Source organism: Mycobacterium marinum (assembly GCF_003391395.1).
GTDB lineage: Bacteria > Actinomycetota > Actinomycetes > Mycobacteriales > Mycobacteriaceae > Mycobacterium > Mycobacterium marinum.
On sequence record NZ_CP024190.1, the window covers coordinates 2,878,082 to 2,935,752 of the forward strand.

Annotated in this window: 48 protein-coding genes, 1 tRNA gene and 1 pseudogene (2 of these 50 running past the window's edge); 29 read left to right on the plus strand and 21 right to left on the minus strand. The window is 64.2% G+C overall.

Annotation, left to right across the window (positions count from 1 at the left end):
• The 3 genes in view from CCUG20998_RS12100 to xerD are tightly spaced (each overlapping or abutting the next) and all read left to right on the plus strand, a layout consistent with a single transcriptional unit that may run on beyond the window.
• Positions 1–1,565: the 3' portion of a CTP synthase gene (locus CCUG20998_RS12100; RefSeq protein ID WP_020728788.1), read on the plus strand. It extends 187 nt beyond the left edge of the window; only the last 1,565 of its 1,752 coding nucleotides appear in the window; its start codon lies beyond the left edge, outside the window; it ends in the stop codon at positions 1,563–1,565.
• Positions 1,558–2,181 carry an NUDIX domain-containing protein gene (locus CCUG20998_RS12105; protein ID WP_020728789.1) on the plus strand — a complete coding sequence of 208 codons (624 nt, stop codon included), beginning with the start codon at positions 1,558–1,560 and terminating at the stop codon, positions 2,179–2,181. The genes CCUG20998_RS12100 and CCUG20998_RS12105 overlap by 8 nt, the downstream gene beginning before the upstream one ends.
• The gene (gene xerD / locus CCUG20998_RS12110; protein WP_012394246.1) at positions 2,178–3,119 is read left to right on the plus strand and encodes a site-specific tyrosine recombinase XerD; all 942 of its coding nucleotides are present in this window, start codon (positions 2,178–2,180) and stop codon (positions 3,117–3,119) included. The genes CCUG20998_RS12105 and xerD overlap by 4 nt, the downstream gene beginning before the upstream one ends.
• A 6-nt stretch (positions 3,120–3,125) precedes the next feature.
• On the opposite strand, the gene CCUG20998_RS12115 is transcribed toward xerD, so the two are convergent.
• Positions 3,126–3,878, minus strand: a complete 753-nt coding sequence (locus CCUG20998_RS12115) for an O-methyltransferase (RefSeq protein WP_020728790.1) — start codon at positions 3,876–3,878, stop codon at positions 3,126–3,128.
• Between the two features lie 159 nt (positions 3,879–4,037).
• On the opposite strand from CCUG20998_RS12115, the gene CCUG20998_RS12120 reads away from it, so the two are divergent.
• The 7 genes from CCUG20998_RS12120 to CCUG20998_RS12150 all read left to right on the plus strand — a co-directional run bounded on the left by CCUG20998_RS12120 (position 4,038) and on the right by CCUG20998_RS12150 (position 12,001).
• On the plus strand, positions 4,038–5,264 hold the full coding sequence (locus CCUG20998_RS12120; protein ID WP_020728791.1) for an inositol-3-phosphate synthase: 1,227 nt from the start codon (positions 4,038–4,040) through the stop codon (positions 5,262–5,264).
• Positions 5,265–5,287: 23 nt separating this feature from the next.
• On the plus strand, positions 5,288–6,124 hold the full coding sequence (locus CCUG20998_RS12125) for an SCO3242 family prenyltransferase (RefSeq protein WP_231389664.1): 837 nt from the start codon (positions 5,288–5,290) through the stop codon (positions 6,122–6,124).
• The gene (locus tag CCUG20998_RS12130; RefSeq protein ID WP_020728793.1) at positions 6,124–7,545 is read left to right on the plus strand and encodes an EboA domain-containing protein; all 1,422 of its coding nucleotides are present in this window, start codon (positions 6,124–6,126) and stop codon (positions 7,543–7,545) included. Before CCUG20998_RS12125 ends, CCUG20998_RS12130 begins: the two co-directional genes overlap by 1 nt.
• Positions 7,542–8,393, plus strand: a complete 852-nt coding sequence (locus CCUG20998_RS12135; RefSeq protein ID WP_020728794.1) for a TatD family hydrolase — start codon at positions 7,542–7,544, stop codon at positions 8,391–8,393. Before CCUG20998_RS12130 ends, CCUG20998_RS12135 begins: the two co-directional genes overlap by 4 nt.
• The gene (eboE, locus tag CCUG20998_RS12140) at positions 8,393–9,511 is read left to right on the plus strand and encodes a metabolite traffic protein EboE (RefSeq protein ID WP_020728795.1); all 1,119 of its coding nucleotides are present in this window, start codon (positions 8,393–8,395) and stop codon (positions 9,509–9,511) included. The genes CCUG20998_RS12135 and eboE overlap by 1 nt, the downstream gene beginning before the upstream one ends.
• A complete protein-coding gene (locus CCUG20998_RS12145) occupies positions 9,508–10,887 on the plus strand; it encodes an alkaline phosphatase family protein (RefSeq protein WP_020728796.1) in 1,380 nt (459 codons plus the stop codon). The genes eboE and CCUG20998_RS12145 overlap by 4 nt, the downstream gene beginning before the upstream one ends.
• A 100-nt stretch (positions 10,888–10,987) precedes the next feature.
• Positions 10,988–12,001 (plus strand): hypothetical protein, encoded by a 1,014-nt coding sequence (locus CCUG20998_RS12150; protein ID WP_020728797.1) that lies wholly within the window; start codon positions 10,988–10,990, stop codon positions 11,999–12,001.
• Positions 12,002–12,021: 20 nt separating this feature from the next.
• Here the strand turns inward: CCUG20998_RS12150 and CCUG20998_RS12155 are convergent, their stop codons facing one another.
• The 7 genes from CCUG20998_RS12155 to CCUG20998_RS27495 form a co-directional block, all read right to left on the minus strand.
• Positions 12,022–13,611: a DHA2 family efflux MFS transporter permease subunit gene (locus CCUG20998_RS12155; RefSeq protein WP_020728798.1), complete on the minus strand. Its 1,590-nt coding sequence runs from the start codon at positions 13,609–13,611 to the stop codon at positions 12,022–12,024.
• Positions 13,612–13,752: 141 nt separating this feature from the next.
• Entirely contained in the window at positions 13,753–14,934 is a 1,182-nt protein-coding gene (locus CCUG20998_RS12160) for a PPE family protein (RefSeq protein WP_020728799.1), read from the minus strand.
• Between the two features lie 231 nt (positions 14,935–15,165).
• Positions 15,166–16,293: a PPE family protein gene (locus CCUG20998_RS12165; RefSeq protein ID WP_172607278.1), complete on the minus strand. Its 1,128-nt coding sequence runs from the start codon at positions 16,291–16,293 to the stop codon at positions 15,166–15,168.
• A gap of 617 nt (positions 16,294–16,910) precedes the next feature.
• On the minus strand, positions 16,911–25,328 hold the full coding sequence (locus tag CCUG20998_RS12170; protein ID WP_050674525.1) for a non-ribosomal peptide synthetase: 8,418 nt from the start codon (positions 25,326–25,328) through the stop codon (positions 16,911–16,913).
• 48 nt (positions 25,329–25,376) lie between these two features.
• Entirely contained in the window at positions 25,377–25,601 is a 225-nt protein-coding gene (locus tag CCUG20998_RS12175; RefSeq protein ID WP_011739810.1) for an MbtH family protein, read from the minus strand.
• Between the two features lie 26 nt (positions 25,602–25,627).
• Complete coding sequence (locus CCUG20998_RS12180; protein ID WP_020728803.1) at positions 25,628–26,851, minus strand: acyl-CoA dehydrogenase family protein; 1,224 nt, start codon at positions 26,849–26,851, stop codon at positions 25,628–25,630.
• A gap of 6 nt (positions 26,852–26,857) precedes the next feature.
• Positions 26,858–27,139, minus strand: a complete 282-nt coding sequence (locus CCUG20998_RS27495; protein ID WP_142399738.1) for a hypothetical protein — start codon at positions 27,137–27,139, stop codon at positions 26,858–26,860.
• A 967-nt stretch (positions 27,140–28,106) separates the two neighbouring features.
• Here CCUG20998_RS27495 and CCUG20998_RS12185 point away from each other — a divergent pair.
• From CCUG20998_RS12185 to CCUG20998_RS12230, 9 genes are all read left to right on the plus strand, one after another.
• A complete protein-coding gene (locus CCUG20998_RS12185; RefSeq protein WP_020728804.1) occupies positions 28,107–28,769 on the plus strand; it encodes an iron-containing redox enzyme family protein in 663 nt (220 codons plus the stop codon).
• A gap of 172 nt (positions 28,770–28,941) precedes the next feature.
• On the plus strand, positions 28,942–29,805 hold the full coding sequence (locus CCUG20998_RS12190; RefSeq protein ID WP_036455638.1) for a ParA family protein: 864 nt from the start codon (positions 28,942–28,944) through the stop codon (positions 29,803–29,805).
• The gene (locus CCUG20998_RS12195; protein ID WP_020728806.1) at positions 29,802–30,629 is read left to right on the plus strand and encodes a segregation/condensation protein A; all 828 of its coding nucleotides are present in this window, start codon (positions 29,802–29,804) and stop codon (positions 30,627–30,629) included. The genes CCUG20998_RS12190 and CCUG20998_RS12195 overlap by 4 nt, the downstream gene beginning before the upstream one ends.
• Positions 30,629–31,336, plus strand: a complete 708-nt coding sequence (scpB, locus tag CCUG20998_RS12200; protein ID WP_020728807.1) for an SMC-Scp complex subunit ScpB — start codon at positions 30,629–30,631, stop codon at positions 31,334–31,336. Before CCUG20998_RS12195 ends, scpB begins: the two co-directional genes overlap by 1 nt.
• Positions 31,336–32,097 carry a pseudouridine synthase gene (locus CCUG20998_RS12205; RefSeq protein WP_011741053.1) on the plus strand — a complete coding sequence of 254 codons (762 nt, stop codon included), beginning with the start codon at positions 31,336–31,338 and terminating at the stop codon, positions 32,095–32,097. The genes scpB and CCUG20998_RS12205 overlap by 1 nt, the downstream gene beginning before the upstream one ends.
• Before the next feature lie 70 nt (positions 32,098–32,167).
• Complete coding sequence (cmk, locus tag CCUG20998_RS12210; RefSeq protein WP_103654152.1) at positions 32,168–32,896, plus strand: (d)CMP kinase; 729 nt, start codon at positions 32,168–32,170, stop codon at positions 32,894–32,896.
• Positions 32,893–34,302, plus strand: coding sequence for a ribosome biogenesis GTPase Der (gene der, locus CCUG20998_RS12215; protein WP_020728809.1), 1,410 nt, complete (start codon positions 32,893–32,895; stop codon positions 34,300–34,302). Before cmk ends, der begins: the two co-directional genes overlap by 4 nt.
• A 116-nt stretch (positions 34,303–34,418) precedes the next feature.
• Positions 34,419–34,492 (plus strand) — tRNA-Pro (locus CCUG20998_RS12220).
• A gap of 704 nt (positions 34,493–35,196) precedes the next feature.
• Complete coding sequence (locus tag CCUG20998_RS12230) at positions 35,197–36,672, plus strand: adenylate/guanylate cyclase domain-containing protein (protein WP_231389706.1); 1,476 nt, start codon at positions 35,197–35,199, stop codon at positions 36,670–36,672.
• Between the two features lie 251 nt (positions 36,673–36,923).
• Here the strand turns inward: CCUG20998_RS12230 and CCUG20998_RS12235 are convergent, their stop codons facing one another.
• Positions 36,924–37,367 carry a hypothetical protein gene (locus CCUG20998_RS12235; RefSeq protein WP_036455639.1) on the minus strand — a complete coding sequence of 148 codons (444 nt, stop codon included), beginning with the start codon at positions 37,365–37,367 and terminating at the stop codon, positions 36,924–36,926.
• A 16-nt stretch (positions 37,368–37,383) separates the two neighbouring features.
• The gene (locus CCUG20998_RS12240) at positions 37,384–37,920 is read right to left on the minus strand and encodes a DUF6998 domain-containing protein (protein ID WP_036455885.1); all 537 of its coding nucleotides are present in this window, start codon (positions 37,918–37,920) and stop codon (positions 37,384–37,386) included.
• Positions 37,921–38,509: 589 nt separating this feature from the next.
• Here CCUG20998_RS12240 and CCUG20998_RS12250 point away from each other — a divergent pair.
• Positions 38,510–40,462 carry a glycoside hydrolase family 64 protein gene (locus CCUG20998_RS12250; protein WP_116269107.1) on the plus strand — a complete coding sequence of 651 codons (1,953 nt, stop codon included), beginning with the start codon at positions 38,510–38,512 and terminating at the stop codon, positions 40,460–40,462.
• 82 nt (positions 40,463–40,544) lie between these two features.
• Here the strand turns inward: CCUG20998_RS12250 and CCUG20998_RS12255 are convergent, their stop codons facing one another.
• The 3 genes from CCUG20998_RS12255 to CCUG20998_RS12265 form a co-directional block, all read right to left on the minus strand.
• Positions 40,545–41,336 carry a phosphatidylethanolamine N-methyltransferase family domain-containing protein gene (locus CCUG20998_RS12255; RefSeq protein ID WP_020728818.1) on the minus strand — a complete coding sequence of 264 codons (792 nt, stop codon included), beginning with the start codon at positions 41,334–41,336 and terminating at the stop codon, positions 40,545–40,547.
• A gap of 217 nt (positions 41,337–41,553) precedes the next feature.
• On the minus strand, positions 41,554–41,823 hold the full coding sequence (locus CCUG20998_RS12260) for a hypothetical protein (RefSeq protein ID WP_038581530.1): 270 nt from the start codon (positions 41,821–41,823) through the stop codon (positions 41,554–41,556).
• A gap of 60 nt (positions 41,824–41,883) precedes the next feature.
• On the minus strand, positions 41,884–42,219 hold the full coding sequence (locus CCUG20998_RS12265) for a heme-binding protein (protein ID WP_020728819.1): 336 nt from the start codon (positions 42,217–42,219) through the stop codon (positions 41,884–41,886).
• Between the two features lie 276 nt (positions 42,220–42,495).
• Here CCUG20998_RS12265 and CCUG20998_RS12270 point away from each other — a divergent pair, with 276 nt between their 5' ends.
• Positions 42,496–43,689 carry an aldose epimerase family protein gene (locus CCUG20998_RS12270; protein WP_020728820.1) on the plus strand — a complete coding sequence of 398 codons (1,194 nt, stop codon included), beginning with the start codon at positions 42,496–42,498 and terminating at the stop codon, positions 43,687–43,689.
• Here CCUG20998_RS12270 and CCUG20998_RS29160 read toward each other — a convergent pair.
• The 3 genes and pseudogenes from CCUG20998_RS29160 to CCUG20998_RS12285 form a co-directional block, all read right to left on the minus strand.
• A pseudogene (locus tag CCUG20998_RS29160) lies at positions 43,650–44,182 on the minus strand (hypothetical protein). The gene CCUG20998_RS12270 and the pseudogene CCUG20998_RS29160 overlap by 40 nt on opposite strands.
• Positions 44,183–44,242: 60 nt before the next feature.
• On the minus strand, positions 44,243–45,265 hold the full coding sequence (locus CCUG20998_RS12280) for an LLM class flavin-dependent oxidoreductase (protein WP_020728823.1): 1,023 nt from the start codon (positions 45,263–45,265) through the stop codon (positions 44,243–44,245).
• Between the two features lie 8 nt (positions 45,266–45,273).
• Positions 45,274–46,086, minus strand: coding sequence for an Rv0792c family HTH-type transcriptional regulator (locus CCUG20998_RS12285; RefSeq protein ID WP_036455641.1), 813 nt, complete (start codon positions 46,084–46,086; stop codon positions 45,274–45,276).
• Between the two features lie 605 nt (positions 46,087–46,691).
• On the opposite strand from CCUG20998_RS12285, the gene idsB reads away from it, so the two are divergent.
• On the plus strand, positions 46,692–47,678 hold the full coding sequence (idsB, locus tag CCUG20998_RS12290) for a geranylgeranyl diphosphate synthase IdsB (protein WP_036455642.1): 987 nt from the start codon (positions 46,692–46,694) through the stop codon (positions 47,676–47,678).
• Positions 47,678–47,962, plus strand: a complete 285-nt coding sequence (locus CCUG20998_RS12295) for a hypothetical protein (RefSeq protein WP_240642846.1) — start codon at positions 47,678–47,680, stop codon at positions 47,960–47,962. Before idsB ends, CCUG20998_RS12295 begins: the two co-directional genes overlap by 1 nt.
• A 6-nt stretch (positions 47,963–47,968) precedes the next feature.
• Here CCUG20998_RS12295 and CCUG20998_RS12300 read toward each other — a convergent pair.
• Positions 47,969–49,137, minus strand: a protein-coding gene (locus CCUG20998_RS12300; protein WP_116269108.1) for an IS3 family transposase whose coding sequence is annotated in 2 segments (ribosomal slippage) — positions 47,969–48,850 and positions 48,853–49,137 — 1,167 coding nt in all. Because the reading frame shifts where the segments join, the coding sequence is not laid out codon by codon here.
• Between the two features lie 57 nt (positions 49,138–49,194).
• Between CCUG20998_RS12300 and CCUG20998_RS12305 the strand changes: the two genes are divergently transcribed.
• Positions 49,195–50,268, plus strand: a complete 1,074-nt coding sequence (locus CCUG20998_RS12305; protein ID WP_240642847.1) for a hypothetical protein — start codon at positions 49,195–49,197, stop codon at positions 50,266–50,268.
• Between the two features lie 77 nt (positions 50,269–50,345).
• Here the strand turns inward: CCUG20998_RS12305 and CCUG20998_RS12310 are convergent, their stop codons facing one another.
• Positions 50,346–51,218: an alpha/beta fold hydrolase gene (locus CCUG20998_RS12310; RefSeq protein WP_020728827.1), complete on the minus strand. Its 873-nt coding sequence runs from the start codon at positions 51,216–51,218 to the stop codon at positions 50,346–50,348.
• 365 nt (positions 51,219–51,583) lie between these two features.
• Between CCUG20998_RS12310 and CCUG20998_RS12315 the strand changes: the two genes are divergently transcribed.
• Entirely contained in the window at positions 51,584–51,871 is a 288-nt protein-coding gene (locus CCUG20998_RS12315; protein WP_020728828.1) for a GlsB/YeaQ/YmgE family stress response membrane protein, read from the plus strand.
• Positions 51,872–52,226: 355 nt separating this feature from the next.
• On the opposite strand, the gene CCUG20998_RS27840 is transcribed toward CCUG20998_RS12315, so the two are convergent.
• The gene (locus CCUG20998_RS27840; RefSeq protein ID WP_164498310.1) at positions 52,227–52,364 is read right to left on the minus strand and encodes a hypothetical protein; all 138 of its coding nucleotides are present in this window, start codon (positions 52,362–52,364) and stop codon (positions 52,227–52,229) included.
• 347 nt (positions 52,365–52,711) lie between these two features.
• Between CCUG20998_RS27840 and CCUG20998_RS12320 the strand changes: the two genes are divergently transcribed.
• The 4 genes from CCUG20998_RS12320 (at position 52,712) to CCUG20998_RS12335 (ending at position 56,590) form a co-directional block, all read left to right on the plus strand.
• Positions 52,712–53,803, plus strand: a complete 1,092-nt coding sequence (locus CCUG20998_RS12320) for a glycosyltransferase (protein WP_020728830.1) — start codon at positions 52,712–52,714, stop codon at positions 53,801–53,803.
• Positions 53,800–54,849, plus strand: a complete 1,050-nt coding sequence (locus CCUG20998_RS12325) for a hypothetical protein (protein ID WP_020728831.1) — start codon at positions 53,800–53,802, stop codon at positions 54,847–54,849. Before CCUG20998_RS12320 ends, CCUG20998_RS12325 begins: the two co-directional genes overlap by 4 nt.
• A 238-nt stretch (positions 54,850–55,087) precedes the next feature.
• Positions 55,088–55,795: a GAF and ANTAR domain-containing protein gene (locus CCUG20998_RS12330; protein ID WP_020728832.1), complete on the plus strand. Its 708-nt coding sequence runs from the start codon at positions 55,088–55,090 to the stop codon at positions 55,793–55,795.
• A gap of 39 nt (positions 55,796–55,834) precedes the next feature.
• Positions 55,835–56,590: a GAF and ANTAR domain-containing protein gene (locus tag CCUG20998_RS12335; RefSeq protein WP_020728833.1), complete on the plus strand. Its 756-nt coding sequence runs from the start codon at positions 55,835–55,837 to the stop codon at positions 56,588–56,590.
• A gap of 8 nt (positions 56,591–56,598) precedes the next feature.
• On the opposite strand, the gene CCUG20998_RS12340 is transcribed toward CCUG20998_RS12335, so the two are convergent.
• Positions 56,599–57,402 (minus strand): GAF and ANTAR domain-containing protein, encoded by an 804-nt coding sequence (locus tag CCUG20998_RS12340; protein ID WP_036455888.1) that lies wholly within the window; start codon positions 57,400–57,402, stop codon positions 56,599–56,601.
• A gap of 65 nt (positions 57,403–57,467) precedes the next feature.
• Positions 57,468–57,671 carry the 3' portion of a fatty acyl-AMP ligase gene (locus CCUG20998_RS12345; RefSeq protein ID WP_020728835.1) on the minus strand. Its footprint extends 1,431 nt past the window's final position, so 204 of the gene's 1,635 nt are visible here — the last part of the coding sequence; the start codon falls outside the window, past its right edge — the gene reads right to left on this strand; its stop codon occupies positions 57,468–57,470.

Below are 57,671 nucleotides of genomic sequence, written 5' to 3' on the forward strand. Positions count from 1 at the left end.
ACGGTGAAGTCTTCGTCACCGAAGACGGCGCCGAAACCGACCTCGACGTCGGCCACTATGAGCGATTCCTGGATCGCGACCTATCCGGGTCGGCGAATGTCACCACCGGGCAGGTCTATTCGACGGTGATCGCCAAGGAGCGCCGTGGCGAGTACCTCGGCGACACGGTTCAGGTGATCCCACACATCACCGACGAGATCAAGCGGCGCATCATGGCGATGGCCGAGCCCAACGCGGACGGCCGCCGCCCCGATGTCGTCATCACCGAAATCGGCGGCACGGTAGGCGATATCGAATCTCAGCCATTCCTCGAGGCCGCCCGCCAGGTGCGCCACGACCTGGGGCGCGAGAACGTCTTCTTTCTCCATGTGTCGCTGGTCCCATACCTGGCCCCCTCGGGGGAGCTCAAGACCAAACCGACCCAGCACTCGGTGGCCGCACTGCGCAGCATCGGTATCACTGCGGACGCACTCATCCTGCGCTGTGACCGTGATGTTCCCGAAGCGCTGAAGAACAAGATCGCCCTGATGTGTGACGTGGACATTGACGGCATCATCTCCACCCCGGACGCGCCCTCGATCTACGACATCCCCAAGGTGTTGCATCGCGAGGAGCTCGACGCGTTCGTGGTACGCCGGCTCAACCTGCCCTTCCGCGACGTCGACTGGACCGAGTGGGACGATTTGCTGCGCCGGGTGCACGAACCGAAGGAAACGGTTCGAATTGCTCTGGTGGGTAAATACGTTGAGCTTTCCGACGCTTACCTGTCGGTGATCGAGGCAATACGGGCCGGCGGATTCAAACATCGGGCCAAGGTCGAAATCAGCTGGGTGGGCTCCGACGACTGCCAGACCGACGGAGGCGTCGCCAGCGCCTTGGGCGACGTCCACGGGGTGCTGATTCCCGGCGGGTTCGGTATCCGGGGCATCGAGGGCAAGATCAGCGCCATCAGCTACGCGCGGTCGCGCGGTCTGCCGGTGTTCGGGCTCTGCCTGGGGCTGCAGTGCATTGTGATCGAAGCCGCCCGCTCGGTGGGGCTGACCGAGGCCAATTCGGCCGAGTTCGAGCCCGGTACACCTGACCCGGTGATCTCCACGATGGCCGATCAGGAACACATCGTGTCCGGCCAGGCCGATCTGGGTGGCACCATGCGGCTCGGTGCCTATCCCGCCGTATTGGAATCGGGTTCCATTGTGGCCGAGGCATATCAATCGACCAAGGTGTCCGAACGGCACCGGCACCGCTACGAGGTCAACAATGCCTACCGGGAGCGGATTGCCGAAAGTGGGCTGCGCTTCTCGGGGACCTCACCCGACGGCCACTTGGTGGAGTTCGTCGAATATCCGCCCGAGCAACACCCGTTCGTGGTGGGCACCCAGGCTCACCCCGAGCTGAAGAGCCGGCCTACCCGGCCGCATCCGCTGTTCGCCGCGTTCGTCAAGGCGGCTATCGACTACAAAGAGGGCGAGCTGCTTCCGGTGGAGATGCCCGAGCGGGTTTCCAACGGCGCTGAGCGGCGCGATCAGGTCGGGCAGTCGATACCTGAGCCCGCAAACCGTGGCTGAGCACGACTTCGAGACGATCTCGTCCGAAACCTTATATACCGGGGCCATTTTCGCGCTGCGTCGAGATCGGGTGCGGATGCCCGGTGACACCACTGCGGTGCGCGAAGTCATCGAGCACTACGGAGCGGTTGCCATCGTCGCGATGGATGACGACGGCAATATCCCGATGGTCTACCAGTACCGCCACGCGTTCGGGCGGCGGCTGCTGGAACTTCCCGCCGGGCTGCGCGATGCCGCGGGAGAACCCTCCCATGCCACCGCGGCGCGCGAACTGCATGAGGAGGCGGGTCTGCAGGCTGAGCACTGGCAGGTGCTCATCGACCTGGACTCCGCGCCCGGATTCAGCGACGAGTCGGTGCGGGTCTATCTGGCCACCGGGCTCAGTGAAGTCGAGCAGCCCGAGGGGCATCACGAAGAAGCCGATATGACGGTGCGGTGGTTTCCCCTCACCGAGGCGGTGCGCAAGGTGTTCACCGGCGAGATCGTCAACGCCATCGCGGTGGCCGGCGTCTTGGCCGCCCACTCCATCTCCACCGGGCTGGCCCAGCCGCGCCCGCTGGACAGTCCCTGGATCGACAGACCGACGGCGTTCATGGCGCGGAAGAATTCGCGGTGAGCACGCTGACCCTGGACACGCAGTTGCAGGGTTATCTCGACCATTTAGCGATCGAACGTGGCGTTGCCGCCAACACGTTGAGCTCCTATCGGCGGGACCTGCGCCGCTACTCCAAGCACCTCGAAGACCGGGGGATCACCGATTTAGCCAAGGTGGGCGAGGACGATGTGAGCGAGTTCCTGGTCGCCCTGCGACGGGGAGATCCCGAATCCGGAGTGCTCGGGCTGTCGGCGGTGTCAGCAGCCCGGGCGCTGATTGCGGTGCGAGGGTTGCATCGGTTCGCGGCCGCCGAGGGACTGGCCGCGCTGGATGTGGCGCGCGCCGTGCGTCCGCCCACACCGGGCCGGAGGCTGCCCAAGAGTCTGACCATCGATGAGGTGCTGGCCCTGCTCGAGGGTGCCGGTGGTGACAATCCGGCGGACGGCCCGCTGACGCTGCGCAACCGGGCATTGCTGGAGCTGTTGTATTCCACCGGATCTCGGATCTCCGAGGCGGTCGGACTCGATGTCGACGATATCGATACGCAGGCCAGGACGGTGTTGTTACAGGGCAAGGGCGGTAAGCAGCGGCTGGTGCCGGTGGGGCGTCCCGCGGTACAAGCCTTGGACGCCTATCTGGTGCGCGGACGTCCGGAGCTCGCCCGCCGCGGCCGCGGCACCCCGGCGATTTTCCTCAACGCGCGCGGCGGTCGCCTGTCGCGCCAAAGCGCTTGGCAGGTGTTGCAGGATGCGGCCGAACGCGCCGGCATCACCTCGGGGGTATCGCCGCACATGCTGCGCCATTCGTTTGCGACTCATCTGCTGGAAGGCGGCGCGGATGTCCGGGTGGTGCAGGAGCTTCTGGGGCATGCCTCGGTGACAACGACGCAGATCTACACGCTGGTCACCGTGCACGCGCTGCGCGAAGTGTGGGCCGGCGCGCACCCCCGGGCCACCTAGCGCGGGTCACCCCAAGTAGTCGGATTCGAGCACCAGATCCGATACCAGGGTTTGGTACTCGAGGTGGGTCTTGTGCTCGGTGGTGTCCCACAGCGTGCCTTGATGGTGCCGCATGTATTCGTGGTACTCGGGAGCGCCGGGCACCTTGACGTTGTCGGCCACCACGATCGAGCCCCGATGCAGCCACTCCCGGTCCAGGATGCTTTGCAGGTCGTCGAGGTAGGCCTTCTTGTCGTGATCGACAAAGACGAAATCGAGCGCACCGGGGGCGAATCCGTGCTCGGTCGCGAGTGCATCCAGGGTGCGTCCGCCGTCGCCAATGGTGCCCACGACACATGTCACGCGATCGGCAACGCCCGCATGAGCCCAGATCTGTCGGGCGTTGGCGGCGTTGGCTTCGGCAAGTTCGACGGAGTAGACCTTGGCCTGCGGTGCGGCCCGGGCGATCCGCAGCGCGCCATACCCGCAGTAGGTGCCCAGTTCCAGCGCCAGCGCCGGATCGGCGCGCCGCACCGCGGCATCGAGTAGCAGCCCCTTCTCGTCGCCGACGTTGACCAGGATGGACTTTTCGTAGGCGAACTTGTCGATGGCGGCCAGCACGTCGTCGATATCGCCGGCGCGGGCGTGCTCAAGCACATAGTCGACAGCCGCTGCCTCGCGGCCGTCGCCGACCTGGCCCGTGCTGAGCAGGGTGCGAAATGCCAGTGCCAGCCGCAATACCGACCACCGCAACGGAGCGAAGCGTGCGTTGACCCTCATCGAGTCCACGCTACCGCTTTCGCGGGTCAGTTGATTTCGTCACATCGCGCGCCATTTGACCAGGCACGTTCGACCCGCGCGGTGTTAGCATCAATTGTTTGGAAAAGCTAGTTTGACACGCCGAATTTTCAAGAAATTGTCGAACAAGTGAGCACGGCTATGAACCGCGATCGCGCCAGATCCGAGGCAACCGCAGGCCAGCGCTGCGGTCTGTGGCTCAGCGGCGCCCGGGGGTCGGTGGCGACCACGTCGATCGTCGGTTTGTATGCGCTGAGCGCGGGTCTGGTATCTGAAACCGGTTGTGTGACTTCGAATGCCGACTTTGCCAACGTGCCGCTGCCGAATTACTCCGATTTTGTGGTGGGCGGACGAGACCTCACCACCACCTCGTTGGTCAAGCGCGCGGAGACCCTGGTGGAAGCCGGACTTCTGCCGCACCAGGTGGTGGCCACACTCTCCGATCGGCTGGCAGCCACCGACGACGAGATCGTCGGTCCTTCTTGTGTGGCCACGCCGGATCCCTGCAGTGCCGGTGCGAGCACCCAAGCCGAACTGGTCGACCGGCTCTGCGATGCGATGGCCTCGTTCATATCGCGTCATGGGCTGGATGGTTTGGTTGTCATCGACGTCGCGTCGACCCAACCGCCGGTTGCCGATCTACCGGAGTACCGCGACCCGCAACTGTTGCGTCTCGCGCTGGGCGAGAAGAACCGAGCGCTGCTGCCGGCGAGTGCGCTGACGGCGCTGGCCGCAATACGTATCGGCGCCGGCTATGCCTGTTTCACGCCGTCGCCGTCTTTGGGTATCCCCGCGCTGCGCCAACTCGCTGCCGAGGCCGACATCAGCTACGCGGGTCAGGATGCCAAGACAGGCCAGACCTTGCTGCGCACGGTGTTGGCGCCAATGTTTGCCAGCCGCGCGATGAACGTTCACTCATGGGCCGGGTCGAACTTGCTGGGGGGCGGTGACGGCGCCACCTTGGCCGACCCGGTCGCGGTGCAGTCCAAGCTCGCCAGCAAGCAGCGTGGCATCCAGCAGATGCTCGGCGGCCACGTCACCGCTCCGCTGCACATCGACTATGTGCCCGATCTGGGGGAAACCAAGGTTGCGTGGGACTTCATCCATGCAACGGGATTTCTGGGCGGCCAGATCACGCTGCAAACTACCTGGTCTGCACCGGATTCCGCGCTGGCTGCGCCGCTGGTTCTCGACGTGGCACGACTTCTGTCGATGGCCCGAATGCGCGGCGCGCACGGCGTGGTGGGGGAGCTCGGTTTCTTTTTCAAGGAGCCGTGGGGATCCTCGACGCACTCCCTGGCGGCGCAGTACGAAGCACTGCACCAGTGGGCCAACTCCTTCTCGACACCGGATTCAGCTGAGCTGTGAAACCCAAGGCGTACCTCGACCTGATGAGGGCGCCTGCTGCACTTACCGTTCTCGGTGACAGCGTCGTTGGCGCGATGTGGTCAGGACGCCCGTTGGGAGGACGGCGCCTGGCGCTACCGCTGGCATCCGCCCTGTTGTATTGGAGCGGGATGGTGCTCAACGACTGGGCCGACCGCAAGCGTGACGCCGTTGAGCGTCCCGAGCGTCCGATTCCCTCCGGCGACGTGTCACCCGCGGCGGCGCTGTCGGCGGCCACCGTCTTGGCCGCCGCCGGAGTCGCCGCAGCGACGGCGGCGGGAGGCCGCCAGGGCCTGGCCGCTGCGGGCCGCATCACGCTGTGTGTGGTGGCCTACGACGTGGCCGCCAAGGACACCGCGGCCGGGCCCCTGGTGATGTCGGGCTGCCGGTTCTTCGATGTGATGCTTGGCGCCGCGCCACATTATCGCCGCGCCCTGATTCCTGCCTCGGTCATCGGCCTGCACACCACCGCGATCACGGTACTGTCCCGCAGCGAGGTAACGGGATCCGACCGCCGCATGCCGGCTCTGGTAGGAGGTGCCGCTGCGGCGGTGGCGACGTCGGCCGTTGCCGCCGCAGCCGGTGGGCCAGCCGGATACCGCGTGGCGCTGCCGGTTGCGGTCTACTCCTGGGCATTTGGGCCCAGTTTGTGGAACGCGTGGCAGCAACCCACCGCTGAGGCGATTCGCAGCGCGGTACGTAGCGGAATCGCCTCGATGATCGCGGCACAGGCCATGCTGGCCGCGCGCTCACCGCGGTCGCGCACCATGCTTGCGCTGTGCGGTCTTGCTATTGGCCTGCGGCTGAAAGTTTCTGCGCCGAAACCCACCGAGGTGACCTGATGCACGTTGGCTACAACACCAATAGTTTGGCTGATCATCCGATTGCTGAAGCGCTGGCTTTGATCGCCGAAGAGGGTTACAGCGCCGTCGCCTTGACCGTTGGCTATCCGCATGTGCGGCCCATGGACTCCGATCTCGGTGCGCAACTCGATGCACTGGGTTGCCTGCTGGACACATACGGGTTGACGGTGGCAATCGAGACGGGCGCCCGCTATCTGCTGGATCCGCACAACAAACACAAACCGTCACTGGTTGATGTCGCCGCGCAGCCGCGCATCGAGTTCTTGCAGCGGGCAATCGATATCGGTGCCGAACTGGGGGCAACCTGCGTATCGCTATGGTCAGGATATTCGGTCAGCTACAGTGACGCCGCCACCACGCGTGACCTCTTGCTCGGTAGGCTCTCTCGCCTGGTGGAGTACGCAGACCGCAAGTCGGTCATGCTGGGCTTCGAGCCCGAACCGGGCATGTTTGTGGAAACCGTCCAACAGGCGCTGGGGCTGTGCAGCGAGTTGGGTGATCCTGCGCGACTTGGCATCACGCTCGACGTCGGACACTGCGTGATGACCGAGCCCGCCGGGGCCGAGGCGGCAATCGTGGAACTGGGGGACAAGCTGGTCAACGTTCACCTGGACGACATGACACCGCTCAAACATGAACACCTTGAGTTCGGTTACGGCGCATTGGATCTGGGTGCGGTGATGGACGCGCTGCAGGTGGCGGGCTTCGCCGGGGTGGCTTCTGTCGAGCTGCCCCGACACGCCCATGACGCACCCAAGGTGGCGCGCCGCAGCATGAATTCGATCAAGCTTGCCCAGCTGCCCCTGCAGGTTCGCACGTGGCTCGCGGAGGCCGCCGCGGTGCTACGGCGGGACCCCGAGAAGGTTCTGGAGCTCTTCTCCGGCGCGCAGCGCCAGATGCCGACCTCCTCGGATGAGGCTACTGTCTTGGCGCGCGGGCGGCTGGTTGCCACTCTGGTGGCCGAAACCCCGGACGTCACCGCAGGTCAGCTGATCGACAAGTTGTACCGATGGGGCGATAGCGACGAGCGCCTCGGCGTCTTCTGCGGTCTCGAGACCGCGGCGTCGGACGAGACGCTGGGGCCCGACGCGACCAGGGTCGGTGTGGGCCTCGCCGAAGATGCCCTGCGGTGCAACGATCCGCGCCTGGTCGCCGCGGCGCTCGGCGGCTTCGGCGCCCGATTCCTGGCCCAGCACAGTTGGCGTGACGGAGTGATGAAGTTGGTCTTCATGGGTGTCCCACTGCGCGGCGTATCGGGCTTGCGCAGTCGCGCTGACACCGAGTTGGGTCGCATGGCTACGGATTACGCAAGTGAACGCGCTGCGGCCGGCCGAATGATCCCGGCCGATGCGCAGCTGCTGCAACGATTGTGTGCTACCGAAGTGGAGGCTTTGAAGTGAGGATCTTCGACCCGCACATCCACATGACATCACGCACCACAGACGACTACGAAGCGATGCATCGAGCGGGTGTGCGCGCGGTCGTCGAACCGGCCTTCTGGCTGGGGCAACCTCGCACCGGCCCGTCCTCATTCATCGACTATTTCGACAGCCTCATCGGCTGGGAACGCTACCGGGCATCACAGTTCGGGATTGCCCACAACTGCACCATCGCGCTCAATCCCAAGGAAGCCAACGACAGTCGATGTCGGGAGGTGCTTGATCAGATCCCGCGGTATCTGTCGAAGAGTGGGGTCGTTGCCGTCGGTGAGATCGGCTACGACTCGATGACCCCGGAGGAAACGGCGGTATTCGAGACACAGTTGGAGATGGCGGCCGAACGTGGTCTTCCTGCGCTCGTTCACACTCCCCACCGCGATAAACTCGGCGGCACCTTGGCCAGCATCGAAGTGGCCGATCGGGTAGGGATCGATCCTGGCCTGGTGCTGCTGGACCACCTCAATGAGGTGACTATTGAGCCTGCGCGCGACAGCGGCTGTTGGATGGGCTTCTCCATCTATCCGGATACCAAGATGGACGAAGCACGGATGGTCGTGCTGATGCAGCGGTTTGGGCTGGACCGCATAATCGTCAACTCGGCCGCGGATTGGGGGCGATCCGATCCGCTCAAGACGGCGAAGACCGCGCGGGCCATGCTGACGGCGGGCTTCACCGACGACGACGTCGATCGGGTGCTGTGGCGCAATCCCGTCGAGTTCTACAGCCAGAGCGGACAGCTTCGCTTGCTCAGTGATGAGCAGGAGGCGGCGTTTGCCGGCAACACCATCAATCGTGGGGAAAAGCCGTGATGTTGTCATACTGCAGCAATGTTGTTGCAGCGGAGAACATGTCAGCACTAGAGCAGCGGTTGGCAACGGTGTTTGCGCCGGCACGCGAGCTCGCCGGCGTCGAAACGCTGGGCGTGGGGCTATGGTTACCTGCCCGCACCATGGACGGCCTAGCCGATGACCCCGCCGCGCGCCGTCGGCTGGCGGCGATTCTGGCGCACCATGGGCTCGCTGTGGTGACCATGAATGCCTTTCCCTATGGCTCCTTCCACGGAACCTCGGTGAAGCACGCCGTGTATCGGCCGGATTGGACGACGCCAGAACGCATTGCCTACACGCGCTGCTGTGCCGAGGTGCTCGGCGAGCTACTCGGCGACACGGACCATGGCACCATTTCGACGCTGCCGTTGGGCTGGGCTGAGCAGTGGAGCGATGAGTCCGAAGCGGCGGCGCTGCGCAACTTGTCGGCGCTCGGCGATGAGCTGCGGCAAATCGAAGAGCGCACCGGGCGCCGGATCCGGTTGGCGATCGAACCAGAGCCGGGCTGCGTCATCGGATCTTGTCGGGACGCAATCGAGTGGTTTGGCCGGGCCAACCTGGACCCCCGATACCTGGGTCTGTGCTTGGACACCTGCCACCTGGCCGTGATGCACGAGACCCCGGGCGAGGTAGTGAGCGGGCTGGCCGGAATCGGAGTCGAGGTGGTAAAGATCCAGGCATCCAACGCAATCCAGATTGATGACCTCGCAGACGAGCGTGTGGGGCAAGCCTTTGCCGAGTTGTCGGGGTCGCCGTACCTGCACCAGGTCAACGGTGTCACCGGTGATGGGCAACCGTGGTTTCGGGATGACCTTTCGTTCGCGGACCCGTCGATACCAAGATCGGGTAGTGCCAGGGTGCACTACCACGTTCCGCTTCATCTCGACCCGCCCGCGCCGCTGCGCACCACCTCACACATCCTGGCCGAGGTGATGACCATGTTCGGTAACGGGACGCTGTCAGACAGGGCCGACCTGGAGGTCGAGACCTATACCTGGGAGGTGCTTCCGGAGTCGCTTCGCAAAGCCAGCCTGGCCGAAGACATCGCCGGCGAGATCGGCTGGCTTGACCAGCTTTTGCGGGTAGGGGATCCGGCGTGACTCAACGGGTGCTGCTGATCAACGTGGTGGGGCTCACCGAGCCGCTGCTGCCGAACATGCCCAATCTCGCCGCGTTGGCGGCTCGGGGTGCGATGCGCCATCTGGCCCCGGTGTTTCCGGCGGTCACCTGTTCGGTGCAGTCGTCGATGGTCACCGGCTTGATGCCCAATCAGCATGGAATTGTCGGCAACGGCTGGTACTTCCGTGAACTCGGCGAAGTTCTGCTGTGGCGCCAGAGCAATAAGCTGGTTGCGGGGGAGAAGGTTTGGGAGACCGCGGCAAGTCGTTTCCCGGGATACACTTCGGCGAACGTCGGGTGGTGGTATGCGATGAATGCCAGCAACGATGTGATCGTGACGCCGCGGCCGGTGTATCACCAGGATGGACGCAAGTCCCCGGATTGCTATGTCGTCCCGTCGGATCTGCACGACATCTTGACCGACAAGCTGGGGACGTTTCCGCTGTTCCAGTATTGGGGTCCGACCGCCAACATCACGTCGTCACGCTGGCTGGTGGATGCGTCGATAGAGATTCTGCAGCGCTATTCACCCACCTTGCTCACCGCCTACATTCCGCATCTGGACTACGACTTTCAACGCTACGGCCCGCACTCGGCCGCCGCGAGCACAGCGGCAGCCGATGTCGACGCGGCGTTGGGGCCATTGCTGGGCTACGCCGCGGAGCATGACTTGACGACCATCGTCGTCTCCGAGTACGGGATCTCTCCGGCACAACGGCCGGTGGACATCAATCGGATGCTCAGGACCGAAGGGTATCTGAGGGTCTACACCCAGCAGGGCCGCGAGTACCTGGATCCTTGGACCTCGCGAGCTTTTGCGGTGGCCGACCATCAAGCGGCGCACGTGTATGTGCGCGACGAGTCCGATATCGCCACAGTGGCCAGCCTGATCAAACGGCTGGACGGGGTGGACGACGTGCTGGATCGAAGCAAGCAGCAGGCGTGGTCGATTGATCACCCCCGGGCCGGAGAGTTGGTGGCCGTCGCCGAACCTGCGGCGTGGTTTACCTACTACTACTGGCTCGACGATGGTCGGGCCCCGGAGTTCGCGCCCTGCGTGGACATTCACCGCAAGCCCGGCTATGACCCCGCCGAGCTGTTGATGAACCCCGATGATCGGGCCGCCAAGGCCAAGGCTGCCGCCGCACTCGCCAAAAAGTGGCTGGGGCTTCGCTACACCATGAACGTCATCGCCCTCAACGGTGCCGCGGTGGGAGGCACCCACGGAAGACTTCCCGACTCTGATGAGGAACGGCCGGTGATCATCACGTCTGCCCCGGAACTGTTGGCGGCCACGTCGGGGCGGCTGCCGGTAACCGCCATCCGCGACCTCGTTCTCAACGCCCATGATTCGTAGATACTCGGCCGTGCCCAACGCGTATTTGACGCCACCTTCGCGCGGGTGGCCGATATGAACTCCAGCGGCTGAAGGTGCCATTAATGGGTATGATTATGCGATGAGTTCTCGAAAGGGTCTGTCCGGCGGCGCAATAAACCCGTTGGGTTTGCCGCAAAAACACGACCTTGAAACGGGCATTCATGCAATGGTGACCGTCGCCAAGTCTGATGGCCTCTCGGAGATGGACGAGAGCCTCCTGGAGGCGGCAAGTAGGTATCTCGCCGATTCCGAATTCGATTGGAAGAAAATCGCCGATCATCCGGCCGGCCAGAAATTGCTGCCGCTGGGATCCGAGGTGGCTAGACGCTGCGCATTGTTTTTGATGACCGCGGCGATCTTCGCGAAGGGAAAGGTTCAGCTACCTAGAGTCGAGGCGACCCTGAGCATCGCGACAGCGCTGGGCTGCCATGACGATTTCCTGGACGATCTGCACTACATTGCCCGTGGCCGCGAATTCATCGGCGGCACCCGAATCAAGGCAAAGCTGATGGGCAGCCATGGCACGTCGCCTATCCAGGTTGCGAAGGGCTTCTGGGACAACATGTCCGGCTATCTCGGGATTTCGACCGACCCCGTGCTGGCTGCGTCCTATCAGAAACTGGGCCTGCTCGAATCCAAGTCGCTCGGACGCGAGCTGTGGGCACACTATGTGCGCAATGGTCTGAGATTTCCGGGGGAGAAGGGAACGACGGGAGAATTCATCGTTCCCCATGACGTCGCACACGTGCTGTCGGCCTATTCGACCGAGCCGCCTGGTGAGATCCTTGCCGGAGCGTTCTCGGCGGGATACAAAGCCCGAAACCCCTTTGCGCCGCTACTTCTGGTTCTCCTGCAGTTTCAGGCCGGAATAAAGATTGACTTCCGCTCGGAAGTGACGATTTCACAACTCGATCCTGCTGGCTATATGGATGCTTTTCGCCGTGGTCTGGAATGCAATACCGATCTCACATTCGGTAGTTGGGATTGGCGACTCTATTCCGAGGAAGCGGTGGCAGAGATTCGCGAGAAGTTGACGATTCCGCCGCAAGCGGCACCCGCCGTGCAAGGCGGCACCTATACCGAAGTGTTGTGAAGGCCGCTGGGCCAGTCGCGCTACCGATTGACTTCGGTGTCGGAGTTGGTGGCAGGTTGCGGCGGCGGCTTTCGTCGGCCGGCTGGCGGCCTTTTCGGCAGGAATGCCACCGGGATGAACATCAGCGCGACTAGTCCGACGGCCACCATGAACACCACCGCGTAGGCGTGCGAAAGGTCGTGCATCAGGACGAGGGGGAAGTCGGGGGTGCTGGCCCGTTCGGGCATCAGCGACTGGTCGACCGGGACGCCGCTGCGGGCAGCGTCGGCGCGCAGGCTGTCGATCCGGTGCGCCGCGGAGATGTTTGCGCTGCGGTTGAACTGGCTGGTGAGGATCACCGACATGAGGGCCGTTCCAATGGATGCGGCCACTTGCTGATTGACGTTGATCAGGGTTGAACCCCGAGCGATCTGATGCGGTGTCAGCGTCTGCACCGCCACCGCCGATAGGGGCATCATCGTGGCGCCCATGCCCAGGCCCATGATCGTCAGCCCGGTGACCAGGGTCGGCAGATAGGCGGCATTGAGGGAGACCCCGATGGCGAAGAGGCCCATCCCCGCCGCGATCAGCCCCACGCCGACCATCAGGATCTTTCCGGCCCCACGCTTGTCCATCAATGCGCCGGCGATCGGCATCGTCACCATCGCCCCCAGTCCGCGCGGGACCATGCTCATTCCGGCCTGCATCGGCGTCTGGCCCAGCAGCTCCTGGAAGTAGCTCGGGAATAGCAGCCCCGCGCCGAAGAACGACGCCGCGAACAGAAACATCGCCACGTTTGCCAGCGTGACCACGCGATTGTCGAACAGGCGTAGATCGATCAGCGGATGGTCGGCCCGGTAGAGGGCATGCAACACGAATCCACCGATGAGCACCAGGCCGACGGCTGCGGGGAGCCAGACATGGCGATCGGCAATGGTGCCGCTTGCGGGCAGGGCCGAGACACCATAGAGGAAGGTTGCCAACCCCGGTGATAGCAGCAGCATCCCGATGACATCGAAAGATTCCGAAGGTTCAGGGCGGTCCTTGGGAAAGACGACGGCGGCAAGACCCACCGTGATCAGCCCGATCGGGAGGTTGATCCAGAAGATCCACTCCCAGCCGAAACGATCGATCAGCCAGCCGCCCAGCACCGGACCGAAGACCGGTCCCAGCAACATGGGAATTCCGAGCACGGCCAATACCCGGCCGAGCCGCGCCGGACCGGCTTCCCGGGTCAGCATGGTCAAAACCAGCGGCATCAGCATCCCGCCGCCGAGACCCTGTATCACTCGAAAAGCGATGAGAGCGGAGATGTTTGGGGCCAACGCACACAGCAGGGACCCGGCGCTGAATGCCAGCAGCGAGGCGATGAAGGGGCGCTTGGTGCCGAACCGATCGGCTATCCAGCCGGCCAGTGGGATCACCGCGGCCAACGCCAGCGTGTAGCCGGTCATCGTCCAGGCGACGATGGCCTGCGGGGAGTCGAAGGTGGAGACGAAAGTGCGCTGCGCGACGGTGACGACCGTGGTGTCTACGATCGCCATCATCGAGCCAAGCACACAGACTCCGGCGATCTTCAGCAGCCTGGCGTCGAGCTGGTCGGAACTGCCCTGCTGGCCGGTGTCTGGCACGGTTGTGGCTCCTAGCAACTCGCCATCGGCGGACAAGGCCCGTCGCCTCGATGCCGCCTCGAACTCGCGGTCATCGGTGGGCGCCGGCCAACGCCGCCGAAGCGACGACGAGCTGGTACCGATGGCATGGCGCGGAAAGTGTCAGCCCGCGAACGGTGGCCGTGCCATCACGGTGACCCGGAACCCGTAGCGGGGACCGGCTCCGGCCGCGGCACCGCCGGGGCCGCCGGCCAGCGGCATTCCGCCGAGCAGGCTTCCGGGCGCGGAGGCCTCCGGCGGGTTGACGATGTCGCTGGCCAGGGGGCCGCCCGCGCTCACGCTTGGGGGCACGTCGAGGCCCGATCCCGCCCAGGAGGGCGGCACCGACAACTTGCCCAGGGCCGACGCGTTGCCCAGCCCGGCGGCGATTGGCCCCGCGCCACCACCAACGGCTGCGGGTGCGGCGCCGGCGGCGGCCTCCGCTGCACCGGCACCGGCGGCGGCGGCTTCGGCTTCGGGGCCGATCAACCCGAGCGCCCGCTCGGAGGTGATGAGGCTGCTACCAATACCAATCGCGAAGTACGGCAGACCCACCGTGTTGTAGAACAGCTGGGAAATCGGTAGATACCAGTTGACCAACCAGTCGATCCACGTCGCCGGTGAGGCGGCCGACGTCAGCGCCGAGGCGATTGGCGACGTCAGGCTTGTCAGTGCGTTCGGCAGCTGCGAAATGACTCCGGCCAGCGTGCTCTGCGCCGCGCCAGCCGCGGTGGCCGCGGCGGTGGAGGTGGCATTGGACTGCAGCGCCGAGGCGGCGGGATTGGCGGTTTCCGGCGGCGGGGTGAACGCGGTGATCTTTGTCGCGCTCGCGGAGGAGCCCGCGTAGGTGTACATCGCCCTGGCGTCCTGCGCCCACATCTCGGCGTACTGCGCTTCCAGGGATGCGATCTCGGCGGTGTACTGGCCGTAGATGTTCCGCGCCATCAGGGTCATCAGCTGCATGCGATTGGACGCGATCAGGGGCGGGGGCACCACGCCGGTGAACGCGGCCTCAAACGCGGCGACCGCGGCTTCCGCCTGCTTGGCCGCCTGTTCAGCTTGCACGGCGGTGGTGCGCATCCACGTCACATAGGGCGTGATCGCTTCCAGCATCATCGCGGAGGCCGGTCCGAACCACTCTTCGCCGGATAGCGCCTTGATCACTCGCTCGTAGCCGTCGGCGGTGAACGAGAGTTCGGAAGCCAACCGGTTCCAGGCGGAGGCGGCGGAGACCATCGGCGACGAGCCCGGCCCGGTGTACATGCGCCCGGAGTTCACCTCCGGTGGCAAAGCCCCAAAATCCATCGCTACGAACTCCTTGCCTTATCGCGGCCCGCCGTCGAGGCGCTCATGTCCGAACTGATATCGCGCCAATAAATCAGGGATGCCGATCGCAACTCTGATTCACCTATTATTGTCGCCATATCACTTCCTCTTTGCTGCTTTCAAAAATCTTTCGACCGCTATTTGAATTACCTGGCAGTCAAGCCTGAGTCGTTTTTCAATTGTGTGTGCGCGCTCTGTGCCCTCTGTGTGCTATCCGGCGTTCGGGGGGCGGCACATCACCCGGAGCCGGGCCCCGTAGCGGCGGCCGAAATTGCGACCCGCCTGACCTTGGTTGCGCGGTGGTACGCCGGTGATCAGGCCCGATAGCCCGATCGTCTCGACCTCCGAATTGGCAGCCGAAAACGCCGTCGACGCCGCCGACGAACCGGGCCACGTCGGCGGCACCGACATCGGCCCGACCTTGGAGGCCAAAGCGGCGGTGGCAATCGGCGGGGCCCCGCCAAATTGGGCCAACCCACCCGAGAAGGCGGCAAATCCACCCATGCCGGCGGCACCGGCTACGCCCTCAGCCGCAGTTTCTCCGCTCTTCCACGCCAACGATCCGAATATCGACAGGGCAATCAGAGTGAAGCCGCCGCTGTCGTAGACGAACCCCTCGGCGGTGGTGAACGAGCTCATCAGTTCGATCCAGAGTTCCTGCCACGTCGGTGTCGTCGTCGCTGCGGCACTGGAAGCCTGTTGCCCGAGTCGCGCGGCCGCGCTGGACCTGCCGGCCAGGCTGGCGCTAGACCTCGATACCGTCGTTCCGGAATTGTTTGCTGCTGCCGCGGCTTGCCTGGCCAGCCCGCTTGGATCGCTGGTCTGCGGCGGCAGTGAGAACGGCGCCAAAACCGAGGCAGCAGCGGAACTACCTGCGTATTCGTACATCGCCCCGGCGTCTTGCGCCCACATCTCGGCGTAGTGAAGTTCGGTGGCGGCGATCGCCGCCGAATTTTGCCCGAACCAGTTCGTTGCGATCAGTGCGGCCAGCAATGCCCGATTGCTCGCGATCACCGGCGGCGGCACCGTCAGCGCAAAGGCCATCTCATAGGCCGCGGCAGCGGCACGGGCTTGAATCCCCGCCTGCTCGGCCACCGATGCGGTCGCACTGAGCCAGCTGGCAAACGGCAGGACGGCGGTCACCATCGACTCCGCGGCCGGACCAAACCACCAGATGCCGGTCAGCTCCGAGATCGCCGAATCGTAGCCAGCCGCGGTGACGTGCAACTCGGCGGCGAGGCTGTCCCATGCGCACGCGGCGGCCAGCAACGACCCGGCACCCGGACCGGCGTACATGCGACCTGAATTGACCTCGGGAGGCAGTGCGCCATAGTCCAGCACGACTGGTGGGGCGATGTCGCCGACAACACCGGCGGTGGCGGGCGCCGCAGCCAACTCCCGCAGCTCCCCGACCTCGACCGCCCGGTCGGCGGCGAGCAGCAACTCGTCGGCGCCGGTCTCGAGCTGCGGCAGCGCAGCGCTACCCCATGGGGCATTTAACCCAATGGAGAGGTCTAGGGTCATCCAAAACCGCCTAGCGCTTGGGCTGGGTGCTCAGACGCGACATCGTCGTCGCTAAGCAGTTAACGAGTAAAACTATGCCCTACTGCAACTAATATGCCCGTCATCATGTTACTAACGAATTTCCGCCATGTAACAAGTATGTTAATTAGACTCAAAAATAAGCGCTTTGTCCACCGAATGTTTATGTCGTGTCCACCGGATGGCGAGGACGCGTCCCCCGAACGGGGGACACGTAGATGTCGGCGATGTTAACGACGGTGGTCTGGCTCCGGATCGGGATCTGCGGGCAGTACCGTGTCGCCCCCGGGATTCTAGAATGTGATTCGGTTTTTGTTATGGATTGGCGCCCGCGTGGCGCGGGAGCGGCCGTCGATGAGGACGTCGCTGTTCAATGAAAATGGCTGGCTCGATCGACTGGTAGACCTTCACGGTTAGTCCAGTGCCGCTCGGATCAGGTCGCCGAACGTTTTGAGTGCAGCGGGGTTGAGCAGCTCTTCGTGTGTGCAGTTGACGCGGTACTCGGTGACTTCGCCGGCAACATATTGTCGCCAGCATTGCTGAAGGTCGGCGCCGCTGCTGGCCGGTTGTGCCGAGAACAGGACCATGCGGCCGGCAAAGATGCCGGGCTGGTGTTGGGCATTGAGTTGTAGGTTGGTGTTCGCGTTGGCAACCATGATCTGCACAAGTCGGCGCGACGGCAGCGCGAATTCCGCGTCTACCTCCTGCTGAATCAACGTCTGTGCTTGGGAGTACGTCAGTGGGCGGCAGTACTGTTCGGCAGCCACTCCGACCGCTTGCAGGATTGCCTCCAAGACGTCGGATTCGCTGACCGCCGTGGCGGTGGATGCATCCCGGATGAGGATCGGGTCGAGCGCTATCAGGCGCACCACAACGGCGCCGCGCTGTTGCAGCTCAACGGCAACCTGGTGGGCAGTGACCCCGCCGAACGACCAGCCGAGAAGCTGATAGGGGCCTTCGGGATCGTGAGTTTGGATGGCGTCGGCGTAGGCACTCGCGAGTTCACGAACCGATTCCGGGCCGTCGTGGATCTGCTGCAGACCGACGATCGGGCAATCCAGGTAAGGGCCGAGGTTCCGGTAGGCCCAGCTGATGCCGCCGCCGGGAGGCAAGCAGAAAAGCGGCAGACCGCAACCGTCTTGGAGCACCTCCACGGGCACGATCTCAACCGAACTCTCGGGTGCGCTTAGCTTTTGGGCCAGGGCGCAGACGGTGGGTGCCTCAAATAAGACTCGCACCGCCACATCGGTGTTCAGCGTGGTGTTGATCGCCGCGACCACTCGCATGGCGGATAGGGAGTCGCCGCCGAGGTCGAAGAAGGAGTCGTCGACGCTTACCCGGTCGAGTCCTAGGACCTGGGCATATATTGCGGCCAGGGTTTGTTCGGCGGGGGTGTCGGGGGCTCGGTAGCGTTGGGTGTGGCCGTATTGGACGGCGGGTAGGGCGCGTGTGTCGAGTTTGCCGTTGACGGTCAGTGGCAGTTCGGCGATGGGGATCAGGGCTGTGGGCACCATGTAGTGGGGCAGTTGGGTGGCTAGTGCGGCGCGTAGTTCGGTGGGGTCGGCGTTGCCGGTGAAGTAGCCGACCAGGCGGGGGTCTCCGGGGTGGTCGTGGCGGGCGATGACCACGGCTTGGTCGACTCCGGCCATTCGGCTCAGGGCCGCGCCGACTTCGCCGGGCTCGATGCGGAATCCGCGGATTTTGACTTGGTTGTCGGCGCGACCGAGGTAGCGCAGTTGTCCGTCGGTGCCCCACCACACCAGGTCTCCGGTGCGATACATCCGGGTGCCCGGTGTCTGGCCGAATGGGCAGGCCACAAATCGTGAGCAGGTCAGATCTGCCCGACGCCAATACCCAAGGCCGACACCGCCACCGGCGACATACAACTCGCCGACCACCCCGACGGGCACCGGCCGCAACCACCCATCCAAGACGAATAGCGAGGCACCGGCTACCGGCGAGCCGATCGGTGTGGCTCCAGGCCCCGGCACCAGCGGTGAGCTCATCGCCGCGTAGATCGTGGCTTCGGTGGGGCCGTAGGCATTGATCATCGTCCGCTCGGGCGCCCACTGGTCCACCAGGCCCGCCGGGCATGCCTCACCACCGACCACCAGCGTGACCGACTCCAATCCCTGCGGCGACAATGCCGCCGCCGCCGAGGGAGTCTGGGTCAACACCTCGACATGCTCGGCTACCAGCAGGGCGTGCAGTTCGTCGGGGGATTTTGCGGTGTGTTCGGGTACGACGACCAGTCGTGCGCCGGATAGCAGTGCTCCCCAGATTTCCCAGACCGAGACGTCGAAGGAGTAGGAGTGCCATTGGGTCCATACTCGGTTGGGGGAGAACAGGATTGCGGTTGATTGGGGGTCGAAGGAGTTCAGTAGTTGGGTGACGTTGTGGTGGGTGATGCCGACGCCTTTGGGGGTGCCGGTGCTGCCGGAGGTGTAGATGATGTAGGCGAGGTCGTGGGGTGTGGGGGTGGGTGGGTTGGTGGCGGGGGTGGTGTCGGTCGGGGGGTTTTCGATGTCGATGACGGGTAGGTCGTAGTCGTTGAGGCGGGGGTGTAGTGCGCCGGTGGTGATCGCGGCGATTGGTGTTGAGTCGTTGAGCATGAATGCGATGCGGGTGTCGGGGTGCATCGGGTCGATGGGTAGGTAGCCGGCTCCGGTTTTGAGGACGGCCAGGATGGCGATGATCCCGCGGTGTGTTCGTGGTAGTAGCAGTGCGATCAGTTCGCCGGGGCGTGCTCCGAGTGCGGTTAAAGCCTGTGCCAGTTGGGTGCTTTGGGCGTCGAGTTGGGCATAGGTTAGGGACACGTCGCCGTCGGTTATGGCGGTTGCCTCTGGTGTGCGTGCGACTTGGGCGGCAAACAACGCCGGCAGTGACCCGGGGGGCGGGACCGGCTTGGTGAGGGCGGCCCGGTTGCCCCAGTCATCAAGACGCTCGTGCTCGTTGGGATCGAGCAGATCAATCAACGACAACCGCCGCCCCGGCTCGGCAGCCATCACCGTCAACACGGCCTGCAACCGGGCGATCAACGAGTCCATGGCGGTCTTGTCGAAGGCGGCCATGTCGTATTCGACCCGAAAACCAAGTTGTGGTCCGGGTAGGACGAATACGGTGAGGGGGTAGTGAGTGGTTTCGAAGCTAGTGATGTCGGTGATGGTCAGCTGGTCTGGGCACAGCGCGGTGAGGTCATTGATCGGGTAGTTCTCGTAGACGAACAGGGTGTCAAACAGGCGGGGATGTCCGGCGGCGCGGTGAATGTCGCCCAGCGGGAGGTGGTGATACTCGAGGGTGTCGGTATGAAACTGCTGGAGTTGGTCGATCAGTTCTGTGGTGGTGGTCGTGGCTGTCAGTCTGGCCCGGACGGCCACGGTGTTGATCAACAGACCCACCATGGACTCGGACCCGGCAAGATCAGCGGACCGCCCCGACACGGTGGTGCCAAACGCAACGTCATGGTGACCGGTCAGCCAGGCCAGCAGCTGGGCAAAGGCAGCCTGCAGCACGACGTTGAGGGTGCTGTGATGAGAGCGGGCCAACTCATTGAGGGCTCCGGTGGCCGCATCAGACAATGTCAGCGATTGCACTGCATGCTGGGCTGACTCGCCGGGGTCCTGCGCACTCACCAGCGTGGGGGTGTGAAAGCCGGAAAACAGCTCGCGCCAAGCGAGCAAGGCTGTGTCGCGGTCTTGGTCAGCAAGCCAGACCAGGTGCTCGCGGTAGGGTACTGGCGTAGGCAGTGACCTGTTGCCGTAGTGAGTGAACACCTCGCCCAACAGGATTGACATCGACCAGCCGTCACAGACCACGTGATGATTGGTCAGGATCAACCGGTACTGGTCGGGTGCAGTTTTGACTAGCGCCGCCCGGATTGGGCAGTTGTTACTGATATCGCGAAGGGCTTCGCGCTGCCCAGCGCTCACCGCCTCGATATCCCGCTGAGCGCCGTCGCCGAGGTCGATGACATCCCACGGCACTACCGGATCGTCCAGGATGATTTGGACGGGCTCATCCAACCCCGCATACGCAAATCGAGCCGCAAGGTTGGGGTTGCGAGTGGTAGCGGTCTGGACCGCATCATGGAGGCGCACTGGGTCCAGCTCGCCGGCGAGCCCGATTCCAATCTGGACCACATAGGCCTGGCCCGCGGTGAAGGCATCGCTGTGAAAGAGCAGTCCCTGTTGCAGAGGAGTCAACGGCAGCAGGTCCTTGACGGGGTAACTGCGTTCAAGATCGTCGATCTGGCTTTGGGTCAATGACAGGCCCGGAAGGTCTGCGGGAGTCAATCCGCCCCCACCGGCGTCCACATGAGCGCTGATCGCAGCTAGCGCGTCAAACCACAGCCCAGCCAATTTCACCAGGGCACCGCGGTCGAACACCGATGACGCCCAAGTCCATTCCGCGTGCAGTTGCGGTCCGGCGTCGGTATCGATGGTGACCGCGTTCAGCGCCACCGTGTGGGTCAGCGGCATGTCCGCCATCACGCGGGCGGTCTCGGCCAACATCAATCCCGCACCGCTGAGATGCCACCCGCCGGCGCCGCCAGGTCGGTTGAAGCCCTCGAAGCGGCCCAGATAGTTGAATGCGATGGGCGGGTCGGGCTCCGCGAAGTCAACCTCGTGGTTTTGATAGCGCAGCAGGCCGTAGGTCAGCCCTTCCGGAACGGCGCGTAGTTGCTCTTTGAGGTCCTTGACCACCACCCCCACGACCGTGTCGCCGGTGCAGAACTGCGGCCACGCTATCGGCCCCGCATACAGCGCCACCGGGTATTTTGTGGTGAACCAGCCCACCGTGGCCGACAAATCCATGCCGGGGGATAGCTCGTCGTTGCGCCCGTGGCCCTCGACATCCACGCCGATCACCACGTTGGGGTCGGCCAAGAACTCCTGCCAGGCCACTGCAAAGGCGATCAGCAAGATATCGTGCACCCCGGCGTGAAACGCCGCCGGCACCTTGGTAATCAACGCCTGGGTTGTCGCGGCATCCAGCACCACTGACAAGTGCCCGGCACTGGCGGCGTTGTCAACCTCCCGATCGGGTGCGGCGACCACCGCAGGGACCGCCGCAATCTGACGCCATGCCGCCAGTTGGGCGGTCACCGCCGGGTCATGGGCGTAGTCGACCAGCATCGACGCCCACTGCCTAAACGAACTCCCGGCAGCGGGCAAGCTCACCGCGCCGGCGCGCTGGTACTGGGTCCACCCGGTGTTGAGGTCATCAAGCAAAACCCGCCAGGAGACCCCATCCACCGCCAGATGATGGATGGCCAGCAGCAACTGAGCCGTCGATGAAACCCAAACCGCGCTGACCATCACCCCGGCCGCGGGATCTAGCCGGGATAGCGCACCGGCAAGCAGCTCCCCGGACATGACCTCCGCCTGCCGCATCAACTCACGTGCGTCCACGCAACCGGGTGGTCGGGCTTGCAGCGACCATCCCCCGGCGCTATCCCGAGCCACCTGCAACCGCAACATCGCGTGCCGATCCAGCAGCGCCTGAATCAACACGACCACAGCGGCCTGATCGACACCGGCTGGCCCCTGCACCAACACCGTCTGATGTAACCCGGCCACCAGAGACGCCACGCTGTCGAACCACCGCATGATCGGTGTCAGCGCAACCGATCCCACACCGTCATCATCGCCAAGGCACACATCGGCGCCGATCTGCTCGACAACGCGGGCCAGTGCGGCCACATTTTGATGGCGGAAGATGTCCCGCGTCCTACACGCCAACCCCGCAGCACGTGCGGCCGAGACCACTCGCATGGCGGATAGGGAGTCGCCGCCGAGGTCGAAGAAGGAGTCGTCGACGCTTACCCGGTCGAGTCCTAGGACCTGGGCATATATTGCGGCCAGGGTTTGTTCGGCGGGGGTGTCGGGGGCTCGGTAGCGTTGGGTGTGGCCGTATTGGACGGCGGGTAGGGCGCGTGTGTCGAGTTTGCCGTTGACGGTCAGTGGCAGTTCGGCGATGGGGATCAGGGCTGTGGGCACCATGTAGTGGGGCAGTTGGGTGGCTAGTGCGGCGCGTAGTTCGGTGGGGTCGGCGTTGCCGGTGAAGTAGCCGACCAGGCGGGGGTCTCCGGGGTGGTCGTGGCGGGCGATGACCACGGCTTGGTCGACTCCGGCCATTCGGCTCAGGGCCGCGCCGACTTCGCCGGGCTCGATGCGGAATCCGCGGATTTTGACTTGGTTGTCGGCGCGACCGAGGTAGCGCAGTTGTCCGTCGGTGCCCCACCACACCAGGTCTCCGGTGCGATACATCCGGGTGCCCGGTGTCTGGCCGAATGGGCAGGCCACAAATCGTGAGCAGGTCAGATCTGCCCGACGCCAATACCCAAGGCCGACACCGCCACCGGCGACATACAACTCGCCGACCACCCCGACGGGCACCGGCCGCAACCACCCATCCAAGACGAAAAACCCCAGACTCGGTAGGGGTGTGCCGATGGGGCTGACGTCGGCGGCGGTGTCGGACCCAACGATCTCGCGCCATGACGCATGCACTGTGGTCTCAGTGGTGCCATACAAATTGAACAGACCGGGACGCCGCGGATGCCGACTCATCCAGGACGTCAAGCGGTGCGGCTGCAGCGCCTCACCGGCGAACAGCACCGCATCAAGTTGTAGCCGACAGCTCAACTCATCCGATGCCTCCGCCGCGGCCTGCAGCGCATAGAACGCCGATGGGGTCTGGCTGAGCACATTCACCCGCTCCTCGACCAGCAATCCCAGCAGTTCGTCGGGGGATTTTGCGGTGTGTTCGGGTACGACGACCAGTCGTGCGCCGGATAGCAGTGCTCCCCAGATTTCCCAGACCGAGACGTCGAAGGAGTAGGAGTGCCATTGGGTCCATACTCGGTTGGGGGAGAACAGGATTGCGGTTGATTGGGGGTCGAAGGAGTTCAGTAGTTGGGTGACGTTGTGGTGGGTGATGCCGACGCCTTTGGGGGTGCCGGTGCTGCCGGAGGTGTAGATGATGTAGGCGAGGTCGTGGGGTGTGGGGGTGGGTGGGTTGGTGGCGGGGGTGGTGTCGGTCGGGGGGTTTTCGATGTCGATGACGGGTAGGTCGTAGTCGTTGAGGCGGGGGTGTAGTGCGCCGGTGGTGATCGCGGCGATTGGTGTTGAGTCGTTGAGCATGAATGCGATGCGGGTGTCGGGGTGCATCGGGTCGATGGGTAGGTAGCCGGCTCCGGTTTTGAGGACGGCCAGGATGGCGATGATCCCGCGGTGTGTTCGTGGTAGTAGCAGTGCGATCAGTTCGCCGGGGCGTGCTCCGAGTGCGGTTAAAGCCTGTGCCAGTTGGGTGCTTTGGGCGTCGAGTTGGGCATAGGTTAGGGACACGTCGCCGTCGGTTATGGCGGTTGCCTCTGGTGTGCGTGCGACTTGGGCGGCAAACAACGCCGGCAGTGACCCGGGGGGCGGGACCGGCTTGGTGAGGGCGGCCCGGTTGCCCCAGTCATCAAGACGCTCGTGCTCGTTGGGATCGAGCAGATCAATCAACGACAACCGCCGCCCCGGCTCGGCAGCCATCACCGTCAACACGGCCTGCAACCGGGCAGCGAGGTCTGAGACGTCAAAATCAGCAAATGGCCCGCCGCTTCCCACGGTATGCAGGAAGAGCCGGCCACCGTCTTTGGTGAAGACCATGCCGAACTGCTCGCCTTGGGCAAAGCTGAGGATCGTTACTGTGCTGGGAGCACCGCCGAACGGCGCCAGGGTTACCGACGGCATGAAATTGACACTGACCGCGCCGGCCGATTTCTCATTAAACTGCTGGTAGGCGCCGCTTTCCAGGATGTGCATGGGGAAGCGTTGATGCCGCACGGCTTGCTTGATCTGGGACTCCACATGCTGGCAGAAGTCGTTGACCTCGGCATCGGGTGGCACCGCCAACACCAACGGCACAGTGCCGGAAAGCATCCCCGGAATCGTCATCAGTTGTGGGCTTGCCCGCCTGCTGACCGGGAAATCGAGGACTACCTTTGGGCCGCCTTGCCTTTGACGCACCATCAGTGCACATGCCGCGGTGATCACCGACGATCGACGAACACCGGCCAGCTGGGCAAGCTGCTCGGCTCGGTCCACGACCGCAGGGGCGATCTCGACCGACACCGAGGTCGCCGAGGGGCCGCGGTCACCGTCGGCGTGAGCCAGGCTGTGATCCGTTACGCCTTCCAGAGTCTCTTTCCAGTAGGCCAGGTCCGCTCGGTAGTCATCGGACTGTTCGTATTCCGCCTCGGCGGCAACCAGGGTCTGCAACGATCCGAAGAACGTTGGTGAAACCGGTGCGCCAGAACTCAACTCGGAATAGACCAGGGCGATCCGATTGACAAGAAGGGCATAGCCGAATCCGTCGACGACCACATGGTGGATGGACACGAAAAGATAGAACTCTTCGGAGGCCACCTGAAAAAGCGCGAACTTGAACAGCGGGCCGTTCCACGGCATCGGCTCTCGATGCATCGCCAACCCGCACCGATTGGCTTCCGCAACGGGATCAGCACAGCTTCTCAGGTCGTGGAATGGAACCTCGAGATCCGGGTAGTCGACCACCTTCTGAACGACATGCCCGTCAGCCTCCATGATGGCGGCCCTTAGCGGTTCGGCTTCACCCACCACCTGCCGAATCGCCTGGCTCAGCAGATCGGGCGTCACCGATCCGGCAATGACTGCGAATCCGCTGTTGTACCACTCCTGCGGCGAACGGCCGATCTCCTGGGAGAACCAGATATCAAGCTGTCCCCGCGTCAGCGCAAACCCCGACTCGGCTGGCTCGAGAGCGCGCCCCGAATCGCGAAGTATTTGGTGGTGATCCACGGTCATCTCTACGTCGTGCCTACCGAAGGCCTGTCCGGGTCGAAATGTCCGCCATTACGCCGGCTGGTCCCGGGCCAGTCTGTCCCGCAGGCTCTTTGGTCGGATGTCGGGCCAGTTCTGCTCGATGTAGTCCAGGCACTCGGCACGCGTGCCCTCGCCATGGACCACCCGCCAGCCTGCTGGCACATCAGCGAAGGTCGGCCACAAGCTGTGCTGCTCTTCGTGGTTGACCAAAACCAGGAAGGTCCCAGCCTCATCGTCGAACGGATTGATACTCACCGGCATTCCCTCTCATTGATTTGTCGCTAGGCCCCTACGCCGCGGACGCGTTCCCACTGCCGCAGGGATGCGACATTGCTTGATCCCTCGTCGGCGCGGTTGTCCTGCAACGGTTTCGACGATCGCTCATGATGGCTCTTGGCTAGTTCACGCGCAATCACGAGCCGCATCGCCTCCTCGGTACCGCCTGCCACGGAGCCGCACAGAAAGTCGAGCGCACATTGGTAAAGGCGTGCTTCTTCCTGAAGCCCGTAACTGCCGCACAACTTCATCGCGTCAATGCAGCCGTCCAAGCCCGCCTGCATCCCGTACAGCTTGAGCGCCGCGGACTCGAGATCGATGGTTTCGTCGCGCAGGTAGCGGTCAAGAGTCGAATGAGCCAACGCGATGGTCATCTGCCTGCTCACCGCCACATCGGAGATACGGCGCTGGATGTGCTGGTGGGTCGCTATCGGCTTGCCGCGAACCTGACGGTTGATCGAGAAGGCGAGCATCTGGTCGAGTACCTGGTCCAAGATGCCGATCGTGCCGAAACCGCTGAGCAGACGTTCGGGGCCGATGACCCCATGAAGAATTTCGTTACCACGGCCAGCGCCGAGCACATGAGTCTTGGGTATCGCGACGTTATCGAATGTGATCGAACCTACCGGCGAGGTGCGCATGCCGGCGGGGGCCAGCGGAGGCGAGCAGTTCACACCAGGCCACGACGATTCCACCAGCACCGCGGACATACCGCCCGCGGCCTCGTCGGCGCACCAGACGAGGATTACGTCGGCGATCGGTGCGTTGGTGATGTGCCATTTGGCGCCGTCGAGGTAGAGACCGCCAGGACCTCGGCGCAGGCGAGTCTCGGGATGAAAGGCGTCGCTACCGCCGTGGGGCTCCGTTGTCGCGAATGCCAGGATGATCTTCCCTGAAACCGCGGGCGCCAAGTATGCCTCCCGCACCTCCTGGCTGGCGTATTGATCGAGGATGGGAATCGTCAAGATCGCTTGGACGCCCGTGGAGATGTTGAACCCCAGGTGGCACGATCCGCTCGTCAGGCCATGTGTCGCCGCGGCGTAGGTCAATACCTGCCGCTTCATCTGTCCGCCGAGCGCGGCGCGGAACAAGCCGGCGTCAGCAACATCGCACCATAGATCGTGCGGGAATTGCCGCTGTGCCCAGCGTTCTGCCAGCGCGGCACGATGTCGCACCCCGATGGCGTGATACTGATCTCTGATTTGTTCGTACTCGGCCAGCCACTCCACTTGACTTCAACCTCCTTGGTTTTCGCCCGCACGCGGGGGCGCGTCATGGGTACTGCATTCACGCTTCTCATCGACTGAACGCTCGAACACACCGGCGTCGATGAGGGGGAACGCGTGAGCTGTGGTGCTGGTCAGGGTGCCGTGGTCGCTTGCCGTGGGCACCGTGACTTCGGAACTCATGGGTGCCGGTGCCGCATGATGCGCAGCGAGCTGCTCGCCGCCGCCGGCATGTCTTGAAGGCGGAAAGGGGAGCAGTGTCAAACCCGCTCGCGGCTCCGTCGAACTCAATACCGCAACGGTAGCCAGTGCCATTGGCCGCCCCAGTCCAGCAGGGTGATTGATCGTATCCCCGTGCGGCGTTACATACCGCTCTGGGCGACCCGGGCTCGCCCGAAGCCGCAAATGGTCGTCGCTAATTTTGTGGACCATCAGAAGCTACCTACTATCGCACCGATTGGCGGGTACCGCGTTCGTCGATGATCACCGTATCCGAGGCGCCGGGGCAATGGTGGAGTTTCATTGAAAAACCACATATGTGATTCGGATTTAGCTACGAGAACCGGTCGGCGCGCTGGAGCGGGGACTAATTCAGAACTCGATGAATTATTTGCATCGGGATAATTCGTGACTTGGTGAATTACAACGCCAATCGCGATGACTGGTGATTGCCTTCCGAATTATCCCGATCTTGATGCGCCCGGGGGGGATCATCGCCATCTGTCGCACCGTGGGGTCGACGCGGCGGCGTCTCATAAATCGTTGTAGTCCGGCTGGTTGCGGCGCACCTGGGTCGCCCCCTGGACGGTGTGTCTCACTGCGTAGGTGTCTCCTGGGTGCCGCGCTGTAACAGCAGGTAAGAGCGATTTATGCGCCGCGTTGGGCACGCTGGCGCGACGCTTCACGACCGCGATCGGGCGCCTCGGTCGCGGCGCTGATGCCGCGGGGCGGTTGGGCATGGCCGTCGATTTTCGGGGATGAGAACCGGCCGCTGATTGCCGCCGCCGTTGTGCAAGTCGATCCGCCGGCTCGTCAAGCCGTGTTGGCAATTGGCACATGCCCACTGGCGCTAAGCGCATTCCGGCCGGGCAAGAGGGGTGCACCTGGAATTCTTGAAGAGTTAACGCAAGACCTTGTCCAGTTATCGACGGACGTGGTTGAATCAGACGCCGTGACGCGGGTTGTCTTTGTGACCGCTATTGGCGAGTTCTAGACGATCTCCTTTGATGTTCGGCGAGCGCCCCGAGGGGAGTAAACAATGAGTAGGTTCGATCGGTTGGTTGCGAGCACCACAGAGGTTTATGACAAGCGGATCGATAATCATCCGGGACTGGCGCTGGTGCTGGAGGGGCGAATGAAACGGGAACATTACATTCGTTACCTTCGCGAAATATATCATGTCGTTTGCCATACAACCCGAATTTATTCACTTGCGGGCGCCCGGCTGGGAAACGAAGATCGGAAACTCCGGGATTGGTTCTTTGAGGAATCGCACGAAGAGAACAACCACGACCTGATGGCCGTCAACGATCTGCGGGCCTATGGCGAGGATCCCGAGCGCGTTCTGGCGGAGCCTCCGATGGCTGGGGCGTGGGGCATCATCTCGCAGGGCTACTACCTGGCCACATATGGCAACCCCTTGGGGATACTCGGTGTCGCCAGCGTCACCGAGGCGGTAGGTGCGACCCTCACCGGAACCGTGGCGCGGGCACTGGTCGAACAGTATGGCTTTGAACCGAAACAGACGACGTTTCTGCGGGCTCATTCGGGATTCGATGTCAAACACCTCGAAGATGTGAAGAAGGCGGTGAACAACCTGGTCCGAGATTCCGACTTCGACTCAATCGTTCAAGGCCGTCGTATGACCATTCATTTCTACTCGCAGATGTTCGACGACATCCTGGAGGCGTCGACGGTCTAGCCGCTGTGCCGGTGATCGCGGCCTGACAGGGCATCGATAACGCCCCCCACCGCCCGCGAGCGCGATCGGGCATTGATGGTTGCCTGCGGGTCTCCCGGCGCAGGCGGACGCAGCCGTTAGACTTTCCTGCGATGTCCACCCTGACCTGCTTCACAACGCATCGCGACCGGGCATGAACGACCAGCCAGACAGCGGTGTCTCGGTCGGCTTGACCGGTAGGCCACCGCGGGCTATCCCAGACCCCAAGCCGCTGAACTCACACGGGCCCGCCAAGGTCGTTGCGATGTGCAACCAGAAGGGCGGGGTGGGCAAGACCACGTCGACCATCAACCTGGGCGCTGCGCTGGCCGAGTACGACCGCCGAGTGCTGCTGGTGGACATGGATCCCCAGGGCGCGCTGTCGGCAGGCCTGGGAGTGGCTCACTACGAGCTGGAAAAGACCATCCACAACGTGCTGGTGGAGCCCCGGGTGTCGGTCGATGACGTGCTGATCCATACCCGGGTGAAGAACCTGGACCTGGTGCCCAGCAACATCGACCTGTCGGCCGCCGAGATTCAGCTGGTCAACGAGGTGGGCCGAGAACAGACGCTGGGGCGGGCGCTCTACCCGGTGCTGGATCGCTACGACTATGTGCTGATCGACTGCCAGCCGTCCCTGGGGCTGCTTACCGTCAATGGGCTGGCCTGCGCCGACGGTGTCGTCATCCCGACCGAATGCGAGTACTTCTCGCTGCGTGGTCTGGCGCTGCTGACCGACACCGTGGAGAAGGTGCGCGACCGGCTGAACCCCAGGCTGGACATCAGCGGCATCCTGCTCACCCGCTATGACCCGCGCACGGTCAACTCCCGGGAGGTCATGGCCCGCGTCGTCGAACGATTCGGTGACCTAGTGTTCGATACCGTGATCACCCGCACGGTTCGTTTCCCGGAGACCAGCGTCGCCGGCGAACCCATCACTACGTGGGCCCCGAAGTCCACGGGCGCCTTGGCCTATCGCGCGTTGGCCCGCGAATTCATCGACCGATTCGGCGTGTGAACGGCACCGAGAGCTCAGCGGCGGAACCTCAGAACCGCTACCCGGACGGTTTCCGAGTACGGCTGACCAACTTTGAGGGGCCGTTCGACCTGCTGCTGCAGCTGATCTTCGCGCACCGACTCGACGTCACCGAGGTGGCGTTGCACCAGGTCACCGACGACTTCATCGCCTACACCAAAGCCATCGGTGCCCAGCTGGACCTGGAGGAGACCACCGCGTTCTTGGTGGTGGCCGCGACCTTGCTGGACCTCAAGGCGGCGCGGCTACTGCCGGCCGGCCGGATGGACGATGAAGAGGACCTCGCCCTGCTCGAGGTTCGTGACCTGCTCTTTGCCCGGTTGCTGCAGTACCGCGCGTTCAAGCACGTCGCCGAGATGTTCGCCGAGCTGGAGGCCACGGCGCTGCGCAGCTACCCGCGCGGTGTGTCGCTCGAGGATCGCTACGCCACGCTGCTTCCCGAGGTGATGCTCGGCGTTGACGCCGAGCGCTTCGCCCAGATCGCCGCGGTCGCGCTGACTCCGCGGCCGGTGCCCACGGTGGCCATCGGGCACCTGCATGAACAGACGGTGTCGGTTCCCGAGCAGGCCAAGCACCTGCTGACCATGCTGGAGTCGCGCGGCACCGGCCAGTGGGCATCGTTTTCGGAGCTGGTGGCCGACTGCACGGCGCCAATGGAGATCGTCGGCCGCTTCCTGGCGCTGCTCGAACTGTATCGGAGCAGGGCGGTAGCATTCGACCAGTCAGAGCCCCTTGGCGTGCTCCAGGTTTCGTGGACCGGGGAACGGCCGACCAGCGAAGCCTTGGTAGAAGTGCGAGATCAATAATGACCGAACAAGTACCCGATCCCGAGCTGGGCTCGGAACTGTCCTCGGGCATTCCGGACATCGCCGAGCCCGCGGAGATGGACCCCGAAGAACTCGGCTCGGTGCTGGAGGCGCTGCTGCTGGTGATCGACACCCCAGTGACCGCCGAGACGCTGGCGACGGTGATCGACCAACCGGTCTACCGGGTGGTGGCCAAGCTGCGGCTGATGGCCGACGAACTCATCGAACGCGACAGCGGCATCGACCTGCGGCACAACAGCGAGGGCTGGCGGTTGTACACCCGCTCCCGATTCGCGCCCTATGTGGAGAAGCTGTTGCTCGATGGCGCCCGAACCAAGCTGACCAGGGCGGCTTTGGAGACGCTGGCGGTGGTGGCCTACCGTCAGCCGGTCACGCGGGCGCGGGTGAGCGCGGTGCGCGGGGTCAACGTGGACGCCGTGATGCGAACCCTGCTGGCGCGCGGCCTGATCACCGAGGTGGGCAACGATGAGGACAGCGGTGCGGTGACGTTTGCGACCACCGAGTTGTTCCTGGAGCGGTTGGGGTTGACGTCGCTGACCGAACTGCCCGATATCGCGCCGCTGCTGCCCGACATCGACAGCATCGAGGACCTGAGCGCCTCGCTGGACACCGACCCGCGATTCATGAAACTCGCCGGCGGCCAGCCCTCCGATCAGTCGGTGACTTTCGATGTGGACCGAGACTGATGACGGACACTGAGGATTTCGAACAGGAACGCGGCATCCGCCTGCAAAAGGTGTTGTCCCAGGCGGGGATTGCCTCGCGGCGGGCCGCGGAGAAGCTGATCATCGATGGGCGCGTCGAGGTGGATGGCCAGGTGGTCACCGAACTGGGGACCCGGGTCGACCCGGACACCTCGCTGATCCGGGTCGATGGAGTCCGGGTCATTCTCGATGATTCGCTGGTGTACCTGGCCCTCAACAAGCCGCGCGGCATGCACTCGACCATGTCCGACGACCGCGGCCGGCCGTGTATCGGTGACCTGATCGAGCGCAAGGTCCGGGGCAACAAGAACCTCTTTCACGTCGGGCGGTTGGACGCCGACACCGAGGGGCTGATCCTGCTGACCAACGACGGTGAGCTGGCGCACCGGCTGATGCATCCCTCCCACGAGGTGCCCAAGACGTATCTGGCCACCGTGGCCGGGACGGTACCGCGGGGTCTGGGTAAAAAACTCAGGGCGGGAATCGAATTGGAGGACGGACCGGTCCGCGTCGACGGGTTCGCCGTGGTGGATGCGATACCCGGCAAGACATTGGTGCGGGTGACGCTGCACGAGGGCCGGAATCGAATCGTGCGCCGGATGCTGGCCGCGGTGGGATTTCCGGTGCAGGCGCTGGTGCGCATCGATATCGGTGGGGTGTCGCTGGGCGAACAGCGCCCGGGCAGTGTCCGGGCGTTACGCCGCGACGAAATCGGCCAGCTGTACAAGGCGGTTGGGCTGTGAGCGGCATGAGCGTATTGAGTGAAACGAGCGGACGAGCGTAGTGAGTGTTGGAACGAGCGGAACGAGCGTAGTGAGTGCCGGAACGAGCGGAACGAGCGGAACGAATGAGCCCGCGCCGGTCGGGTTAGTCGTCGCGATCGACGGCCCGGCCGGCACCGGAAAATCCTCGGTGTCAAGGGGATTGGCTCGCGGTCTGGGATCACGGTTCCTGGACACCGGGGCGATGTACCGGATGGTCACCCTGGCGGTGCTGCGCGCCGGAATCGACCCGGCCGACGAGCAGGCGGTGGCCGACTGCGCGGCGAGCGCGCAGTTGTCGGTGGGATACGACCCCGACTCCAGCAAGTTTTTCCTTTCGGGAGAAGACGTTTCCGCCGAGATCCGCGGTGACGACGTGACACGGGCGGTCTCGGCGGTCTCGGCCGTGTCGTCGGTGCGCCAGCGGCTGGTCAATCTGCAGCGCGCGATGGCCGAGGGGACGGGCAGCATCGTCGTGGAGGGCCGCGACATCGGCACCGTGGTGTTCCCCGATGCGCGGGTGAAGATCTTCCTGACCGCGTCGGCCGAGACGCGGGCACGGCGGCGCAACGACCAAAACGTCGCGTCCGGGCTGGCCGACAACTACGAGGCGGTGCTGGCCGATGTGCGTCGGCGCGACCACCTCGACTCGACCCGGGCGGTGTCGCCGTTGCGCGCGGCGGCGGACGCGATCGTCGTCGACACCAGCGAGATGACCGAGGCCGAGGTGATCGCTCACCTGACCGAGTTGGTGACGCAGCGAAGCGGTGCGGCGCGGTGACGCAAGACGGCACCTGGTCCGACGAAAGCGATTGGGAGCTCGACGACGCCGATCTGGCCGACCTGGCCGAGGCCGCGCCTGCCCCGGTGTTAGCGATCGTGGGCCGGCCCAACGTCGGAAAGTCAACCCTGGTCAACAGGATCCTGGGCCGGCGCGAAGCCGTGGTGCAGGACATCCCGGGCGTGACGCGTGACCGCGTCTCCTACGACGCCTTGTGGAATGGACGCCGGTTCGTCGTCCAAGACACCGGGGGATGGGAGCCCGACGCCAAGGGGCTACAGCAGCTGGTGGCCGAACAGGCGTCGGTGGCGATGCGCACCGCCGACGCGGTGGTCCTGGTGGTCGATGCCACCGTCGGTGCCACCACCGCCGACGAGGCGGCAGCCCGCATCCTGCTGCGCTCGGGCAAACCGGTGTTCCTGGCGGCCAACAAGGTCGACAGCGACAAGGCCGAAGCCGACGCGGCGGCCTTGTGGTCGATGGGCCTCGGCGAGCCCCACGCCATCAGCGCCATGCACGGCCGCGGCGTGGCCGATCTGCTCGACACGGTGTTGAAAAAGCTGCCCGAGGTGGCCGAGTCGGTCTCCGCGGGCGGCGGGCCGCGGCGGGTGGCGCTGGTCGGCAAGCCCAACGTGGGTAAGAGCTCGCTGTTGAACAAGCTGGCCGGCGACGAGCGCTCGGTGGTGCACGACGTCGCGGGCACAACCGTCGACCCGGTGGACTCGCTGATCGAACTGGGCGGCAAGGTGTGGCGGTTCGTCGACACCGCGGGTTTGCGCCGCAAGGTCGGCCAGGCCAGCGGACACGAGTTCTATGCCTCGGTACGCACGCGCGGGGCCATCGACGCCGCCGAGGTGGTGGTGCTGCTGATCGATGCCTCCCAACCGCTCACCGAACAGGACCTGCGGGTGCTGTCGATGGTGATCGAAGCGGGCCGGGCGGTGGTGCTGGCCTACAACAAGTGGGATCTGGTCGACGAGGACCGGCGCGACCTGCTCGACCGCGAGATCGATCGCGAGCTGGTGCAGATCCGCTGGGCGCAACGGGTCAACATCTCCGCCAAGACCGGACGCGCCGTGCAGAAACTGGTGCCGGCGATGGAGACCGCACTGGCATCCTGGGACACCAGGATCCCGACCGGCCCGTTGAACAGCTGGATCAAAGAGGTGGTGGCGGCCACCCCGCCGCCGGTGCGCGGCGGCAAGCAGCCGCGGATCCTGTTCGCCACCCAGGCCACCGCCCGCCCGCCGACGTTCGTGCTGTTCACCAGCGGCTTCCTGGAAGCCGGCTACCGGCGGTTCTTGGAGCGGCGGCTGCGCGAGACGTTCGGGTTCGAGGGCAGCCCCATCCGGATCAATGTTCGGGTCCGCGAAAAGCGGGGGGCCAAGCGCCCCGGCAGGCGCTAGGCCCGCGGACCTGGGCTCGGGCCCAGGTGTCGCGCAGGTCACTCGGGCCTTGCGCGGAGGCGTGGTTGGACTGAGGTAGGCTTTCGACCTGCTGCCGATGCAGACATCGGCGGCAACGGGCTGTGGCGCAGTTTGGTAGCGCACTTGACTGGGGGTCAAGTGGTCGCAGGTTCAAATCCTGTCAGCCCGACGCAAGTCAGATGCATTTTTTGGCCGTCTGACCGTCCGTTTCCGGTCGTTTGACCCACATGTTTGACCCAAACCAGCTCTAGAAGGCACCCCTAAACCCGTTTGCTGTGCGGCGGACAATCGACCCATGACATGCGACGGATCTACCGGGGAGCCTCCCGAATCGGTGAAGGCTCGCGGCATCGTTGACCGGGCGACCGGGATTGAGAAAGCCCGCGCCACTCGTCAGTGGCTCTTTGACGCCGCGAAGGAGGTTCTTGGTTGCACGAACGACATGATTTACGACGGGCACCTTCTTGTGATGGGTCTGGCGAGTCCGCGGCCGGGTTGCACGACGGCGCGGTCCATGCCCTCGGCGCCGACAACCCGTTGGTCGCCTACACACTGTTGCGCTCGTACGCGGAGAACGCTGCCACGGTGCCTTACGGAAAGGACCACCCGGGCCAGCTTCATAGGATTCTCGGATTTGGTCGTTCACGGCCGGTCAAGGAGGGCACCATCACGAACTATGCGGAGCAAGGCGCCGACCGACTCGAATGCCTTGCCGAGCAACCAATTTACTTTTGTCGGCTCTATTAGCCCAAGGTGACCACTTCGTATAGCTGGAAGTATCCGCAGGTCGAGGCGCTCGGCGTTTAGTCTACCGGCATGGACCGCATCTGGTAGTGGGCGTGGGATCGGTACGGTGCGAGGTACTCGTGGGCGATCTTTACAATCAGTATCCTTACGCTGCTCCCGGTCTGGCTCGTGGCGTCGATGATCATTACCGCTTACGAGCACGCCAATCATTATTTCGAGACGGCTGCTTTCACCGTTGTCGCCGTGCCAGTGCTGGTGTACGCCATCGTTCTTCCTGGCCTAGGTCGACTCCGCTCCGTTGAGCGGTGGGCGGCGGCCCAGGAGGTCGATCGGGCGACAGCTCTGGCGGACACCTACAGGTACGTTCGGGAAACGTTCTTCCGGGCCATGGTCGTCACCGCCGTTTGGGCCACTATCCTTGCGGTCGTTGTCGGTGCGATCGCCGGAGCGACCTGGTGGCGGGTCGTCCAGTACGGCGTATGGGGTGCTGTCCTCGGAGCCACCACCCAGCTGGCCGCGAGCCACAGCTTCTCGGAAGTATCCCTACGGCCAGCGCGGGCCGCGTTAGCCGGTGATACGGGGATCGGTGATTCCCTGCCGCGCTCTCGCCCGACTTTTGCCGCCTGGTCCAACATGTTCATGCTGGGCGTCGCTTTCGTCTTCGCCCTGGCGGGCGCGATGCTGGCGGCTGTGTTCCATCGGGTCGGTGAGGTTCCCCTGCTCGCTGTCGTCATCGCCATTAGCTTGGCATTTGGCATGGGGCTGCCGATCACCGTCGGCGCCGGGTTTTCGCCTTCCCTCCAACCGATTCGCGACCTTGCCGAAGGCACCAAACGTGTTGCGGTCGGTGACTACAGCCAACGCTTGCCCGTGGTTCAAGATGATGACCTCGGTGTGCTGGCCGCCTCGTTCAACCGCATGCAGGCCGGTTTGGCTGAGCGGCGACGACTTCACGCCGCGTTCGGCACGTACGTTGATCCAGCTCTGGCGGCCCGACTGCTCGAGCAGGGTGACGATGTGTTCACCGGTGAACGCCGCGAAGTCACCGTGATGTTTATCGACATCCGCGACTTCACCCCATTCGCCGAAGCCAACACCGCCGAGGACACGGTCGCCCGCCTCAACGCGTTGTTCGAGGTCGTGGTGCCCGGCGTCGTCGACGTCGGTGGGCACGTGAACAAGTTCCTGGGCGACGGCGCACTGGCTGTTTTCGGGGCACCAAATGACCTTCAGGATCACGCCGACGCCGCACTACGCGCCGCCGTGAAGATCCACCGTCGTGTTGCTGAGCGATTCGGCCAGGAGCTTCGCATCGGCGTTGGGATCAACACCGGCGTGATCATCGCAGGAACCATCGGCGGCGGGGGCAAGCTGGAGTTCACCCTGATTGGTGATGCCGTCAACGTGGCCGCCCGCGTCGAGCAACTCACCAAGACCACCGGCGACACGATCCTGCTCACCCAACAGTGCGTTGATGCTTTGGCGTCGCAACCCCCTGGACTCATCGACCGGGGATTCCATGTGCTGAAAGGGAAATCAGCCGCTGTCCAGGTCTTCGGCCTCGACCAGAAGACCGAGGCGCGAGTCGAACTGGCCCGCTGAGGGAAGCACTCTGGCTGCGGCTTTCGAGACGCTCACGACAAAAGAAGTGCGACAGTCGGCCGCCCGGTTAGGTGCGGCCGTTGCTGGCGACGGGCCAACACCATGAACGACGGGCCAACACCGTCAATGGGTCAGGTTGTCGTCCTCCGGTGGGATCATGAAGCTGTTTCGTAGTTGCCCAATGGAGTTGCGAGACCTGCTCAGACCATCGAACGAGTTCCAACACCTGGTCGCCATGCTGACTGCGCTTTCTACCGACGGGGGCCGCCATCGATGAGTCGGTCGAGTTGATGGAGTGCTGCGGGGGTTGCACAGGTGGTGAAGGCGGTCAGGAAGGTGTCGACGAGGTCGGGGCCGGTGATGGTGGGGCGGGCGATGGCAGCGATCGCTAGGCGGGAATGGTCGTCGATGATATTGAGGATTTCTGCGCCGCTGTGATCGGCGAAATGCCAGTGTGTGACGTCGGGTTGCCAGCGTCGGAGCGGGTCTTGTTTTTCGGGGGATGGATCAGTCGGGGACCGAGTTGCCGAACAACGCCCGCCGAACAGCGACGCGCCTGCCGCTCTGACTCCGTCGGCCCCGGCGTCGGGCGTAGGCCTGACGGTCGCCGCCGCATTCCGGGCCAGTAGACCGTCGCGCGCCGCACCGTCGAGGTCGGCCCGCAACCGCGCAGGATCTATCGCTTGGGCCGACATCACAGGACCTCAGGGATTATTCGGGATCCAGAACGAGGGGGCCTCCTTGGCGGCGACGCGCGACACGGTCTCCGTCAGCGACGGATTCGTTGAGGGCGCGCAGCCGATTCAAGCTGATGTGTGCTTGCCCGTTGGACCCAACGGGTCCCGCAGCGGCGGCAGCGATTTTGAACGGACCGTTGTAGACGACCTCAGGGTGTTCGTCGGACTTGCGCGACAAGCGGAGCACAATCAGGGCCGAGGCGTGGTCGTGGGAGGTAGGCCTGATGGCGATGCCGCTGGTGCCGTAGGTGCCCTTGATCTCGACTGCGCGGTGGTCCTCGCTGATCGCGTCATGTCCCGGTGTCGACGGCGGCATGAGCGTGATATCGAAGAGCTCCTCGGTCGCAGCTTCTGCCAACGACCCAACGAGGTGTCCGTCAAGGGGAAATTTCCGACCCGGATGCAATAGCTCGAGTTCCTCGACGATCGCGTGCAGGCGGTCGACCAGTGCCGCTGTCCGCTGCATCCGTTCTTCGCGATCCCGCCACTTGCCGCTGGTGGGTGCTGGCATGAGCAGTGTCCTAACTCCAAGGTGAAGTTCGGTCAACACTGCAAACCCTACCGATTTGCCGGTCATCTGAACTGCCCAAGCCTCAGGTCAAAACGACCGGGTTTCCGTCGACCACCACGGCTGTGATGACCAGCTGCGCGATCGACCTGGCTGACCTAGCGAAACGCAGAGATGCTGACGATGTCGCGCGACAGCTGCCAGCGATGTCGCGGAATGCGACACGGTCGGCCCGACCAGTGTGCGGTTCCGGTTCATACGCCGCGCTTGAGGTCTGGCCGGTGCGTCACGGTTGTCTCTCCGACCGCACCGAAAACGCGCCCCGTCGCAACGCCCACGATTCCCCACGCCCAGTCGTCACCAGGCGCCGTTGACGGGTCTTTCCTCTCCGCAGCGCAGTGCGATCGATTCTTAGCCCTGAGATCCGTCCTCCGCGATGCCACGTTGTCGTCACAGCTCCGGCGTCTGCGTGAGACGAATCCGCGGCCCGGAGCCAAAACGGACTATCTCAACTTGTGCAACATCGTTGACCTGTGGCTTATCTCTGCAATCGTGGCGGGCAAGCGCACACGGTTGGTCGGAGGGCACGAGAATGTCGGTTGTGATTGTGAGGCCGGAGTGGGTGGCCGCGGCAGCATCGGATCTGGCGGGTATCGGGTCATCGGTCGGTGCGGCAAACGCGGCCGCGGCGGGCTCGACCACGGCGGTGCTGGCCGCTGGCGCTGATGAGGTGTCGGCGGTGATTGCGGGGTTCTTCGGCACCCACGCACAGGAGTATCAGGCGATCAGCGCGCGGGTGGCGACGTATCACCGGCAGTTTGTGCAAAGCCTCAACGCGGGGGCGGGAGCCTATGCGGCCGCGGAGGCGGCCGGTGCCTCGTCGTTGCAGACCCTCATGCGCGACGCGCTGAACCTCATCAATGCACCCACCAACGCATTGTTGGGACGCCCGCTGATCGGCAACGGCACCAACGGGGCCCCGGGGACCGGTCAAGCCGGAGGGCCCGGCGGGATCTTGTGGGGTAACGGCGGTGCTGGCGGGTCCGGGGCGCCGGGGCAGACCGGCGGTGTCGGCGGGGCGGCGGGCTTGTTCGGCAACGGCGGAACCGGTGGCGCTGGCGGCACTGGGGTTACCGGCACGCCTGGCGCCGCGGGCGAGATCGGCGGTACCGGCGGCACCGGCGGGGCCGGCGGGGTCGGGGGCCACGGCGGGCTGCTGTTCGGCAATGGTGGCACCGGCGGTGCCGGCGGGACAGGCGGCACCGGTGGCGTCGGGGGCCAGGTCAACGCCGAAGGCGTGGTCGGTGCCGGCGGTCCGGGCGGCACCGGTGGCGTCGCGGGCGCGGGCGGCGCCGCCGGACTGTTTGGGAGCCCCGGTCACGCGGGCATTGGCGGGCAGACCGGCACCAACGGCGCCGCCGGCGGCGGAGGCTTCGGATTCCGCGAGGACTTCATCAACAACACCGGTTTGCCCGACAACCAGATCTACGTGACCGAAATCGGTCAGACGACACCCGGGCACTGGGCTTGGATCGACCAGAACGGGGTTGCCCACCCCATCGACCATAACGCCGCCAATGCCCCGGGCCACCTGACAAAGGATGGCGTGAACTACGCCAACATGTCGTTCACCCTCGACCAGGCGGGCAACCTGACGACACCGTCGGAATTTCAGGGGGGCCGGCTATTCATCTCGATGAAGCAGCCGCTCTATATCGCCATCAACTCCGACAACACGGGCTGGGCGGGTCCTGACCCAGCCAACCCGGCCGATCCCAATTACAGCACCGTCTATGACTGGTATGAGATGACCTTCAACAACGGCGCAATTCCGTTCGGCGGCAACACAACACAGGTGGACCAGTTCGGGTTCCCGTTCTCGGTGACGGTGACCCAGGACTCCAGCGGCTTTGCGGGCACCAGCGGCCTGACGCTGTCGCGGGCTCAGGTGTTCCAACAGTTTGCGACCACGGTCCCCACGGAGTTCCAGTCACTTGTGGTCCACGATGCCACCGGGGACCCGGTGCGGATCCTGTCCCCGCGGACCGCCCAGCCGGGAGGCCTGTCCACCTGGCTTGATCCATCGATCAATGACTTCTGGACGACCTACCAGACCAACCAGTTCAACTACGACGGGCCCGGGTACACGGTGCAGGGCAGTGTCAACGCCAGCGACCAGTTCGTGTACAGCGTGACCCCCACCGGGGGCAGCTCCACGACCTACACGATGGTCAAGCCGACAACGGCGGAAGTCTTCGCCGCCAATGGCCCGTTCGTGGGCACCGCCCAACAGGGGGCGTTCCTCGCCGAACTCGACGCGGCGTTCAACCGGGGTGTCGCGATCTCGCCGGATCAATGGTCCAACGTCGCCGACTACTACCCGACAGGTGGGCAGTGGAACAACTGGGCGGAGTTCTTCCATTCCGACAGCATCAACAACCTGGCCTACGGCTTCCCCTTCGATGACGTGAACAGCCAGAGTTCGGTGCTGATCCTCGACAACTCTCGGCCGCCGACCGAGCTGTTGTTCAACCTTGGGGGCTGATGCCTCCCAGGGCCGGTGCCAATGGGGCCGGGGCATCGGGTGTCTGTGCTGAGACGAAGCCGCGGAACCGAGCCCCGACTGCTCAGATCACCCCGGGTATCAAAGCTTTTCGCTCGGCGGGGTAGTCGGGGAACTTCTCGCGGTACCACTTCTGCGTGGCGAACGCTCGTGGAACCAGATTGCCTGCCGTGATCGCAAAGATGGCAACCCCGGCCAGCGACCAGGTCAGCAGGGCGAACCCGGCCCAGGCGATCAGCTCGCCCAGGTACGCGGGACTGGTGACGAACCGGAACCCGCCGCCGTAGGGGATCTTGTACTCGGTGGCACCCGGGTTTTTCTTGTCCCGCAGATTGCGCACGATCGACTCCGACCAGACCAGCAGGACGAATCCGCCCAGATACACGAGCGTCCCGAGCAGAAACCGCGGATCGGTCAGCCACTTGGTGCCGTACTGATGCCGGTAGTCGTGGCTGAAGAACACCCCATTGAGGTATCCGTGCATCGAGGTGATCACCATTCCGGCCGCAAGCACCGAGATGTTGAAGCTGCTGCGCTTTCCCGGCACCTGCCTGATCGACAGGGGGAAGAACCAGCCCCGATTGCCGTAGTGAAGCAGCCAGATGGCCGCAAGCACCAGCGGCGCGGCATCGAATCGCTGCGGGCCGGTGAGGTAGCAGATGGCGAACACCACGGTTGCCGGGATCTCCATCAGCCACCAGCCCAGCTTCGGGTTCAGATTGACCCCGCCCGCGGTGGCGCCGAAGCGACCATAGGGACTCTGCATAAACAAGCCGCCGATGATGACCAACGCTGCGACGGCCAGGGCGATCGTCAAGACGGTGTCATAGGTCGTGTTGCCGGTGTACCAGTTCAATCGTGCTCCTTCCGAGAGCGCGTGGCGTTGCTGAAGATCAATAACAACACCTTGTACCTCACGGCATCAGCACGGCGGGTGGGGGCCCAGACCCCGCTAGCTGCGCGGCCTTTGACGGCGCCTTCGAGAGTCCATGCCGCGCCGGCGCCGTGAGGGCGGCCGTCAACACCACGGCGTTCAGTACCGGTGCGCGCAGCCGCTCGCGAAAGCCGCGGTGCTACCGTCCGCGCCCCGGCGCACCGACGTGCCCCGGGTTCACCTTGACCTTGGGCAGGTTGATGTTTGGTACGGGGACGTAGGGGATGTTCTCCACCGCGTTGATATTGGGTACGCCAATGTCGACGCTGGTGCAGGCGGACACCCCAACCACGTCAACACAGCCCTCCGCGCCGGGGGCGGCGCTGGCGTTGGCGGCGCCCAGCATCGCCGCCGCGGCGGCGGGGGCGGTCGCGAGAATCGCAGCGAGGCTCATCGGTCCGATTCGCATGGCAGTCATCCTTCCGACGGGCCGAGCTGGATCAAAAGACCCAAAAGCTCGGCGCAGGGGTTATTGGCAGCGACCCTTGAAATCAACCAGCGGCTGACGGATGCCCTGAAGGTCGGTTCTCACCGACGGGTTGGCGTCGAGATAGTTCTGCGTGTTCGCGCTCATCGCATCGCGATCCTGGCCCCTGAGACCGGTGAAGAAATCGTTCACGTCGGGATGGTTGAACAGGTAGTCCGCCGTGGCGTTGGAAACACCGGATGCGGTGCGGGCCAGGTCAGCGGCCGTGCAGTTCGCTGGCGGATCGGCAACGGCGATAGCGGCGCTACCGAACAGGAGGGTGGCGCTGAATGCGCCGACTGCGATCCCACGGTGCACTGCTGGGGCTGAGAGTGACATGGCAACCTCCTCTGAGGTGTGGTTACGCCAACGACACTTCAGTCGGAAACTGCTGGGCACAAAGCGTCGTTGGTTTGTGTCTCGGGCAAGTCCAACACGGCAACCGTGCAGCTCGCGAGTGCCGAAAGTCCCGTACTGCGATGAAATCCGATGGGAAGTCAGCACGGCCGGTGAGTCCCGCGCGTCGGCAACGCCGCGGCACCTCATAGTGCAGGATTACGGTGTTGCAGCCGTACCTAGTCGAGAGTCCGAACCGTACGAATGCGAGGAGCGTCCATGCGCGGCAGACGAGGACTTCAGCTGATCGCCATCGCCGGTGTGGCGGGCTTGGCGGCGTGCAGCAACACGGCAATCAACTCGCCCACGGGGCGCGGCAATGCATCGACGCCCGCGGGGCCGCCGTCGATCACCAGCGAGCCGTTCGGTGAGGTCGATGCGACCCCGGTGAGCCGCTACACGCTCAACAGCGGGCACGGAATGCGGGTGCGAATCCTGACTTACGGCGGCATCATCCAGTCGATCGAAGTCCCCGATCGAACCGGACGTATCGGCAACGTGGTGCTGGGCTTTCCGACCCTGGCCGGCTACCTGAACAACACCGGATCCGCCAAAACCTATTTCGGCGCGATCATCGGCCGCTACGGCAACCGGATCGCCGGGGGAGTCTTCTCGCTCGACGGCCACGAGTATCACCTGCCCATCAACGACGGCGGTAACAGCCTGCACGGCGGCACCGCCGGATTCGATACCAAGGTGTGGCAGGCCAGCGTGGAAAAAGGCGGCGACAGCGTGGGCCTGAAGCTCCACTATGTCAGTCCCGCGGGAGAAATGGGTTTTCCCGGGGCGCTGAGCACCACGGTCACATACACCCTGGATCAGAACAATCGACTGCGCGTCAATTACCACGCCAGCACCGATGCGCCGACCGTGATCAACCTGACCAATCACAGCTACTTCAACCTGGCCGGTGAGGACGCACTTGACGTCTACAGCCACAAGGTCACCATCCATGCCGACAACTACACGCCAATCGACTCCACCCTGATCCCGACCGGGCAGATCACCGCGGTGCGGGGCACGCCGTTCGATTTCACCTCACCGACCGCGATCGGCGCGCACATCACCGACAATGACCCGCAATTGTTGCTGGCCCACGGCTATGACCACAACTGGGTGATCAACCGCGCCAACAACACCGAACTGATCGAGGCGGCCCGGGTGCAGGATCCACAAACGGGGCGCACCCTGACCGTCTCCACCACCGAGCCCGGCGTGCAGTTCTACACATCCAACTTCATCAACGCGACGTTCACCGGCACCAGCGGGCATATCTACCGCCAAGGCGCGGGATTCACGATGGAGACCCAGCACTACCCGGATTCGCCGAATCACCCCGGCTTCCCGAGCACCGAGCTCGTTCCGGGACAGACCTACGATTCGACAACGGTTTTCGGCTTCGGCGCCGAATAGCCAACCCATCGCGGTAGGGCGCGCCCAGGAACCGCGAAACGCATTACCTGCGTACGCTTGGAGCCCGACCAAAGATCGTCGTCGTCGGCAATCGCCTGACGATCTTTCGGTGAGTCCAGCGCCGTGACGACCGTGCGAGCGAGACGCTCTTACCAGTCTGCGACTTCTCGCGGATAGTCGGCGTAGCTGCCATTTTCGCGCAGGATCGGGCCTTCGACGGTATGGATGTCGGTGATCCCGTCGAATTCCTGCGGGTAGGGCTTGCCCAGCCGAGCGGCCGTCGGCGCATCGCGTGACGACTGAAGATCACTCACTTGCAACGGAGATCGCGGACATACAAGTAGTAGATCGCCCGGATCCGCTCCACATCGGAGCCTGCCCCGCGGGTGAGTCTCGCGGCGAGCTCGGCCACTACCGGATGGTCGGCGTCGAGATACTCGGTCGATTCCAGATAGGCGCCGGCACCAGGGTTGCGGCCGCTCTTGGCGTGCATGACAGAACCCATCCTCGCCTACTCGGTGAACCGAAAACTATTGCCAGGCCGGGTAGCGGCTTAGTCGAACGCCGGAAGAACCTCTTGGCCAACGGTATGAATCAAGTCCGACCGTGCGACATCTGGAATGGTGAACAGGAAGGTGTCCACCCCGGACTCGTAGTACTCGTTGATTCGCTCGATGCACCTATCCGCGGGGCCGACGATGAGACCGTCGTAGGGAACCGCCGAGAATTCTGTCCTGATCTGGGCTTCCTGCTCGGCGGATTCGGTCGGCGCGAGCAGGGCGGTCACCGAGAACCGCAACGTCGTGGGGTCGCGTTGCGCCGTGGCGCAGGCCCGGGCCAGAAAGTCTTTGCGCTGCTTGACTTTCTGCGGCGACCACCACCGCACGTTGATTCCCTGCGCAGAGCGGGCGGCGATGCGGTGCACCCGGTCGCCTTCACCTCCGACCCACAGCGGTGGATGTGGGGTCTGCACCGGCGGTGGGTCACAGATCGCGCCGTCGAGGGTGTAGAACCGCCCGGAGTACACCGGATCGGGCTGCGTCCAGATCGCTGTGATGACCTCTAGCGCCTCGCCCAGACCGGTGACGCGGTCCCCGACGGGCAAGAACGGGATTCCGTAGGCGGTGAATTCGCGCTCGAACCAGCCGGCGCCCAGGCCGAGGTCCAGGCGCCCCTCGGAGATGATGTCGAGCGTGGCGGCCATCTTGGCCAGCACCGCCGGATGGCGGTAGGAGTTGCACAGCACGCTGGTTCCCAGGCGGATGTAGGTGGTATCGCGGGCCAGTGCGCTAAGCGCTGTCCATGCTTCGAGCAACGGCATCGTCGCGGGCCGGTCTCGCCCGTCGTGGCGCTCGTGCTCGCCGCTGATGCCGGCCTGCGCGACGTAGTCGTCGGGACTCAGGGTCAAAAAGTGATCGCAGAGCCAGACGGAATCGAAGCCGTAGCTTTCGGCGAGGGTGGATACCTGGACCAAGTCGGGATAGTCGCTGATCGCCAGTCCCTGGGTCATCAGCGCAAGGATCAGCCCGAACTGGGGGCCGCCGTGTTGTGGCGGGTTGCTGGTGTTTTCGTGCACGGCACCGTCTACCTTTCGGTCATCCCGGCTCGCTGTCCCGGCATCGTCCGAGGCAGGGTGACGCAGAATTCGTATCGCTCGGGGCGATGGTGGAAGAGCACCACCTCCAGCGGCTTGTCCCCATCGGTGTAACTCGTGCGCCGCAGTACCAGAACGGGTGCGCCTTCCGACAAGCCCAGTGCCGCTGCGATTTCCGGGGAGGCTCCGGCCGCCTGAATCTCATGGGTGGCCGAGCTGATGCGCACGCCGAGTCGTTGTTCCCACATCGTGTAGGTGGTCGCGGTCGCCGATGTGGCGCAGAGCAGCGGTTCGACGGCGTCGTGGGGCAAATCCGCCGGTAGGTAGCAGGTCACGATCGCCAGCGGTTGATCGGATTCGCTATAGCGACGCTGAATCCGCAGCACTTCCGAGCGCCCCAGGGCGGCACCCACCGACTGGGGCGCCGCGACGACCGCATGGGACAACACCTCGACGCGGGGCGTCACTCCCCGACTCAGCAGCACCTCGGTGATCGTTCGGACACCGGACTCCAAGTCCTGTTTCACCGGCTCGGCGACGAACGTCCCCAACCCCTGACGGCGGACCAACCAGCCCTCGTCCTCGAGAATTCCAACCGCGGCGCGCACGGTCGACCTGCTAACACCCGAACGTGCGATCAACTCTTGCTCAGTCGGCAGCCGGCTGCCGGGGGACAGCGCCCGTTCCAGGATCTGCGTCCTCAACAACTCCGCAAGCTGGACACTCGCCGGCACGCTGCCACGGGTGACCCGCAGGTCGGCATCGGCGAGATCGTGTAGGGGGGAATCTTTATCGGACGTCATGAAACGTATTACACCGCACCCGGAGGGGATTCCGGATATGCGCTGTTCATCGGTCGTCTCCGCCGCAGTGCCACGGCTGGGCCCTGCGCTGGGAGACACAGTCATCATATAACGTTTATAAACGTTTAGTGATAATAGTGTCAAAGTGACCTCAGCCACCCAACGGGAGGTACCCGTGTCCGACCTGCGTCGGGTATCTCGCAACCGGTCCGACGTGCAGCTGGGCGGATCGACCCCGCGTTTTTGTGTTGCAGGCGTGAGACGGATCGCTGGGGCATTCGGCCTGTTCGCCCAGGTTGGACCGAAGTCGTGAGACACCGCAGGGTGGCCGCCGCCCGGAACCCATGTCAGCTTTGCTGATTGGCCGCTGGGATGGGCCGAGCTGGATCTAAAATGCTCGATGAAGGCGCCAGCAAAGCCGCCCGAACCCGCCGTCGAGAACCGGGGAATGAATTGAGAAGTGTTGTGCACCAATCGGATAATTTTGACACGATCCGGCGCGGCGATGGTGAGTCGGAAGCCGGTTCGCGGCGTACCGACAAACTGGTTATGAGTTTGCTGGCAACGGAGAGAACTGGACCTTCCAGCCACGTTGGGGAGGAGCGTTGACCGCGGACGGGACTTGTCGGGGTGATGTACCCGCCGAGGTTGTAGAACTTTTCTTGAGCAGTGCTCGAGCCGCGTGTGATCCGGTGTTGCGCAGGGCCGTCGAGTCGATGCCGGAGCCGTTGGCGACGATGGCCGGATATCATCTTGGCTGGTGGGATGCCGATAGGTCCCCGTTAGCAGGATCATCGGGCACATTCATTCGCGCCGCCCTGGTCTGGGCGGCCGCCGCTGCCTGCGGTGGTGATACTGGCGATGCGGCGCCGATCGCGGCGGCGGTGGAGTTGGTGCACAGCGGCACGTTGCTCCATGACGACGTGATGGCTTCGGATGCGGCACGCGGGGGAATTCCCACGGTGTGGAGTGTCTGGGGCGTCGACAACGCGATCTTGCTGGGCAATGCGTTCCAAACTGCTGCTATTTGGATACTGACCGGCTTGGGCGACCCGTCGGTGGCCGTCCGGGCGGTCATACGGTTGGAGACGTCGTGCCTGGACTTGTGCATCGAACGGTTCGAGGATTGCGCATTCGAATGCGGCCAGGCAGGCGCGGCCGACAGTTATGAGCGGATGGCCGCAGGCAAGGCGGCGGCTCTAATCGGTTGTTGTTGCGGGCTAGGCGCTTTGGCCGCCGATGCCGGCGATGCCACGATTGTGGCGTTGGAACGGTTCGGCCGTGAACTGGGTCTCGCACTGCAATGCGTCAACGACCTTGACCGGCGTAACGCGACGCTGACGGTTGCGGCCGCACTGAACTCACGATCCGAATTGGCCATCGAACCCGCGGTGCTCTGCCAATCCAGCACCTCCACGAAAACCATCGACATCGATCGCGCCGCAACTCTTGTCGATGTCGCAGCGGGACGACACGTCGTGCGGCGATGCGCCGACCAACGCATCCAAGCGGCTGTCGGGGCACTACCCGATGCCGTGCGATCCCGCGATCTGACCGTCTTGTCACAACTGATCTGCCACCGGGAGCGCTGATGGCCGGGGAAAACGCCGTGGACATCGCCAGTTTTCGGCGCAACTCCCACGACGAGGTGCTGGACAACCTCACCAAAAGCATTGCTGGCGTGTTGCAGGATGCATTTGCCGACTCGCCGTGCCGCGACTTCTTCCTGTGGTGCTCGTCGGCGCAGAGTCCGGCGCAGCCGGACTGGCTGGGCCTCAGCGGCATCGGAGCCACGCATGCGATGACGGAAAAGATACTTCTGTACTCAATGGAGGACGCCCACGCCGAGCACCGGGTCTGCTGCACAGATAGGTGACAGCGGTTAGGCCGCCTGTTCGGCGGTCTGGGTCATGATGGTCTCGAATTCGATGGGCGTCAATCGGCCGAGTGCTGTCTGACGGCGACGACGATGGTAGGTGCGTTCGATCCAGGTGATGATCGCGATCCTCAGCTGTTCGCGGGTGTCCCAGGTTCGGCGGTTCAGGACGTTTTTCTGCAGCAGCGAGAAGAAGGACTCCATGGCGGCGTTGTCGCCGGCCGAGCCTACTTGGCCCATCGAGGCAAGCATGCGGTGACGAAACAGGCTCTGCTGCAACTTCCTTGACCGAAATTGACTACCGCGGTCGCTGTGTAGCACACAGCCGGCCACCTTCGCGGCGCGGCGAGCAACCGCGGAATCGAGTGCGGCAACAGCGATGGAGGATTCCATCCGCTCAGCCATCGAATAGCCGACGATGCGGTTGGACCACACGTCCTTGATCGCGCACAGGTAGAGCTTGCCTTCCCGGGTCGGGTGCTCGGTGATGTCGGACAGCCACAGCTGGTTGGGGCCCGCGGCGGTGAAGTCCCGGCGCACGAGATCGTCATGCGTCGGAGCCCCCACTTTGGCCTTCTTCCCGCGTTTCTTCTTGCCGAAGACGCTGAACCAGCCGTTGGCGCTGCAGATCCGCCACACCGTGCGCTCCGCTACACAGAACCCGGCGGCCTTGGCTTCATCGGCCAGAAACCGGTAGCCGAATTCCGGGTCGTCGCGGTGGGCGTCGAACAGGGCGTTGGCCAGATGCGCCCGGTTCCACTCGGTGTCGGTCACGGGTTGGTCGAGCCAGCGGTAGTAGGGCGCGCGAGCGATGTTGAGGACCCGGCACGTCACCGTGACGGGGATACCGTCGGCGGCCAACTCACGGACGAGCGGGTAGATCATTTTCCCGGAAGATGCGCCTGCGAGAGATAGGCCGCCGCCCGGCGCAGCACTTCATTTTCCTGCTCTAGCAAACGAATTCGCTTACGCGCTTCCCGCAGTTCGGCTGATTCGCTGGTGGTCGTCCCGGCCCGCTTACCGTCGTCGACATCGGCCTTCTTCAGCCACCCGTACAGCGTCGTGTAGTGGATCCCGAAATCCGAGGCAATCTGCTCCAACGGAACCTCGGGATCACGGTTGCGGGCGACCCGGACAACGTCGTCGCGGAACTCCTGAGGGTACGGCTTAGACACAGTGACATCCTTCCAGCCCAGCCCCGCAGGACTAGACACATCAGATGTCACCTATTCATGCAGCAGACCCACCTGCTGGGACAAAGCCCCGCCCTAAACACGTACCTGGCTTTCGACGCTGTTGCCAACGATCTGGGCATCGGGCTCGGCATGGATCCTCGCCTCGACGGCCCCCACGAACGGCTGCGGCGCAAACTTGCGACCGATGTCAATCACGCGGCCATGCGTGCGCTATCGAGGCCAAGGCCCGCAGCGCCGATGTTGCTCGCCGATAGCCGCGCGAGCGCTCGTCGCATCGACTTCTTGATTCAGATGCCTGGCGGAGCCGCCTACTCACAGCTAGTCAAGGTTTTCAACACGCAATGTGGCCGGAAGGTGCGGCCTGACGTGCGCGCCGCGCTATGGCCGCTGCTCGTCGGCAATATCATTGCGGCCCGCGGGGTGCTGCGCGCCATCAAGGGATTGAGGTACGCCGAACCGGTGCGGCGCTATCTGCTCGGGCGCTACACCGGCGTCAATCGGATGATCGGCACGGGACTCAGGGGCGGAATCGGCCAGCGGCTGGAAAGCAGCGCCGATGCGATCTTGGCCTCCACCACCCTGGGGTACTACATCGCCTTCCTGCTGGACACACCCGAGTACCGCGACGTGCCGATGGAAGAGATCGATCTGGCTTTGTTCCAGGCACTTTCAGCGTGCAATCGTCTGGTCTGCCTGCTGAGCGACATCGGGCCCGAGCTGTTGAAGAATCAGTCCGGCCGTGAGGATCTGGCGAATCGGATCATCGATGCCACAGCGGCAACGGATTCCAGGTTCGATGAGGTGTTGGCCCGCGTGTGCGCCGACGACCCGATGACCACACGCTTGGAGAAGGACCTCACGCGCCGCCAAACCAATCTGGCTCTCGACTCGCTACATGCCTTGCCGGTGGCCAAGGCGGCGCCGGCCTTCGTCAAGCGATTGAACTATTTTGCCCATGCCTATGGCACGGCGGAGCGGTCGCTGATAGACGCATGTCAGGGTCTGCACCACCGCACCGGGCGTTCCGAGATTTCCAAGCTCGTCCTCAACTTCTTCAGCTTTCACGACTCGGACTACGCGAATTCATCCAACTTGGTCGCCGGCGGATAGGGCGGGGTTTCGCTGCGCATGGTCCCACCGGCCTAGATCGCCGTACCCGCGAAGCGCTTGCGAGAGGCCGGCCGGTCTCAGCCGGGCGGGTGGGCGAAAAGATGCTGCGACACCACGTCGTTGAAGGTCTGCGGGTTTTCCAGGAATGGGAAGTGCGTGCCACCCCGACGCCCCGGGACCCGGGCAAATTGCGCGCCGGGGATCTGCCGCCACATCCATCGTTGGGAAGCGATCGGCACATTGACCGAGTCGCCGGCCACCACCAGCGTTGGCAAGCCGATGTGCGCCATCAGCCCGCGCCAGTCATGGGTTGCCACGTCAAAGATCAGGTCGGCGGCGAGGCGGCGGTTCAACGTCTGGCCTTGCTCCACGAGCCAGGCCAATTCATCTGGTCCGATGCCTTCGGAGACAACCTCGGTGACGAAGTCCGGACGCGGGTCATCGCCATCGGCGCGCAGCCGATCAGTGAACGCGAACAGTCCGGCGGGGTCCATCGTCGCTCCGGCCTCGAGAGCCTGGGCATCGGTCCACGCGGGATTTCTTAGCGCGCAGGGCATCTGGTCGACCAGCAGCAGCGAGGCGAGCCGATCGGTACCGAAGAGTTCAAGGTAGGACCAGATCACCGCGCACCCCATCGAATGTCCGAGCAAATGGACCTGATCGAGGTGGTGCGTCTGCAATACGGTTCGCAGGTCGGCCGCAAGGCGGTGGATGTGATAGCCGAGCCGGGGGATTGACGAACGACCGTGCCCGCGATGATCGATCGCCAGCACCCGCCAAGTGGGCGACAAACCAGCCAGCTGGTCGCGAAAGATCTGTGCCGTCAGTGACCAGCCGGGCAACAGCACCAAGACCGGTCCCTCGCCGGCTTCCACATGGCGGATAACGGTGCCGTCGCCGCAGCGGGATTCGCCGACTTCGATCCGGGGTGACTGCGCAGCGGTCGCCATAGGCTCTGACTTTAGAGCCCAGATCCACGCGGGCGGGGATGACCAATCCCTTGTCCGCGAAATCGAACCCTAGACCCCCAGATCCGGTGGTCAGTTCTGGCCGGTCCAACCCCCGACGACACCGCAAAGCGATGGGCAGGGGAGCCGGTTGGGCAGGCAGCGGGATCGGTGAACTGCGCATCGGCGGCGCGTCGGACGGGGTGGCTTGGCCGTCACATCCCGCTCCTGGGTGTTGGTTGGCAGCGGTCCCGAGCCGCAGTGCCGACTCTGGCAAAGGCGGACTCGTCGCGCCGGATCGAGCTGAACGTTTATTTGGTGGGAGCCGAGGGTATCTCAACTCCACCTGCAATCCCCTTGGAGGAATAATGACTATCACCGGAGTTATCACCGCCATCCTGATCGGCACGGTAATCGGCGTGCTCGGCCGCCTCGTGGTGCCGGGCAAACAGTCCATCGGTGTGCTGGTGACCATCCTCGTCGGCATCGTCTCCGCGTTCATCGGTACCGTGATCGCAAAGGCGGTTGGAATTCCTACCGCGACCAGCGGCATCGACTGGCTCGAACTGCTGGTCCAGGTGCTTGTCGCCGCTGTCGGTGTCGCCGTGGTTGCAACGCTGATGGGTCGGCGACACACCAGCCTGACAGGACACTGACCTTTACGCGTTCAGTGCTGGTGTTCTTGCTATTCCGCGATTCCCGGTCGCGCCGTTGTGCGGCCGGGAACCGGCGTTGTGCTTGCCCGCGGCGGGACAGGCACCGCGGTGTGTATCGCGGTGCCGGTACGTGGTTTATGTGTATCGCGGTGCCGGTACGTGGTTTAAGAGTGACTCTCCGGCCGAGTCCGCAGCGTCCGGCTACCGAGGGGAGTAGTAGGGGACTCGCGTGCGACGAGTGGTAGCCAGCGGCGAGCGTACGTTGTATGCGAGGGCCAACCGGCGGGCCTAGGCGACAGCTTCTCGCGGTACTAGTGCGCCGAGCGCCAGGCCGTGCGCCGAAAGATGTTGCGCCTCAGTTCTTCCTGTCATGGAACAGGGCTTCTGTGGATGCGGCGCGGCGCGCGCTCTTCGCGTGCTTGTCGGCGCGTTTCTCCTTCAAAGACTTTCCGGATTTTTTGCTCATCGCTTGTCGGGGAGACTTATCTGCCATCACTGACCCCTTCATCATGGGGGCCTGATTGGTCCCGATTCCTGGACTCTACTCCTAGCGTGAGATTTCGCGGTGACCCGCAACGGTTCAACGTGGGATGCCACCTCGCCGCGCAGCGTTCACGACCAGTATTGGGGCGTGTATCCTCAAAGAAGTTGAAAAACCCAGCTAGTCCGGGATGAGTCAGCCGCGTTCCCGCTGACCGCACCAAGCAACCGCTTACGCCGGACACGCAGGTGACGAGCGCAGTTGGGATCACCTTGAGCGCTTTCTCTACCCTTAGGCCATCAACGGTTCCTATTGTGGACCAGGAAGTTTCGAGCTGCCCCAGTTTTGGCATCCTCGGTATGTATCCGCCGACGCGTTGTGGCCTGGCGACATTCAGCGCGGCGCTGGCCCGTGGGTTGAACGCCAACGGCTCTGAGGTCAGTATCGTTCGAGTGTCCGATGGGCAAGCGTCATCGAGCTCCGATGTCGTCGGAGAGCTGGTGAACGGGTCAGCGCCATCGGCGGCGGCTTGCGTTGAGCTGTTGAACCACAGCAACGTTGCGGTCATCCAGCACGACTACGGGAGCTACGGCGGTGTGGATGGTGATGAGACCTTGGGCATCATCGACGGGCTGACTGTGCCGTCGATCGTAGTTGTTCAGGATCTTCCTAAAAGCCCTACACCACAACAGATTTTGATTACCCAGGAGATGGCGGCGCGGGCCGACCAAGTGGTCGCCATGTCCGAGGCGGCCGGCCAACGCCTATACCGTGCCTTCGATATCGACCGGAGCAGGGTTGCCATCATCCGGCAGGGTGCAACCATCTCGGTGAACCCCTCCCACGTACGAGGCGGTCGACCCACCCTGTTGACCTGGGGCTTGCTCGGCCCGGGTAAGGGCATCGAGCGGGTGATCGAGGCGATGAGTTCGCTTCGTGACCTGCCCGGCAATCCGCGTTACGTGGTTGCGGGCCCGACGCACCCGAAGGTGCTGGCCGCCGACGGCGAGGCGTACCGCGATGCGCTGGTAGAACAGGCGCGGCGCAGCGGTTTGTCGGGGTCGGTTCTTTTTGATGCCGGTTACCGCAGCGGTCCAATGTTGAGCGCCCTGGTCCAGTCTGCGGCGGCGGTGGTGCTGCCCTACGATTCGACCGACCAGGTCAGCTCCGGCGTGCTGATTGGCGCCATCGCCAGTGGTCGGCCCGTGGTGGCCACCGCGTTCCCGCACGCCGTCGAAGTGCTCTCCGGCGGGGCCGGCCTTGTCGTGGCGCATGACCGTCCGGATGCGCTGTCATCGGCGCTGCGCCAGGTGTTGACGGAGCCGCGTCTGGCCGGAGCGATGGCAGCCGAGGCGCGTCGACTGGCACCCGAGATGGCCTGGCCGCTGGTCGCACGCACGTATCAAGCGTTGGCGCGGCGGATCCTGGCGCGCCGACGGGCACGGCTATGAGCAGCACTGCGCCAGCGCCAAGTTTTGAACAACTCCTGCGGTTGACCGATAGTCGCGGAACGCTGGAGCGGGCACGGCTGGCAGAGCCACTACCGGAAGGCGGTTACCGCACCGAGGATGCGGCCGGAGTGCTTGTTGTTGCCACCCGCGATCATGGCCCGGACCGAACACTGAACGGACTCGCCGGAGTTGCGTTGCGGTTCTTGAACGACGCGCAGTCCAGTACTGGTGCATGCAGGAATCGGATGGACGACACCGGAGGTTGGAGCGATGAGCCCGCACTCGAGGATGCTTGGGGGCGGTGCCTCTGGGGCCTGGGCACAGCGGTCGGGCACAGCAATGTCGCCTGGACCCGTGAGTCGGCCATCGTGCAGTTCGAGCGTGCCGCTCGAGCGCGGTCGAGACGACCGCGGGCGATGGCCTATGCGGCACTGGGTGCCGCCGAACTCCTCGCTTTCAACCCCGAGCACCAGGCGGCTCTCGCACTGCTCACTGACTTTGCCGCTACGCTGTCGGCGCCGAGCAACGACCCGGTATGGCCGTGGCCTGAGCCGCGGCTGACATACGTGAACGCTGTTCTGCCCGAGGCCATGATCGCTGCGGGTGCGGTGCTCGCCGACGCGACGTTGCGCCGCAACGGCCTGGATCTGTTGGCGTGGCTGGTCGCATTCGAATCAGCTGACGGCCATCTGTCTCCCACCCCGGTCGGGGGCCGAGGAGCCGATGACGCCAGGCCTGGTTTTGACCAACAGCCTTTGCAGGTATCCACGCTCGCCGATGCGTGTGCGCGTGCCGCCGCGGTCGATACCAACCCGATCTGGTTCGCCGGAGTCAGGGCCGCCGCTGCGTGGTTCAAGGGCGACAACGATCTGAGAGAGCCGATGTGGGACCCGGACACAGGCGGTGGGTACGACGAGTTGCACGCCGACGGGGTGAGCCGCAACCAGGGCGCGACGTCGACCTTGGCATTGATCTCGACTTTGCAGCATGCGCGGCACTTGGCACTGTGCAATGACTTTGGTCCGGGCGGGAGCCGTCAGATCTAGGATCCAGCCTTTCGGACCGTCGCTCCGGGCAGTTCCTGTGGCGCCGTGTAGTTTGCTGTGGCTGCTGACGCTGAAGCGCGGCGTAATGGCAGAAGCTCTGAGCCATCACCAACAGAGCCGCGTTCGAGATTCGTGGTGCACTCGTCAAATGCTGCCAACTAGTGAAAGGTGGAGGGATGACGTTGTCGCCTCGACTCCCGGGCACTTGTGCGGTTGCCCGAACCGCGTTCGGCTACATGTGACGATCCGGGAGCAGCTCCTTGCCGCCGTCAAGGGCCTGCGGGGGGTAGCGGCGGCCGACCGTCTGTGCGAGGCCTGCGTGATCCTTATTGACGTTGATGCAGCCGCAATTTCGATCGTTTTCGATGGCACGAGCAGCGGCACGCTGGGATCCAGTGATATGGCGGCGCGCAACTACGACGAGCTGCAGTTCACTCTCGGGGAGGGGCCGTGTCTGGATTCTGTTGCACGGCGGATCCCGATTGCGGTTGTCGACCTCGCCGATCCGGGGGAGTTTCGCTGGCCCGCATACGGACCTGCCATGTTGGCCCACCAGATCAGAAGCGTCTACGCAATACCCGTCGTTGTGGCCGGCGAGTATGTCGGAGCTCTCGACCTCTTCCGCGCGCAGCCCGGCCACCTGTCGAGCAATGATCTGACCAGCGCGGTGGCAGCCGCTGAACTCGCAGTTGTCCCGCTGCTGGACCTGATGGATGCCGATCTGCAGGCCGCCGTCAGCGATCCCAGCAGCGGTGCCTGGGGCGAACTCAACACGCTGTGTCGTGCAGAAGTCAGCCAAGCCACCGGAATGCTCGTCGCGCAGTTGGACGTTGAACCTGCGGAGGCCCTGGTCCGGCTGCGCGCTCACGCCTACAGCACCGGCCGCAGCGCGACCGACGTGGCCCGCGACATCCTCGACCGCCGTCTGAAACTCGAGGCCGACTGATGCGCGCGGCCACACCAACAGTCCAGGAAGAAGGGCAACGTGACTGACATCCCTCGTGAACCCCGCGTGTTGGACGCCATCGTTTCGCTCGTCGACAGCCTGCTCGATGACTTCGACATCGTCGACCTGCTGACCGCACTGACGGAACGATGCGCGGAGTTGCTGGATATCGCGGCCGCGGGATTTCTGCTCGCGGATCCGTTGCAGCAACTTCGGCTGCTTGCCGCGACATCGCAACGGGCCCGCGAACTCGAGCTGTTCCAGTTGCAGGCTGACGAAGGCCCATGTGTGGACTGTTATCTCAGCGGCAATCCCGTTTCGGTCGCCGACCTCGGGGCGGCCGTCGAGAGGTGGCCGAGCTTCGTTCCGGCCGCGGTCGAAGCGGGATACGCGTCCGTGCACGCCATTCCGATGCGTGCCGCCGGCATTGTCTTGGGTGCCCTCGGCTTGTTCGGCACTCGCGTCGGTGAGCTCAACCAAGCGGATCTCCTCGTCGGTCAAACGCTGACACACGTTGCATGCGTAGCGATCCTGCAGGAGCACCCACCCACACCCGCCACCGTCCTGCCGCGACTTCGTACGGCCTTGACCAACCACGTCATCGTCGAGCAGGCTAAAGGGCTGCTGCGAGAGCAGCTGGGTGTGTCCATCGAGGAAGCGTTCAATCTGCTGCGCACCTACGCAGGGGCGAACGGCGAACACCTGAGCAACGTCGCGCGCAGGTTGATGACCGATCGGGATTCCCGCCCGGCACTCGTGGGGGAATTCGCCGAGCTTCTTGGCGCGCCGCTATGATGGCGGGCTCAGCGGTGCCGGGCGCGGGCGCGCCGCACGGCCTCCTCCACCAACTGCTCGGCGACCACGTTTAGCTTGATGTTGTCGGTTTGGCTGATGCGGATGAGTCGTTGAAAGGCGCCGTCTGTGCTGTCACCCGAACGGCTGCGGATGATGCCGATCGCCTGATCGATCACCGCTCGGCTATCCAGTGCGCGTTGCAGTCGCGTCGTACGTTCATGCGCGATGGCCAATAGCTGTGCGTTGTACACCGACACCGCGGCTGGTTTGGCGAACCGCGACCCCAATCGGACGGCGTGCTCGGCGAACGCGTCGCGCTTCTTGGCATAGGCATTGATCGAGCCGATCAACTCGTCACCCACGATCAGCGGTAGTGCCAGCGCGGAATGCACCTGCATCCGGGCTACTCGGCCGCCGAAGTGTGGCCAACGACTGTCACTTCCGAGCGACCCACTCACAATCGGGCGCCGCGACTGCATACAGGTGATGCACGGCCCCTCGCTCAGCTCGTGGTACTGAATGGTATCGATATCATTCACGAGCAGTTCGGTGGCTGCCCAGTTTTGGACGCTGGAGATGCCACGTCGTGGGTCGATCAATGCCACACCCGCGCCATCGGCGCCGGGAATCGCCTGAGCCGCGAACTCCGCCACATCCCGGAGAAGGTCGATCACCCCTTGGGCGCCGGCCACAATCCCGGCCACCCCGTTGAGACCGGCATACAATTCGGCTTCGTCTGCTTGCAGTTGGCTAGGGGAGACCGACGCCTGCGCTGGGGCCTCGCGGCCGGGCTGGGCGTCGAAGTCGGTCAACAACACACTCCCTCCATGCGCCCTTTGTGAGTGATGAATCTACTCTTCTTCGGCTTGGCCAGAATTCAGTCGATGAGCGCCAATGTATGGGCGCGCCGTAGCTTGCCCGACGGTGTCTTGGGAACGCTCCCTGGCGCCAGCACAACCACGTTGCGGGGTCGGACGTCGACCTCGGCCACCACCTCGTGGGCTACTTCACGCTCGATACGGCGCACCTCCGCGGCATCCTCCCAACTTTTGGATTCCACTGCGACAGCGAATGTTTCTCG

What these genes read in the sequence shown, in the direction of transcription:
- CCUG20998_RS12115 (WP_020728790.1), bottom strand. Translation starts at nt 3,878, where the DNA reads ATGAGGGTCAACGCACGCTTCGCTCCGTTGCGGTGGTCGGTATTGCGG.
- CCUG20998_RS12120 (WP_020728791.1), top strand. Translation starts at nt 4,038, where the DNA reads ATGAACCGCGATCGCGCCAGATCCGAGGCAACCGCAGGCCAGCGCTGC.
- CCUG20998_RS12125 (WP_231389664.1), top strand. Translation starts at nt 5,288, where the DNA reads ATGAGGGCGCCTGCTGCACTTACCGTTCTCGGTGACAGCGTCGTTGGC.
- CCUG20998_RS12130 (WP_020728793.1), top strand. Translation starts at nt 6,124, where the DNA reads ATGCACGTTGGCTACAACACCAATAGTTTGGCTGATCATCCGATTGCT.
- eboE (WP_020728795.1), top strand. Translation starts at nt 8,393, where the DNA reads ATGTTGTCATACTGCAGCAATGTTGTTGCAGCGGAGAACATGTCAGCA.
- CCUG20998_RS12150 (WP_020728797.1), top strand. Translation starts at nt 10,988, where the DNA reads ATGAGTTCTCGAAAGGGTCTGTCCGGCGGCGCAATAAACCCGTTGGGT.
- CCUG20998_RS12160 (WP_020728799.1), bottom strand. Translation starts at nt 14,934, where the DNA reads ATGGATTTTGGGGCTTTGCCACCGGAGGTGAACTCCGGGCGCATGTAC.
- CCUG20998_RS12170 (WP_050674525.1), bottom strand. Translation starts at nt 25,328, where the DNA reads ATGACCGTGGATCACCACCAAATACTTCGCGATTCGGGGCGCGCTCTC.
- CCUG20998_RS12185 (WP_020728804.1), top strand. Translation starts at nt 28,107, where the DNA reads ATGAGTAGGTTCGATCGGTTGGTTGCGAGCACCACAGAGGTTTATGAC.
- CCUG20998_RS12190 (WP_036455638.1), top strand. Translation starts at nt 28,942, where the DNA reads ATGAACGACCAGCCAGACAGCGGTGTCTCGGTCGGCTTGACCGGTAGG.
- scpB (WP_020728807.1), top strand. Translation starts at nt 30,629, where the DNA reads ATGACCGAACAAGTACCCGATCCCGAGCTGGGCTCGGAACTGTCCTCG.
- CCUG20998_RS12205 (WP_011741053.1), top strand. Translation starts at nt 31,336, where the DNA reads ATGACGGACACTGAGGATTTCGAACAGGAACGCGGCATCCGCCTGCAA.
- CCUG20998_RS12235 (WP_036455639.1), bottom strand. Translation starts at nt 37,367, where the DNA reads ATGTCGGCCCAAGCGATAGATCCTGCGCGGTTGCGGGCCGACCTCGAC.
- CCUG20998_RS12240 (WP_036455885.1), bottom strand. Translation starts at nt 37,920, where the DNA reads ATGCCAGCACCCACCAGCGGCAAGTGGCGGGATCGCGAAGAACGGATG.
- CCUG20998_RS12250 (WP_116269107.1), top strand. Translation starts at nt 38,510, where the DNA reads ATGTCGGTTGTGATTGTGAGGCCGGAGTGGGTGGCCGCGGCAGCATCG.
- CCUG20998_RS12260 (WP_038581530.1), bottom strand. Translation starts at nt 41,823, where the DNA reads ATGCGAATCGGACCGATGAGCCTCGCTGCGATTCTCGCGACCGCCCCC.
- CCUG20998_RS12265 (WP_020728819.1), bottom strand. Translation starts at nt 42,219, where the DNA reads ATGTCACTCTCAGCCCCAGCAGTGCACCGTGGGATCGCAGTCGGCGCA.
- CCUG20998_RS12270 (WP_020728820.1), top strand. Translation starts at nt 42,496, where the DNA reads ATGCGCGGCAGACGAGGACTTCAGCTGATCGCCATCGCCGGTGTGGCG.
- CCUG20998_RS12285 (WP_036455641.1), bottom strand. Translation starts at nt 46,086, where the DNA reads ATGACGTCCGATAAAGATTCCCCCCTACACGATCTCGCCGATGCCGAC.
- CCUG20998_RS12295 (WP_240642846.1), top strand. Translation starts at nt 47,678, where the DNA reads ATGGCCGGGGAAAACGCCGTGGACATCGCCAGTTTTCGGCGCAACTCC.
- CCUG20998_RS12305 (WP_240642847.1), top strand. Translation starts at nt 49,195, where the DNA reads ATGCAGCAGACCCACCTGCTGGGACAAAGCCCCGCCCTAAACACGTAC.
- CCUG20998_RS12310 (WP_020728827.1), bottom strand. Translation starts at nt 51,218, where the DNA reads ATGGCGACCGCTGCGCAGTCACCCCGGATCGAAGTCGGCGAATCCCGC.
- CCUG20998_RS12315 (WP_020728828.1), top strand. Translation starts at nt 51,584, where the DNA reads ATGACTATCACCGGAGTTATCACCGCCATCCTGATCGGCACGGTAATC.
- CCUG20998_RS27840 (WP_164498310.1), bottom strand. Translation starts at nt 52,364, where the DNA reads ATGGCAGATAAGTCTCCCCGACAAGCGATGAGCAAAAAATCCGGAAAG.
- CCUG20998_RS12320 (WP_020728830.1), top strand. Translation starts at nt 52,712, where the DNA reads ATGTATCCGCCGACGCGTTGTGGCCTGGCGACATTCAGCGCGGCGCTG.
- CCUG20998_RS12325 (WP_020728831.1), top strand. Translation starts at nt 53,800, where the DNA reads ATGAGCAGCACTGCGCCAGCGCCAAGTTTTGAACAACTCCTGCGGTTG.